Source organism: Gelidibacter sp., assembly GCF_053579655.1.
Map to the genome: position 1 here is coordinate 1 of NZ_JBMDWE010000030.1, position 53,503 is coordinate 53,503.

At 38.6% G+C, this 53,503-nt stretch carries 38 protein-coding genes and 1 tRNA gene; 34 read left to right on the plus strand and 5 right to left on the minus strand.

Annotation, left to right across the window (positions count from 1 at the left end; translation table 11 throughout):
* Both ACOH2D_RS14030 and ACOH2D_RS14035 read right to left on the minus strand, forming a co-directional pair.
* Window positions 1–321, minus strand: a 321-nt coding sequence (locus tag ACOH2D_RS14030; protein ID WP_449535595.1) for a polysaccharide deacetylase family protein, incomplete at its 3' end; no start/stop codon positions are given.
* A 6-nt stretch (window positions 322–327) separates the two neighbouring features.
* Window positions 328–3,642 (minus strand): glycosyltransferase family 117 protein, encoded by a 3,315-nt coding sequence (locus ACOH2D_RS14035; RefSeq protein WP_449535596.1) that lies wholly within the window; start codon window positions 3,640–3,642, stop codon window positions 328–330.
* A 224-nt stretch (window positions 3,643–3,866) separates the two neighbouring features.
* Here ACOH2D_RS14035 and ACOH2D_RS14040 point away from each other — a divergent pair.
* A tRNA-Gln gene (locus tag ACOH2D_RS14040) sits at window positions 3,867–3,939 on the plus strand.
* A gap of 215 nt (window positions 3,940–4,154) precedes the next feature.
* Here ACOH2D_RS14040 and ACOH2D_RS14045 read toward each other — a convergent pair.
* Window positions 4,155–4,979, minus strand: coding sequence for a universal stress protein (locus tag ACOH2D_RS14045; protein WP_348036197.1), 825 nt, complete (start codon window positions 4,977–4,979; stop codon window positions 4,155–4,157).
* Window positions 4,980–5,133: 154 nt separating this feature from the next.
* Between ACOH2D_RS14045 and rimP the strand changes: the two genes are divergently transcribed.
* Genes rimP through infB form a run of 3 tightly spaced genes read left to right on the plus strand, consistent with a single transcriptional unit; the run spans window position 5,134 to window position 9,756 of the window.
* Window positions 5,134–5,601, plus strand: coding sequence for a ribosome assembly cofactor RimP (gene rimP / locus ACOH2D_RS14050; protein WP_348036196.1), 468 nt, complete (start codon window positions 5,134–5,136; stop codon window positions 5,599–5,601).
* A 12-nt stretch (window positions 5,602–5,613) separates the two neighbouring features.
* A complete protein-coding gene (nusA, locus tag ACOH2D_RS14055) occupies window positions 5,614–6,846 on the plus strand; it encodes a transcription termination factor NusA (protein ID WP_348036195.1) in 1,233 nt (410 codons plus the stop codon).
* A gap of 30 nt (window positions 6,847–6,876) precedes the next feature.
* Entirely contained in the window at window positions 6,877–9,756 is a 2,880-nt protein-coding gene (infB, locus tag ACOH2D_RS14060; RefSeq protein WP_449535597.1) for a translation initiation factor IF-2, read from the plus strand.
* 828 nt (window positions 9,757–10,584) lie between these two features.
* On the opposite strand, the gene ACOH2D_RS14065 is transcribed toward infB, so the two are convergent.
* Window positions 10,585–10,977 carry an SPOR domain-containing protein gene (locus ACOH2D_RS14065; RefSeq protein WP_449535598.1) on the minus strand — a complete coding sequence of 131 codons (393 nt, stop codon included), beginning with the start codon at window positions 10,975–10,977 and terminating at the stop codon, window positions 10,585–10,587.
* Window positions 10,978–11,273: 296 nt separating this feature from the next.
* Between ACOH2D_RS14065 and ACOH2D_RS14070 the strand changes: the two genes are divergently transcribed.
* The 11 genes from ACOH2D_RS14070 to queG all read left to right on the plus strand — a co-directional run bounded on the left by ACOH2D_RS14070 (window position 11,274) and on the right by queG (window position 26,896).
* Window positions 11,274–12,566 (plus strand): c-type cytochrome, encoded by a 1,293-nt coding sequence (locus ACOH2D_RS14070; RefSeq protein ID WP_348036203.1) that lies wholly within the window; start codon window positions 11,274–11,276, stop codon window positions 12,564–12,566.
* A 152-nt stretch (window positions 12,567–12,718) separates the two neighbouring features.
* A complete protein-coding gene (locus ACOH2D_RS14075) occupies window positions 12,719–15,979 on the plus strand; it encodes a TAT-variant-translocated molybdopterin oxidoreductase (protein ID WP_348036190.1) in 3,261 nt (1,086 codons plus the stop codon).
* A gap of 31 nt (window positions 15,980–16,010) precedes the next feature.
* Window positions 16,011–17,759, plus strand: coding sequence for a helix-hairpin-helix domain-containing protein (locus tag ACOH2D_RS14080; RefSeq protein ID WP_449535599.1), 1,749 nt, complete (start codon window positions 16,011–16,013; stop codon window positions 17,757–17,759).
* A 4-nt stretch (window positions 17,760–17,763) separates the two neighbouring features.
* Window positions 17,764–18,297: a DUF3341 domain-containing protein gene (locus ACOH2D_RS14085; protein WP_449535600.1), complete on the plus strand. Its 534-nt coding sequence runs from the start codon at window positions 17,764–17,766 to the stop codon at window positions 18,295–18,297.
* Window positions 18,298–18,302: 5 nt separating this feature from the next.
* The gene (locus tag ACOH2D_RS14090) at window positions 18,303–18,878 is read left to right on the plus strand and encodes a c-type cytochrome (RefSeq protein ID WP_449535601.1); all 576 of its coding nucleotides are present in this window, start codon (window positions 18,303–18,305) and stop codon (window positions 18,876–18,878) included.
* An 8-nt stretch (window positions 18,879–18,886) separates the two neighbouring features.
* Window positions 18,887–20,272, plus strand: a complete 1,386-nt coding sequence (locus ACOH2D_RS14095; RefSeq protein WP_449535602.1) for a quinol:cytochrome C oxidoreductase — start codon at window positions 18,887–18,889, stop codon at window positions 20,270–20,272.
* A 28-nt stretch (window positions 20,273–20,300) separates the two neighbouring features.
* Window positions 20,301–21,371 carry a cytochrome c oxidase subunit II gene (locus ACOH2D_RS14100; RefSeq protein WP_449535603.1) on the plus strand — a complete coding sequence of 357 codons (1,071 nt, stop codon included), beginning with the start codon at window positions 20,301–20,303 and terminating at the stop codon, window positions 21,369–21,371.
* A gap of 35 nt (window positions 21,372–21,406) precedes the next feature.
* Complete coding sequence (locus tag ACOH2D_RS14105; protein ID WP_449535604.1) at window positions 21,407–23,203, plus strand: cytochrome c oxidase subunit I; 1,797 nt, start codon at window positions 21,407–21,409, stop codon at window positions 23,201–23,203.
* A 169-nt stretch (window positions 23,204–23,372) separates the two neighbouring features.
* A complete protein-coding gene (gene ruvB / locus ACOH2D_RS14110) occupies window positions 23,373–24,398 on the plus strand; it encodes a Holliday junction branch migration DNA helicase RuvB (protein WP_449535605.1) in 1,026 nt (341 codons plus the stop codon).
* A 231-nt stretch (window positions 24,399–24,629) separates the two neighbouring features.
* On the plus strand, window positions 24,630–25,964 hold the full coding sequence (locus ACOH2D_RS14115) for a cytochrome P450 (protein ID WP_449535606.1): 1,335 nt from the start codon (window positions 24,630–24,632) through the stop codon (window positions 25,962–25,964).
* Window positions 25,961–26,896, plus strand: a complete 936-nt coding sequence (gene queG, locus ACOH2D_RS14120) for a tRNA epoxyqueuosine(34) reductase QueG (protein WP_449535607.1) — start codon at window positions 25,961–25,963, stop codon at window positions 26,894–26,896. The genes ACOH2D_RS14115 and queG overlap by 4 nt, the downstream gene beginning before the upstream one ends.
* Window positions 26,897–27,030: 134 nt before the next feature.
* Here queG and ACOH2D_RS14125 read toward each other — a convergent pair whose 3' ends face one another.
* The gene (locus ACOH2D_RS14125) at window positions 27,031–28,911 is read right to left on the minus strand and encodes a hypothetical protein (RefSeq protein ID WP_449535608.1); all 1,881 of its coding nucleotides are present in this window, start codon (window positions 28,909–28,911) and stop codon (window positions 27,031–27,033) included.
* Window positions 28,912–29,250: 339 nt separating this feature from the next.
* Here ACOH2D_RS14125 and ACOH2D_RS14130 point away from each other — a divergent pair, with 339 nt between their 5' ends.
* The 19 genes from ACOH2D_RS14130 to ACOH2D_RS14220 all read left to right on the plus strand — a co-directional run bounded on the left by ACOH2D_RS14130 (window position 29,251) and on the right by ACOH2D_RS14220 (window position 53,301).
* On the plus strand, window positions 29,251–31,566 hold the full coding sequence (locus ACOH2D_RS14130) for an NADP-dependent malic enzyme (protein ID WP_449535609.1): 2,316 nt from the start codon (window positions 29,251–29,253) through the stop codon (window positions 31,564–31,566).
* 45 nt (window positions 31,567–31,611) lie between these two features.
* Window positions 31,612–32,193 (plus strand): Holliday junction branch migration protein RuvA, encoded by a 582-nt coding sequence (gene ruvA, locus ACOH2D_RS14135; RefSeq protein ID WP_449535610.1) that lies wholly within the window; start codon window positions 31,612–31,614, stop codon window positions 32,191–32,193.
* A gap of 7 nt (window positions 32,194–32,200) precedes the next feature.
* Window positions 32,201–39,409, plus strand: a complete 7,209-nt coding sequence (gene sov, locus ACOH2D_RS14140; protein WP_449535611.1) for a T9SS outer membrane translocon Sov/SprA — start codon at window positions 32,201–32,203, stop codon at window positions 39,407–39,409.
* A 58-nt stretch (window positions 39,410–39,467) separates the two neighbouring features.
* Window positions 39,468–39,848 (plus strand): glycine cleavage system protein GcvH, encoded by a 381-nt coding sequence (gcvH, locus tag ACOH2D_RS14145; RefSeq protein ID WP_348034729.1) that lies wholly within the window; start codon window positions 39,468–39,470, stop codon window positions 39,846–39,848.
* Window positions 39,841–40,203 carry a VanZ family protein gene (locus tag ACOH2D_RS14150; RefSeq protein ID WP_348034730.1) on the plus strand — a complete coding sequence of 121 codons (363 nt, stop codon included), beginning with the start codon at window positions 39,841–39,843 and terminating at the stop codon, window positions 40,201–40,203. Before gcvH ends, ACOH2D_RS14150 begins: the two co-directional genes overlap by 8 nt.
* 63 nt (window positions 40,204–40,266) lie before the next feature.
* The gene (locus ACOH2D_RS14155) at window positions 40,267–40,995 is read left to right on the plus strand and encodes an energy transducer TonB (protein ID WP_348034731.1); all 729 of its coding nucleotides are present in this window, start codon (window positions 40,267–40,269) and stop codon (window positions 40,993–40,995) included.
* 205 nt (window positions 40,996–41,200) lie between these two features.
* Complete coding sequence (locus tag ACOH2D_RS14160; RefSeq protein ID WP_449535612.1) at window positions 41,201–42,004, plus strand: energy transducer TonB; 804 nt, start codon at window positions 41,201–41,203, stop codon at window positions 42,002–42,004.
* Window positions 42,005–42,116: 112 nt separating this feature from the next.
* A complete protein-coding gene (gene remB / locus ACOH2D_RS14165) occupies window positions 42,117–44,228 on the plus strand; it encodes a gliding motility outer membrane protein RemB (protein WP_449535618.1) in 2,112 nt (703 codons plus the stop codon).
* A gap of 356 nt (window positions 44,229–44,584) precedes the next feature.
* Complete coding sequence (cyoE, locus tag ACOH2D_RS14170) at window positions 44,585–45,478, plus strand: heme o synthase (RefSeq protein WP_348034734.1); 894 nt, start codon at window positions 44,585–44,587, stop codon at window positions 45,476–45,478.
* A 1-nt stretch (window position 45,479) separates the two neighbouring features.
* Window positions 45,480–46,061, plus strand: coding sequence for a cytochrome c oxidase subunit 3 (locus ACOH2D_RS14175; RefSeq protein WP_449535613.1), 582 nt, complete (start codon window positions 45,480–45,482; stop codon window positions 46,059–46,061).
* A 142-nt stretch (window positions 46,062–46,203) separates the two neighbouring features.
* The gene (locus ACOH2D_RS14180; RefSeq protein WP_449535614.1) at window positions 46,204–47,184 is read left to right on the plus strand and encodes a cytochrome c oxidase subunit 3; all 981 of its coding nucleotides are present in this window, start codon (window positions 46,204–46,206) and stop codon (window positions 47,182–47,184) included.
* Window positions 47,185–47,207: 23 nt separating this feature from the next.
* The gene (locus tag ACOH2D_RS14185) at window positions 47,208–47,591 is read left to right on the plus strand and encodes a cytochrome C oxidase subunit IV family protein (protein WP_348034737.1); all 384 of its coding nucleotides are present in this window, start codon (window positions 47,208–47,210) and stop codon (window positions 47,589–47,591) included.
* 158 nt (window positions 47,592–47,749) lie between these two features.
* Entirely contained in the window at window positions 47,750–48,463 is a 714-nt protein-coding gene (locus ACOH2D_RS14190; protein ID WP_449535615.1) for a hypothetical protein, read from the plus strand.
* Window positions 48,447–49,205 (plus strand): SCO family protein, encoded by a 759-nt coding sequence (locus ACOH2D_RS14195; protein ID WP_348034739.1) that lies wholly within the window; start codon window positions 48,447–48,449, stop codon window positions 49,203–49,205. The genes ACOH2D_RS14190 and ACOH2D_RS14195 overlap by 17 nt, the downstream gene beginning before the upstream one ends.
* Window positions 49,205–49,750: a DUF420 domain-containing protein gene (locus ACOH2D_RS14200; RefSeq protein ID WP_449535616.1), complete on the plus strand. Its 546-nt coding sequence runs from the start codon at window positions 49,205–49,207 to the stop codon at window positions 49,748–49,750. Before ACOH2D_RS14195 ends, ACOH2D_RS14200 begins: the two co-directional genes overlap by 1 nt.
* A gap of 1 nt (window position 49,751) precedes the next feature.
* Entirely contained in the window at window positions 49,752–49,973 is a 222-nt protein-coding gene (locus ACOH2D_RS14205; protein WP_348034741.1) for a CAMCR motif-containing small membrane protein, read from the plus strand.
* Window positions 49,974–50,101: 128 nt separating this feature from the next.
* Window positions 50,102–50,803, plus strand: coding sequence for an ABC transporter ATP-binding protein (locus tag ACOH2D_RS14210; protein ID WP_348034742.1), 702 nt, complete (start codon window positions 50,102–50,104; stop codon window positions 50,801–50,803).
* Window positions 50,796–52,040, plus strand: coding sequence for an ABC transporter permease (locus ACOH2D_RS14215; RefSeq protein WP_449535617.1), 1,245 nt, complete (start codon window positions 50,796–50,798; stop codon window positions 52,038–52,040). The genes ACOH2D_RS14210 and ACOH2D_RS14215 overlap by 8 nt, the downstream gene beginning before the upstream one ends.
* Window position 52,041: 1 nt before the next feature.
* A complete protein-coding gene (locus ACOH2D_RS14220; protein ID WP_348034744.1) occupies window positions 52,042–53,301 on the plus strand; it encodes an ABC transporter permease in 1,260 nt (419 codons plus the stop codon).
* The last annotated feature ends 202 nt before the right edge of the window (window positions 53,302–53,503 follow it).

Below are 53,503 nucleotides of genomic sequence, written 5' to 3' on the forward strand. Positions count from 1 at the left end.
TTTTAAAACGTCTTCTATATAAACATCAGTATCAGTTTTCCAGCCTTTCAGGTGATGAAAGGTGTGGTTGCCGACTGCATGACCGTCTTTAAGAATATCCTTAAAAATTTGAGGATGTTTTTGAATGTTGTTGCCAATACAGAAAAACGTCGCTTTAGCGTGGTAGGATTTTAATAGGTCTAAGGTCCAGTGGGTGATCTCTGGCGTTGGACCGTCATCAAAAGTTAAGTAAATCACTTTTTGATCATCAGGCATATTCCAAACGTATTTTGGGAATATGCCTTTGATCAGTTGAGGTGTTTTTACAGGAATAAAGTTCACAAAAAGTTAGTCAAATTGAATGAGTTTATCAATGGAATCCTTTACCATATCACGTTCGTCACGCTGCGGTGCTTCACGTCGTGGTCCATCGCCCATAAAATGCTTGAACAATTGTAAGTAGTTGTTGAACTTTTCGGTTTCTTCCATCGCAAAATCCTTATCGTTATAAACCACAACAATATCTACTAAGCTTCTGTAGCGTTCAATGTCTGTTACAATTTCATCCAAATAACGCGTTTGTGTTTCTACAGGGAGTCCGCTATAATACGTTAGGTTCTCTTGGTATTTCTTGGTGACCTCTTTGTAGAGCTTTCTGGCTTTCTCTATACTGCCCAATTCGTAGTAGCCGCTAATATAAGGTTCCAACAACGTGTAGTAGCCAAAATAATCAACCGGCATTTTCTCCATGGCCAAATCGGCAATTTTCTCAGCCTTTTCGGGTTGGTCCTCATTGATCAACTGTTCCATTAAACGCGCCAAGTTTCCGCGGTAGGTAATCCCGTTTTTACGAGTTTCGACATCGTGATAAATGTGAGGATTACCACTATTGCCCCAGTCCCATGACATTACTTTGTTGTACATTAATTCACTATCCACACGGCCCATGTCAAAAGGATTTGCTTTGTCTACTGCAGTTCTGAGCGGCACCAATTTATAAACTAGGCCATCCAATTGCAGGTAATCTTTCATCCAGATATAATCATCATCTCCAAAGCTTCCTCCTGTAAAATAGATAGGACGCTCCCAATTGTTGTTGGCAATAATATCTAGCATCAGCAAGCGGTTTTTATATAAGGCGCTACCTTTGATTTGAATGACAATGTCGTCCACGATTTTATCGGCATCTTTTTCTTTGACGATCCCATGTTTTAAAACTGAAGCTTTATCGACCGGAATCCGTACGAATTTTGTAGGATAATAGTTTGAGTTCAACATATTGGAAGGATAACTGCTAATGTCTCTGCCTTCTTGTTGTAAAGCATATTTGAGTTTTGTTCGTGGATTATCACTACTGACAAAATCCATAAAATCCTTAATACTCAAAGTGTCTTTGGTAATTTCTTTTTCAACAATATAATCACGGGTACCGTAGCGGTATTGTGCATGCGTCAATTGCGACGGAATAGGGTCACTGTCATAGGCTTTACGTTTCATTTGGTCAATATACCAGTCTGTTTGGAAAAGACTTGTGTTGACGACTCTTACATCGCGTCGGATGCCTTCAATTTCTTGGGCATACCACAAAGGAAACGTGTCGTTGTCGCCAATAGTAAAAAGAATGGCATTGGGCGCACAGGATTCCAGGTATTTAATAGCCATGGCATGTGCTGTTTTTCTGCCCGAACGGTCATGATCGTCCCAGTTTTCCGCCGCCAATATTCCAGGGACTAAAACCAAACAGGCCAAAGTAACGGCATGCGGAAGGAATTTTGAAGCCGTGTATTTTCGAAGGGCATCAAAGATGGCATATACACCAAAACCGATCCAAATGGCAAACACGTAAAATGAACCGACTACGGAATAATCACGCTCTCGTGGTTCAAATGGACGCACGTTCGTGTAGAACTGAATTGCTAATCCGGTCATCAGGAAAAACACCAATAAGGTCCAGAACATTTTTTTATCCCTTGCAATCAAAAACAGGAAGCCAATCAATCCTAAAATAAGAGGCAGGAAGTAATAGGTGTTTCGTGCTTTGTTGTTTAAAACATCACTTGGCAAATTGTCTTGAGACATATTAAGATGCCAAGAGTCAATAGGGTTGATACCGCTGATCCAATTCCCATTTAAGTCGTCATATTTTCCTTGAATGTCATTTTGACGTCCGACAAAATTCCACATAAAATAACGCCAGTACATATAGCCAAATTGGTATTCAACCATATAACCAATGTTTTGGAGGAGCGACGGTTTTTCAATATCTAGGTATTGACCAAATTGTTTTAGAAATTTGTTATAATCACTATAATCCACTTGGCCTTCTCTTACGCTGGCTCTAAAACTAGCGACCATGTCCGTGACTTGCGGTTCCGATTGATATTCTCGCTTGACTTTGAAATCTAACAAACCAGTAAACATCATATAATTCTCCGCATTGTCACTGCTCCACATTCTCGGTAGAATGGCCGCTTGCTCTGAATTAAAGTTTTGTTTTGCGTTCTTATAGTCGTTGACAATCACGTATTTTCCTGCTTCAACATCCTTTTCATAGTTAGGTTTGTCATCCACATAAGGTTGGTTTTCGTCAAGACCTGTATATTGTTCTGTGAACAATGGACCATAAAACAAGTGCGTCTCAGGATATTGTTCCAGATTGTAATAAGCTAAAAGTTCGCGTGCGTCAGAAGGATCGTTTTCGTTGATCACAACATTGGCATTCGCTCTGATAGGAAGCATGAGCCAACAAGAAAATCCAATAAAAATGAACATTAAGCAAAGCACCAAAGTGTTTGCCATGTGTTTTTGATGATCGCGCGTGTATTTTAATCCGAAATAGAAAGCAGCGACCACGATGATAAAGGCGATGATCGTTCCAGAGTTAAATGGCATGCCAAGACTATTCACGAAGAATATCTCTGAAGCACTAAATATTTTTAGCGCATTTGGAAGTAACAATTTAAAAATAAACAATAAGATGGCGGCAGAGATGACGTTCGCCACGATAAAATTAGTAACGGTTACCGTTTTATAATTCTTAAAGAAGTAAATCAAGCCCATTGCAGGAATGGTCAATAGTCCCATAAAGTGGACGCCAAATGATAGTCCAATCACAAAGGCAATTAAAATTAACCAACGGTTACCGCGTGCGGTATCCATATCCTGTTCCCAGCGTAAAGCCAACCAAAACATGACCGCCATGATTAAGGTAGCCATTGCGTAAACCTCAGTTTCAACAGCGTTAAACCAAAAGGAATCTGTAAAGGTAAATGCTAAACTTCCTACAAGTCCGCTGCCAAGGATGGCTATTTTTTTAGAATCGGTAAATTCTTCTTCGGATTTAACGAGCTTTTTAAGGAGCAACGTAATGGTCCAAAACATGAATAAAATAGTGAAGGCACTTGCGGCGCCGCTCATCATGTTCAACATCGCGCCAATTTGCGTAGGTTCTAAGGCAAACATGGAGAAGAAGGCACCAAGCATTTGAAATAATGGTGCTCCTGGTGGATGTCCTACTTGAAGTTTGGCCGAGGTCAGTATGTATTCTCCTGCATCCCAGAAACTAACAGTGGGTTCAATCGTGAGTGCGTAAACGGTGAATGCAATTGCAAAGGCAAACCAACCTAAAATGGTATTCCATTTCTTGAAGTTGAAATGATTCATAGACTTATTGTTGAATTAGTGTGGCGAATTTAGCAATAATTATATAAGGCAGGGAAATTTTTAAGTAAACGTTAAGGATTTCAAAAAAGATTCGAATCTATTTAGCCCTCATTATCAGGTAAAAAGAGAAATAAAAAAGAAATAAATTTTTATTTCATGTTTTTCTTCGCAAAATGTTTGCAAAAATAGAAGTTTGTAGTAAATTTGCATCCTCAATTAGAGATTGGCCTATGGTGTAACTGGCAACACGTCTGGTTTTGGTCCAGAAGAGTCTAGGTTCGAGCCCTAGTAGGCCAACAAGAATTGAAATCCCGATTATGAAAATAGTCGGGATTTTTGTTTTAATAGTCTATGCCTGCTAGGGCGAGAATTTTATGCTGAGCGTAGCCGAAGTAAGCCCTAGTAGGCCAACAAGAATTGAAATCCCGATTATGAAAATAGTCGGGATTTTTGTTTTTGGATACTTCGTCTTAATTCTTGAATCTAAAAGCGAAGTGGTCTAGTAGTCTAATTCAAATCTTAAACGTAATCACAGGACGTTTGGCATGATTAACCACATCCTCTCCAATGCTGCCATTGAAAAAATGGGCAATCCCTTGTCGACCATGGGTGCTGATCCCAATTAAATCGGCGTCAATTTCTTTGGCGAAATTTAAAACGCCAATTTCGACGGTTTCATCATTATAGATATGGATGGAGTACTCCTTAAAGTCGTAATCTTTAATAAACTCATGGATGCGTTTGTTGGCTTCTGAGGTTGAAATAAAGTTATTGGCGGTGTTGACCATCAATAAAAACATCTTAGCGCCAAATGCTTTGGCAAATTCTATAGCTTGTCTGTAGGTATCCTTATTGTCTTTTTTGAAATCTGAAGCAAAGACAAAGCGGTCGATAGAAAATTCGGCATGGTTGCTTTTGATAACCAAAACAGGAATATCTGAAGTGCGCACCACTTTTTCTGCATTGGAGCCTACGAACATTTCCTTAAATCCGGTAGCGCCATAGGATCCCATGACAATGAGGTCAACGCCATGTTCATGACAAGTGTCAATAATGCCACTAAAGGATGGATAGTTTTTTACAATATCATGGACTTTAACGTCTTTAAGGTAGTCTTGGGCGAGCATGGTTTCGAATCGTTGTTGAGCCAATTTCATAAAAAACATGGCTTCGGGTAAAACGCTCGGGGTGTTCATGACCTCGAAATCTTGCATCGGGAGCTCTAACATGTGCAGTAAATAAATTTCAGAATCGAATTTTTTTGCTAATTGGACGGCTACTTTTAAGGCGTTTTCAGCTTGTTCTGAGAAGTCTGTGGGGACAAGTATTTTTTTCATAGAAGTGTAAATTGTTTGTTAAAGTTAAATCTAATAATAAAAATCGACTTTAGATGCTTTGGATAAATCAATAATTAAATTGTATATTTGCACCGCGGAATGATAAAAGAAAACATGAGGGGACAAGGGAGTCCCCTCTTTTTATACTAATAAAATGCTAAGCGAGACCACTGTTAAGACTTTGATAGCAAACGGACTGGAAGAAAGACCAGATCTTTTTTTAATCGATTTAACCTTACATCCTGACAATAAAATTAGTGTTGTTATTGACGGCGATAATGGCGTCACTGTTGAAGATTGCATGTTTATGAGTCGCGCCATTGAGAATAATTTGGATAGAGAAGTCGATGATTTTTCTATAGATGTGGCTTCTGCGGGAGCAACTTCACCATTAGTGAACAAGAGACAATACAAGAAAAATATTGGACGCACCTTACAGGTCAAAGCAAAACCTGATGTAAAAGTTGAAGGAGTTTTGATAGAAGTTGATGATGCTGAAGTGGCTTTGGAATGGGAAACAAAAGAGCCTAAGCCAGTTGGTAAAGGTAAAGTTGTGGTGAAAAAGCAGGCTAAAATCAAGTATGAAGATATTTTAGAAGCTAAAGTGATAATAAAATTTTAATTCGAGGTAGTTATGGAAAATATAGCGTTAATTGATTCTTTTTCAGAATTTAAAGACGATAAATTAATAGATCGTGTAACGTTAATGGCGATTTTAGAGGATGTCTTAAGAAATGCACTAAAGAAAAAGTACGGTGATGATGACAACTTTGATATCATTATAAATCCTGACAAAGGCGATTTAGAGATTTGGAGAAATAGAGTTGTGGTTGCTGATGGTGAAGTAGAAGAGCCAAATCAAGAAATTGAATTATCTGCGGCTCGTAAAATTGAACCTGATTTTGAAGTTGGTGAAGATGTTGCGGAAGCTGTAAAGCTTATCGATTTGGGAAGACGTTCAATTTTGGCATTGCGTCAAAATTTGATCTCAAAAATTCACGAGCACGACAATACCAATATTTACAAGCAATTTAAAGACTTGGTAGGCGAGATTTATACTGCCGAAGTACATCATATTCGTCACAGAGCCATCATTTTATTAGATGACGAGGGTAACGAAATCATTCTTCCTAAAGAAAAACAAATCCCTTCCGATTTCTTCCGTAAAGGTGAAAACGTAAAAGGAATTATCGAAAGTGTTGAACTTAAGGGTAATAAGCCAACCATCATCATGTCGAGAACAGCTGATGTGTTTTTAGAAAAATTATTCGAACAGGAAATTCCTGAGGTGTTTGACGGCTTGATTACCATTAAGAAAGTAGTACGAATGCCTGGTGAAAAAGCGAAAGTAGCGGTGGATTCATACGATGATAGAATTGATCCTGTGGGTGCTTGTGTTGGAATGAAAGGTTCTAGAATACATGGTATTGTAAGAGAATTGGGTAATGAAAACATTGACGTGATCAATTACACCAGTAACATCCAATTGTTCATCACGCGTGCATTGAGTCCAGCAAGAGTAACCTCTGTGAAACTTAATGAAGAAACCAAACGTGCTGAGGTGCTTCTTAAACCAGAAGAAGTAAGTAAGGCTATTGGTAGAGGTGGTCATAACATCCGATTAGCCGGGCAATTGACAGGCTATGAGATTGATGTGTTTAGAGAAGGTGCCGAAGAGGATGTGGAATTATCAGAATTCTCAGATGAAATCGAAGGCTGGGTTATTGCAGAGTTTAGCAAAGCGGGATTAGATACTGCGAAAAGTATCTTAGAACAAGATGTTCAAGATTTGGTTAAAAGAACCGATTTAGAAGAAGAAACCATTTTAGATGTTATCAGGATTCTTAAGGAAGAATTTGAAGAATAACACATATTTAAGTTATATTAGAAGCAATTTATGGCTGATACAATTAGATTAAATAAAGTATTAAGAGAACTCAATATTTCTATTGACCGTGCTGTCGATTTTCTGGAATCGAAGGGCGTGACTGTGGAAAAGAGTCCTAATACGAAAATATCAGATGATGTTCATGCGATTCTATCCAATGAATTTCAGACGGATGCCAGTAAAAAACAAGCCTCTCAAGAGGTTGGTGAGGCGAAGTTGAAAGAAAAGGAAGAATTACGCGAACAACGTGAGCGTGAGATTGAAGAAAAACTGAGGAAGGAAGAGGCTAGCAAACAAGTCATTAGAGCTAGAGGAGCATTAACCGGACCAAAACAAGTCGGCAAAATTGATTTGGATCCTAAAAAATCGGAAACTCCTAAAGTAGAGAAGCCAGTTGAAGAGCCAAAACAACCTGCGCCTGCTGAAGTAGTTGCCCCTGAAGTAAAAGAGACCCCTAAGCCAGAAGTTCCTGAAGTTAAAGTAGAAGTCAAAACTGAGGCTAAGGCTGAAGTTAAAACAGAGGCTAAGGAAGAAGTTAAGGAAGAGCCGAAAAAAGTCGAAAAAGCTACGAAGGAAACCAAGCCAGCTGAAATAATTGAAAAGGTTGAGAAGGTTGAGCAGATCGAAAAAGTTAAGAAAGCTGAAAAAGTTGAAAAAACAGATACGCTTGAAACTACTGGTGTTGATGACGAGCAAATCGTAACCCAATATCAAAAATTAACGGGTCCTAAAATTGCTGGAGAAAAGATAGATCTTTCGCAATTCAACAAGCCTAAGAAGAAAAAAGAGGAGAGAAAGCCAGCTACGGCTGCCGGTGCTGCTGCTGACGCCAACAAGAAAAAACGTCGTCGTATCAGCAAAGGACCTGCTGCTCCTGGTGCTCCTGGTGCTGCAAAACCACCTTTTGGTGCTAATAGAGGTACAAGTCCTAACTACAAAGGGAAACCTGGAGGCGTTAGAGCGAGTACTGTAAAAGAAGAGCCAAGCGAAGCAGACGTGCAAAAACAAGTTCGTGAAACTTTAGAAAAACTTCAAGGGAAGTCTAATAGAGGGAAAGGAGCCAAATATAGAAGAGACAAGAGAGATCAACACCGCCAACAGACTGAAAAGGATATTGAGCAGCAAGAAGCGGAAAGCAAAGTATTGAAAGTTACTGAGTTTGTTACGGCAAGCGAAGTAGCCACGATGATGGACGTTCCTGTAACGCAAATCATTTCAGCCTGTATGTCCTTAGGAATGATGGTAACGATGAACCAACGTTTGGATGCTGAGACTTTATCGGTCGTAGCGGATGAGTTTGGTTATGAAGTTGAATTCGTAAGTGCGGATCTTGAAGATAGTATTGAAGTTGTTGCAGATGAGCCAGAAGATTTAAAACCACGTGCGCCAATCGTTACGGTGATGGGTCACGTTGACCACGGTAAAACATCGCTTTTGGATTATATCCGTCAAGAGAATGTAATTGCTGGAGAGTCTGGAGGTATCACACAACATATTGGTGCCTATGCTGTACAGTTAGAAACTGGACAGAGAATGGCATTCTTGGATACACCAGGTCACGAGGCCTTTACGGCAATGCGTGCCCGTGGTGCGCAAATCACGGATTTAGTAATTATTGTTATTGCTGCAGATGACTCCATCATGCCGCAAACCAAAGAGGCTATTTCCCACGCTCAAGCGGCAGGAGTACCTATTATTTTTGCGATCAATAAAATAGATAAACCAAGTGCTAATCCTGAAAAAGTAAAAGAAGCTTTAGCACAAATGAACTTGTTGGTTGAAGATTGGGGTGGAAAAGTTCAATCCCAAGATATCTCAGCCAAAACCGGTCAAGGTGTTAAGGAATTATTAGAAAAAGTAAGTCTTGAAGCAGAATTGCTGGAACTTAAAGCAAACCCTAACAAGCGTGCTGAAGGAACTGTAGTGGAAGCTTTCTTGGATAAAGGTAGAGGTTATGTATCAACTATTTTGGTGCAAGCCGGAACCTTGAAAGTAGGCGATTATGTACTAGCTGGAAAAAACAGTGGTAAGGTAAGAGCCATGCATGATGAACGTGGAAAAGAGGTTAAGTCGGCAGGTCCATCAACGCCAGTATCTATATTAGGACTGGATGGCGCGCCACAGGCTGGAGACAAGTTTACTGTTTTTGCTGATGAGCGTGAGGCCAGACAAATTGCTGCTAAACGTACTCAATTACAGCGTGAGCAATCAGTTAGAACACAACGTCATATTACACTTGATGAAATTGGTCGTCGTATCGCCCTTGGAGATTTCCAAGAGTTGAACATCATCCTTAAAGGTGACGTGGATGGATCAGTGGAAGCCTTGACGGATTCGTTCCAAAAACTTTCTACTGAAGAAATTCAAGTGAACATCATCCATAAAGGTGTTGGTGCCATTACTGAAAGTGATGTCTTGTTGGCTACAGCGTCGGATGCGATTATTATCGGATTTAACGTTAGACCAATGGGTAACGCACGTCAAATTGCTGATAAGGAAGAAATCGATATCAGAATGTACTCGATCATCTATGACGCCATCAACGATCTTAAGGACGCGATGGAAGGCATGTTGTCTCCTGAACTTAAAGAGGAAATTACGGGTACTGCTGAAATTAGAGAGATCTTTAAAGTTTCTAAAATTGGAACGATTGCAGGTTGTATGGTAACTTCTGGTAAAATATTCAGAAACTCAAGCATCCGATTGATTAGAGAAGGTGTGGTAATTTATACAGGTGAATTAGCGTCGTTGAAACGATTTAAAGATGATGCCAGAGAAGTTTCTAAAGGTTATGACTGTGGTATGCAAATTAAGAATTATAACGATATTCAGGAAAATGACGTTATTGAAGCTTTCCACGAAGTTGAAGTGAAAAAGAAATTGAAATAATATTCATTTTATCTATAAAGAAAATGCGACCTAACCCGTCGCATTTTTTGTTTTTAAATGGTCAACTGTTTTCTGATTTGTTGTAAAATATTCAGAAACATAAGCATTTGATTGATTAGGGAAAGTGTGGTAGTTTATTCACGTAAATTAGCATCGTTGAAACGATTTAAAGGTGATGCCAGTGAAGTTCTTAAATTCTATAGCTTTGGGATGCAGATTGAGAATTATCGCGCTATTTAAGAAAATGACGGTATTGAAGCTTTCCACGAAGTTGAAGTAAAAAAGAAATAATATTCAATTTGTCTATAAAGAAAATGCGACCTAACCCGTCGCATTTTTTTGTTTTTAAATGGTCAACTGTTTTGTTGTTTTTGGTAAAATATTAATAAATTCAAGCATCGATTGATTAAAGAAGGTGTCGTTGGTTATACAGGAGAACGAACGTCGTTGAAACGATTTGAAGAGGATGGCAGAGAGGTTTCTAAAGGATATGACTTTGTGAAGCAGATTATGAATTATCGCGCTATTTAAGAAAATGACGTTATTGAAGCTTTCCACGAAATTGAAGTGAAAAATAAATTGAAATAATATTCAATTTATTTATAAATAAAATGCGACCTAACCCGTCGCATTTTTTTGTTATAAAGTGTTTATTTCTGAAATGTTTTGGTGTTTTAGGCTCGGAGAGTTTTTATTCTAATGAGCGGTAATTTTGTCTAAGATAGACCATAAAGCGGTGGTAAGATTTAGATTAAACCTCTGAATTCTTTTATTCCAAACTGCCATTGATGGAAGTCTTTGTTTTACATCTAGTCTTAATAATTGTTTTTATTTGTTGTTTCTTGGACTCAGGATAAAGGCGTGCGCGTAAGTTTTCTTTACTTCCATTAATGCTCGATCAGCCTCTAATCGCGTTCTAAAGTTACCTACCCAAATCTTATAATTTGGTTGCTCATATTCAAGGGAGCTGCTCCAGTTCGGGAATAAGGCTGTCGCTTTACTTCTGGTCGATTGGGCTTCACTACGTGCAGTAGTGCCTGAATTGGAAAAAATTTGAATGATAAAGGCATTTACTGTGCGTAAATCCTTTTTGTACTCCAATAACTGATCAATTTCCTTGTCTTGGTCAATTGAAACGACGCCTTGTTGTGCATGTAAGGTAAGTGAAGTCGAAAAAAACAGAACAGCTAAAAAAGATAATTTTATAAGGGGTTTTATCATGGAATATTAAATTAAAAGTGAATGATCTGATTTTATAATCCTAAATGATTTGTTTCCAATTCATTTAAGGTTGTGCAAAAATATTAAAAATATATTGTAATGTGCGCATAGGAAATTATTAAACTCTATAAGCCCTATTGTATTATTTAGAACGTTTATAAATTACCAATTAACAGTTCTGTAACATTTCTAAAATCGACTTTAAGTATTACTTTTGGCAGAGATTTTATAACTGTATTTTTTTCTTTTCAATGAAAAAAGCATACCAAAGTTTGGAAGCTAACTCAACTAATAATATGAAACAGGTGATTTACCGTAATTTGACTTCTAATATACTGAAATTAGGATTTTTTATTTTACTTACGTTTACAACATCGCTTCACGCTCAAGAAGGTGATCCTGCCAAAGGAAAAGCATTATATAATGCTAATTGTGCCGCATGTCATAAACTAGACGGACCAATGACGGGCCCTGCGCTTCGTAACATTGAAAAAGTTTTAGCAGAACAAGGTCTTGATAGAAAGTGGATAACAGCTTGGATCCATAATAGTGCGGGTTTGATCAAGTCTGGTGATGCTTACGCTAACAAGATCTACAACGAGTACAATCAAATGCCAATGACGCCGTTCCCGCAATTGTCGGATGACGATATCAGTGATATTTTGGCGTACACGGCTGAAGAAAAAGCTGCCCCGCCTGCTGCCGCCGTTGGTGTGACAGGTAATGGCGCTGCCCCAGCTGCTGGCGGAACTTCAAATGAATTAATTCTTGGTGCTTTAGCCGTTTTATTTGGCTTGTTGGCCATGGCATTGATTTTAGTGCGACGTACTCTAAATCGTTTTGCTGAAGCTAAAGGGGTTCAGGTCGATGAAGGAAAAGGTGTTTCTATCTGGAGAGCCTTTATTCAAAATCAATTCTTGGTTTTGGTTACAGCCGTTTTATTATTATTGGCCAGTGGGTATTTTGTTTATGGCTATTTCATGCAAATAGGTGTTGATCAAGGTTACGAACCTGTTCAACCTATCCACTATTCTCATAGAATACATGCTGGAGATAACGGTATTGATTGTAAATATTGTCACTCTTCTGCTCGTGTAAGTAAGACTTCTGGAATTCCATCATTAAACGTTTGTATGAACTGTCATAAATCAATTGGCGAAGTGTCAGAAGAAACTTTAGCTGAAGGAAGGCAGTACGGCGTTGATTACAATGCTGAAATCGAAAAATTATACGCTGCAACGGGCTGGAATCCTGCTGAGCAAAAATATACAGGAGAGCCGCAACCGGTCAAATGGATCCGTATCCATAATCTTCCTGACTTCGCATATTTTAACCACTCACAACACGTTACCGTTGGAGGTATTGAATGCCAAACATGCCATGGTCCTGTTGAGACTATGGAAATTGTATCGCAACACGCACCGTTGACGATGGGATGGTGTATCAATTGCCATAGAGAAACGGATGTGAAAGTGGAAAACAACGAATATTACACTAAAATTCACGAACAGTTATCCAAAAAGTATGGCGTTGAGAAACTTACCGTTGCACAAATGGGAGGTTTAGAGTGTGGTAAATGTCATTACTAAAAAAAATCTTTTTAGTGATTTCCGTGCCTGCCTTTTGGTAGATAAGGAAAGGGAAGTCCTATTTCAATAGGGGTTTAAAACAATAAATTTTAAGATACAGTTATAGTTTTTAATAAAAACGAATAACGATCAACTAATAACTATTAAAGAATATGTCATCAAACAAGAAATACTGGAAAAGTGTTGAGGAGCTGAATACAGACAGCTCTATTGTTAAGGCGCTTACACAAAATGAATTTGTTGAAGAAATTCCGACGGATGAATTTTTGGGTAACAAATCCAGTTTGGAATCGTCTTCAACAACACGTCGTGATTTCTTAAAATATGTTGGCTTCAGTACAGCAGCGGCATCTTTAGCAGCTTGTGAAGGACCGGTTATTAAATCGATTCCTTACGTTGTACAGCCAGAGGAAATCATACCTGGCGTGGCTAATTATTATGCTACAACAATTGCTGATGGTTTTGATTTCGCAAGTGTTTTAGTAAAAACTCGCGAAGGACGTCCAATTAAAATCGACAACAATAATTTGGCCGCTTCTCAAGGTGGTGTCAATGCCCGAGTGCATGCTTCCATTTTAGGGTTATACGATAATTTGAGAGTCAAAGGCCCTCAAAGAGGAGGTCAAGATATTTCATGGGAAACCTTTGATTCTGAAACCAATCAGAAATTAACTGAAGTGATGAATGGTGGAAAAGACATTGTGTTATTGACACAAACTTTTGCCAGTCCATCAACGAGCAAGTTAATTGCTGTGTTTAAAGAAAAATATGGCAACGTACGCCACGTGGTTTACGATGCTGTTTCTGAGTCTTCGGCATTAGATGCTTATCAAGCTAAATACGGAGAACGCGCCATGGCAAATTATGATTTTGCTAAAGCAGCAGTGATCGTATCTGTGGGTGCTGATTTTCTTGGAGATTGGCAAGGTGGTGGTTATGAGTCAGGTTATGCTGTAGGTCGAATTCCTACCAATGGCAAAATGTCAAGACATATCCAGATTGAATCGGTTATGTCATTATCAGGTGCCAATGCCGATAAGCGTATTCCTGCAACCCCTTCACAACAAAAACAGGCTTTAGCTAAATTATATAGTTATGTGACTGGTCAAGCTGTTACAACAGATTTACCTGCACATATCGATGAAGCCATTCAAAAAGTAGCTTCAGAGTTAAAGAAAGCTGGAAGTAATGGGGTTTTGATAACAGGTATCAATGATGTTAATGCCCAAACAGTGGCATTGGAAATTAATGCTGCATTAGGAAGTAAAGCGTTTGATGCTGCAACTCCAATTAAAATAAGACAAGGTAGTGATAAAGAAGTGATGGCTTTAATATCAGATATGAATGCTGGTAAAGTTGGCGCAGTCATCATGAACGGTGTAAATCCGTTGTACACCTTACCAAATGCAAACGACTTTGCAGAAGGATTAAAAAAGACCGAAGTATCTATCGCTTTTTCATTAAAAGTGGATGAGACTGCTTCGCAAGTTGAATATATTGCCGCTGTACCTCACTATTTGGAGTCTTGGGGAGATGTGGAACTTAAAAAAGGACATTTTGGTTTAATTCAACCAACAATCCGTCCATTATTTGACACGCGTCAATTTCAAGATGCCTTGTTGAAATGGACAGGCAGTGATGTTTCTTATTACGATTTTATCAAGGAGAACTGGTCGACAGGTGTTCTAGGAACCGCTTCATTTAATCAAGCATTACATGATGGTGTTTTTGTAACTACTGGTTTTACAAGTGTTTTGGGTTCAGGTCCTTCTTCAAAATCGACGAGTCCTACAGAATTAAAAGATAAAAAAGATAGAACTTTTGTTGGTGGCATTATCCATGATGTTGCTGTTGGAGTTGGGGTTAAGAATGAAGATCAAGATGAATTTGTCACGACTTCTACTACGACCTCTTCAAGCTCAGCTTCAAATGTTGCTGCGGTAGCTTCCGTTTCAGGCGGTGCGGCTGCAAGAGCCTTAGCTTCTGCTGGGTTAGCTAAAGGCATGGAGTTACAACTCTATACTAAAATTGGAATGGGAGATGGTCAACAGGCCAATAACCCATGGTTGCAAGAGTTTCCAGATCCAATTACCAGAGCGACATGGGACAACTATGTGACGGTTTCTAGTGCTGATGCCAAAAATTTAAACATAAAGAATTGGCACGTGGCCAACGGTGGATTAAATGGTAGTTTGGTGGAATTGACTGTAAATGGTCAAACCTTAACTCTTCCTGCAATTATCCAACCAGGTCAAGCTATCGGTTCAATAGGCCTGGCGCTGGGCTTCGGTCGTTCGAAAGGACTTAAAGAAGAAATGCAAACAGGTAAGAATGCTTACCAATTCTATAAAGATTTCAATCGTAGCCAAACAGACGTTTCAATTAAAGTAGTAGCAGGTGAACATGAATTTGCTTGTGTTCAGTTGCATAACACATTAATGGGACGTGGGGATATCATTAAGGAAACTACGCTTGAAATTTTCAATACAAAAGATAAAAAGCATTGGAATAACCTTCCACAAGTCTCTTTAAACCATGTCGAAACACCTTCTACGGAAGTGAATTTATGGGATGATTTTGACAGATCAATCGGGCATCATTTTAATCTATCAATTGATTTGAATGCGTGTACAGGATGTGGTGCTTGTGTGATTGCATGTCATGCTGAAAACAACGTACCAGTAGTTGGTAAATCTGAAATGAGACGTAGTAGAGATATGCACTGGTTGCGTATTGATAGATACTACTCCTCTGAAGATACCTTTATTGGTGATATCGAAAGAAAAGAAGCAGCCAATGGGTTGTTAGGTGATTCAGGTATCAAAAATACTTTGCACGAAATGGAGGTTGCTGCTGAGAATCCTCAGGTAGCCTTCATGCCGATGATGTGTCAGCATTGTAATCATGCGCCTTGTGAAACTGTTTGTCCTGTTGCGGCAACTTCACATGGTCGTCAAGGGCAAAATCATATGGCTTATAACCGTTGTGTAGGTACACGTTACTGTGCCAACAACTGTCCTTATAAAGTGCGTCGTTTCAACTGGTTCCGTTACAACAAAAATGATGAATTTGATTACATCATGAATGATGATTTAGGCCGTATGGTTCTGAATCCAGATGTTGTAGTACGTTCAAGAGGTGTTATGGAGAAATGTTCGTTGTGTATTCAAATGACACAAAAAACGATTCTTGATGCTAAGCGAGACGGTCGTGAAATCAAAGACGGTGAATTCCAAACGGCATGTTCTGCAGCTTGTGGTACAGGAGCAATGGTGTTTGGAGACATCAACGATAAAGAAAGTAAAGTTGCGAAACTTAAAGAAGATAAACGTATGTATCACGCATTAGAGTATATTGGAACACAACCAAATGTCCAGTATCACACGATCGTGAGAAATACAACCGAAGCATAATTATTAATTAAGATATAATTCTAAAAGCATTATGGCGTCTCATTACGAAGCACCTATTAGAAGACCTTTAGTACTAGGTGAAAAATCATACCACGACGTTTCCGTGGATATCGCTAAACCTGTCGAAGGAAAAGCCAATAAATCTTGGTGGATAGTATTTTCCATCTCATTAGCAGCCTTTCTTTGGGGGGTTGGATGTATCATATATACCATTTCAACAGGGATCGGTGTTTGGGGCCTTAATAAAACCATTGGTTGGGCCTGGGACATTACTAACTTCGTTTGGTGGGTAGGTATTGGTCACGCAGGTACACTGATTTCGGCAGTATTATTATTGTTCCGTCAAAAGTGGCGTATGGCCATTAACCGTTCTGCGGAAGCGATGACTATTTTTGCGGTCGTTCAAGCAGGATTGTTCCCTTTGATTCACATGGGTCGTCCATGGTTAGGCTATTGGGTATTACCAATTCCAAACCAATTTGGATCCTTATGGGTCAACTTTAACTCACCATTACTTTGGGACGTATTTGCGATTTCAACCTATTTATCAGTATCCTTGGTGTTCTGGTGGACAGGTTTACTTCCTGACTTTGCGATGATTCGTGATAGAGCAGTAAAACCTTTCCAAAAGAAAATTTACTCACTATTGAGTTTTGGATGGTCTGGTAGAGCGAAAGACTGGCAACGTTTTGAAGAAGTATCTTTGGTTCTTGCAGGTTTGGCAACACCACTTGTACTTTCAGTACATACCATTGTATCTTTTGACTTCGCGACGTCGATAGTTCCAGGATGGCATACCACGATTTTCCCACCATACTTTGTTGCTGGTGCTGTTTTTTCCGGTTTTGCGATGGTAAACACGCTGTTGATCATTATGAGAAAAGTGGTAAGTCTTGAAGACTATATTACGGTTCAGCATATTGAATTGATGAACATCGTTATTATGATTACGGGTTCTATCGTGGGTGTAGCTTATATCACTGAGTTATTTATTGCATGGTATTCGGGAGTGGAGTATGAACAATACGCCTTCTTGAACAGAGCAACGGGACCTTACTGGTGGGCTTATCTCTTAATGATGACTTGTAACGTGTTCTCGCCACAATTTATGTGGTTCAAAAAATTACGTACAAGTATTATGTTCTCGTTCTTTATTTCCATTGTGGTAAACGTTGGGATGTGGTTTGAACGTTTCGTTATTATCGCGACGTCGTTACATAGAGATTACTTACCATCATCATGGACGATGTTTCAACCAACATTTGTGGACATCGGAATTTTCATCGGTACCATTGGATTCTTCTTCGTATTGTTCTTATTATATGCACGTACATTCCCAGTGATTGCACAAGCAGAGATCAAAACGATTATGAAATCTTCTGGAGAACGTTACAAACGCATTAGAGAATCTGGTGGTAGCTTAGTAGGTACAGGTACAGATCCACGCACACACAAAGTGATTGCTCATGAAGGATTTCCAGTAGTTGAAGAGCAGTCAACGGCAAAGGCACATGACCCAGAATCAATTTCCAAATTGATGGATAGTGTTGGAATTTTTGATCCTTTGACACAAACTAAAGATGACTTACAGCAAATTAACGGCATCGGTCCGAAAATGGAAGAAGTACTGAATGGTATTGGTATCTTTTCTTTCTTGCAAGTAAGCCATATGACGAATAGAGAGTATGACTTGTTAGACGAAATTACAGCATCATTCCCTGGAAGGGCTGAGCGTGACGATTGGGCTGGACAAGCTAAAACATTAATTAACAATAAATAATAGCATGGAAGATTCTTCAAAAGTTATTCACGCTTTTTATACTGATGATGATGTCTTGATGGCTGCCGTTAAAAAGGTACGCGCAGAACGATATCACATTGAGGAGATATACACGCCTTTTCCAGTTCACGGATTGGATAAAGCGATGGGACTGGCACCAACAAGACTTGCAATCACGTCTTTTTTGTATGGCCTTACAGGATTAGTAGTTTCTATTGTCATGATGAACTATATCATGATTGAAGATTGGCCTCAAAACATTGGTGGTAAACCAAGTTTTAGTTATATCGAAAACATGCCGGCATTTGTGCCAATTATGTTTGAGTTGACCGTGTTTTTTGCGGCGCATTTAATGGTAATTACGTTTTACTTGCGTAGTAAAATGTGGCCATTCAAAAAAGCAGAGAATCCAGATGTAAGAACAACTGACGATCATTTCTTAATGGAGATTAGCGCCGGCGCTAATGTTGATGAACAGTTTGATATATTGAGAAATACGGGAGCGGTAGAAATTACCTTAATTGATAAAGCACACTAGTACACATGAAAAGCTTATTTAAATTAGTAGTATTGATGGTTGTTTTGATCTCTTTTGCATCTTGCCAAAAGAAAACCAGACCTAATTATCAATTTTTTCCAGACATGTATGAGCCAATAGGGTATGAAGCTTATGGAGAAGCTGATTTTTTACCTAATGGCATGGAAGCTAAATTACCTGCTAAGGGTTCAGTAGCACGAGGACACAAGCCTTTTGATATTGATGGTTCTCTTGAAGGCTATGACTTAGCAAAAGCAACTTTAGTGAGTCCGTTGGATTCAACTCAAATTGATTCACCAAGAGGAGGTCAACTGTATGATATTTATTGTGGGATTTGCCATGGTAAAAAAGGAGATGGCCAAGGAACTTTAGTAAAACGTGAAAAGATATTAGGAGTACCTGCCTTTGATGATCAAGGAAGGGCTCTAACTCAAGGTAGTGTTTATCATACCATTCATTATGGTAAAAACGTCATGGGATCTTATGCTAACCAATTAAACGAAGAAGAGCGTTGGCAAGTTGTGGATTACGTGATGCACTTGAAATCAGAATTAGGAGGAAGTCAGACTGTTAAAGATTAAATAAAGATATGTACACAATTTCAAATAGATTAAAGACATTTTCCATCATCCTTATTGTTCTGGGTGTTTTAGGAGTGGCTTATGGTTTTATGACATCTCATAAATCTTTAGACGAAATAAAAACGATGTTGGCCGAAGAGCACGCTCATGATGCAGCGGCAGATGCTCATGCAATAGCGGGTGATGCGCATGCAGCGGCTCATGATCAATTAATAGCAGGCGGGAACTATAATCCTGATGCTGTCGTGGCTATTGAATTAGAACAGGTATCTCCAGATGCGCATGCAGAACATGTGCAAGCACAATTGGCAAAAAGGCCTTGGTCTGCATTATATGTAGCTGCCTTTTTCTTTATGATGATCGCTCTTGGAGCGTTAGTTTTTTATGCGATCCATATTGCCGCACAGGCCGGTTGGTCCCCATTATTAATGCGTGTGATGGAAGGAATCTCGGCTTATTTATTGCCGGGTGCCATTATTGTTGTCGCCATTGCTGTAGGCTCACATTATATCGGAACTAATAATGAAATATTCATTTGGATGAACGACGATGTAGTTGCTGGCGATAAAATTATCCAAAACAAATCAGGGTATTTGAATATTACTGCCTTTTTGATCAGAGCAGCCATCTTTATTGCAGGTTGGTGTACCTATAGACATTTTGCACGTAAATTCTCTCTTGCTCAAGATACGGCTGAACCTGGCGATAACAAATACTTTGTAAAGTCTTTTAGAATTGCCGCTGGATTCTTGGTGTTTTATATCTATTCAGAATCTGTAATGTCATGGGACTGGATCATGAGTGTTGATCCACATTGGTTCAGTACGTTGTTTGGATGGTATATTTTGGCAGGTATGATTGTTAGTGCGGTTACTGTAATCGCCATGGTAGCCATCTATCTGAAATCAAAAGGACTTTTACCGATGGTCAATGATAGTCATATTCATGATTTGGCGAAGTATATGTTCGGATTCAGTATTTTCTGGGCTTACCTATGGTTCTCTCAATTCATGCTTATTTGGTATGCTAATATTCCAGAGGAAGTAACTTACTTTGTAACGCGAATAGAAGATTATAAATTACCATTCTTTGGAATGTTGGTACTTAACTTTGTGTTTCCATTCTTGATTTTGATGAATAGCGATTACAAGCGTGTGCCTTGGTTTGTAATGATGGCTGGAGTCCTTGTGTTAGTTGGGCATTATGTTGACGTTTTTGTTATGATTATGCCAGGAACTGTAGGGGATAGATGGTTTATTGGAATTCCTGAAATTGCATCTGTTTTGTTCTTTTTAGGCTTATTCTTGTTAGTTGTGTTTACGTCTTTGACCAAAGCACCATTAACTCCAAAGCACAATCCATTTATCAAAGAGAGCGAAAATTTCCATTATTAATAATAACATATAAAGAAGATAAACGACAATGACTGCTTTATTTACAATTATCATAGTACTTTTTGTAGCTGTAGCTATTTGGCAACTGGTCAAAATATTTGATCTGGCACAATTGAGTACTGACACTTCAAATGGTGGAATAGCAACAGATTACGATAACAAGATTAATGGTCAATTAATGCTATGGTTTTTGGCGTTCATTTATATCATTACAATTATCTGTTTTGTGTATTGGGGAGACTTACCATTAATGTCAAATGCTGCGTCAGAACATGGTGCTGAAGTTGATAATTTGATGGCAATCTCCATGATTCTTATTTTTACAGTGCAAATCATTACGCAATTCTTATTGCATTGGTTCGCATTTAAGTATCGCGGCGAAAAAGGGAAAAAAGCCTTATACTATGCTGATAACAATACGTTAGAAGCCATTTGGACGATCATCCCTGTGATTACCTTGTCTGGATTAATTATCTACGGATTATTCACATGGACATCAATTATGAATATTGATGAAGATGCTGACCCTATGGTGGTGGAATTATACGCGCAACAGTTCAATTGGACCGCACGTTACGCAGGACCTGATAATGTTTTAGGTTTAGCGAATGTGAGGTTGATTGATATCGATAGAGCCAACGTTTTAGGAATCGATGAAGCCGATCCAAACGCCAATGACGATATTATCGTAAAGGAATTGCACTTGCCAGTAGGTCAACCTGTAGTTTTCGAAATTCGTTCGCAAGATGTATTACACTCGGCCTATATGCCGCATTTTAGAGCACAAATGAACTGTGTCCCTGGAATGATTACCAAATTCGCTTTTACCCCAACGGTAACGACCAAGGAAATGCGCGAAAACCCAGACATGATTGACAAGGTTCGTAATATTAATAGTATTCGTGCTGAGAAAAGTAAAGATTTAATGGCTAAGGGTGAAGAAGCTCTGGAGCCGTATGATTTTAATTATCTTCTCCTATGTAATAAAATTTGCGGTAAATCTCATTACAACATGCAAATGAATATTATTGTAGAAACTCAGGAAGAGTTTGATGCTTGGATTAAAGAGCAAAAAACCTTCAAACAATCATTGAAATAGTAATAAAAATCGTTTTAAAAAAGTATTTATAGATTATGTCAACACACGCAGTAGATATTCACTCACATGACGACGGTCACGGACATCATCACAAAGAAACCTTTATAACCAAGTATATTTTTAGTCAAGATCATAAAATGATCGCTAAGCAATATTTGATTACAGGAACGCTGATGGGAATTGTTGGTGTCATGATGTCACTAATGTTCCGTATTCAAATCGCATGGCCAGAAGAGCCAAATATTCTTTTTGAAGCGTTATTGGGTAAATGGGCACCAGGTGGTGTCATGGATGCTGATATTTATTTAGCTTTGGTTACCATTCATGGAACCATCATGGTTTTCTTCGTGTTAACTGCTGGTTTGAGTGGAACCTTTAGTAACCTTTTGATTCCTTATCAAATTGGGGCGCGAGATATGGCCTCAGGATTCATCAATATGTTATCTTATTGGATATTCTTTGTGTCGTGTATCATCATGATGGCATCACTGTTTCTTGAAGCTGGTCCGGCCGCAGCAGGATGGACGATCTATCCTCCATTGAGTGCCTTGCCAATGGCACAACCAGGATCAGGATGGGGAATGACCCTTTGGTTGATATCCATGGCCTTGTTTATTGCACAGTCATTATTAGGATCCTTAAACTATATTGTTACGGTTATAAACATGCGTACCAAAGGGATGTCAATGACCAGATTACCATTAACTATTTGGGCATTCTTCGTAACGGCAATCATTGGCGTCGTAGCTTTCCCAGTATTATTGGCAGCCGCTTTATTATTGATCATGGATAGAAGTTTTGGTACGTCCTTCTTCTTATCTGATATTTTTATACAAGGTGAAGTATTACATTACCAAGGAGGTTCTCCTGTACTTTTTGAACACTTATTTTGGTTCTTAGGACACCCTGAAGTTTATATCGTGATCCTTCCTGCCATGGGATTGGTATCCGAAGTAATGGCAACAAATGCACGTAAACCTATTTTTGGGTATCGAGCGATGGTCGCATCTATTTTGGCGATTGCGTTTTTATCGACAATTGTTTGGGGGCATCACATGTTCGTTTCAGGTATGAATCCATTCCTAGGATCGGTATTTACCTTTACCACATTATTAATTGCTATACCTTCTGCAGTAAAAGCCTTTAACTGGATTACAACCATTTGGAAAGGAAATATACAAATGAATCCCGCGATGTTGTTCTCCATTGGTTTTGTATCTACATTCATTACTGGTGGCTTAACAGGGATTATTGTTGGAGATAGTGCTTTAGATATTAACGTTCACGATACCTATTTCGTTATTGCTCACTTCCACTTGGTAATGGGAATCTCAGCGATTTACGGGATGTTTGCCGGAATTTACCATTGGTATCCAAAAATGTTTGGTAGAATGATGAATAAGAACTTAGGGTATATTCACTTCTGGATTACTGCGATCGCTGCTTATGGTGTCTTCTTCCCAATGCACTTTATTGGAATGGCTGGCTTACCACGTCGTTATTATACCAACTCAGCATTCCCATTATTCGACGATTTAACAGATGTCAATATTGTGATTACGATATTTGCCTTGATTGGCGGAGCGATACAATTAGTGTATTTATATAATTTCTTCGTTAGTATGTTCTACGGTAAAAAAGCGACTCAAAATCCATGGAGAGCAAATACTTTGGAGTGGACAACCCCAGTAGAACATATTCATGGCAACTGGCCAGGTGAAATTCCTCACGTGTACCGTTGGTCTTATGACTACAGTAAACCAGGGCATGACGATGACTTCGTTCCACAAAACGTTCCATTAAAGGAAGGTGAGGAAGAGCATCAGCATTAAAATAATCCCTTTGAAGAAAGGGATCTCATAAAAACACAAAAAGACCTTTAGACTGATACAATCATTCTAAGGGTCTTTTTCATTATATTTGCTTTTGATTAATTGATAATAATTTATTGATTACTCTTAACTTTTTAAAACGAGCTTCCCACCTCCGTGGGAACTAAAGATGAACGATAACCTAAACCCATCCAACGAAAATTTTTCTCCGGAAGAATTTGATGTCGAGAAAAAACTGAGACCCCTATCTTTTGATGATTTTACAGGTCAGGAACAGGTTTTGGAGAATCTTAAGATTTTCGTAGAAGCTGCTAACCAAAGAAACGAAGCCTTGGATCACACCTTGTTTCACGGACCTCCAGGACTTGGTAAAACGACTTTAGCCCACATTTTAGCGAGCGAATTGGGCGTCGGCATCAAAGTGACCTCAGGGCCTGTTTTGGATAAACCAGGAGACCTCGCGGGTCTTTTGACCAATCTGGATGAACGTGATGTGTTGTTTATTGATGAAATTCACCGACTGAGCCCAATCGTGGAAGAATATCTGTATTCTGCCATGGAGGATTATAAAATCGATATCATGATCGAATCTGGCCCAAACGCCAGAACCGTGCAAATCAACTTAAATCCATTCACGTTAATTGGTGCAACCACCCGTTCGGGATTATTGACCGCGCCAATGCGTGCTCGTTTCGGAATTCAAAGTCGTTTACAGTATTACAATACCGAATTGTTGTCAACCATTACCCAACGTAGTGCCTCCATTTTAAATGTTCCTATTACTATGGAAGCTGCTATTGAAATCGCAGGACGAAGTAGAGGAACACCTCGTATTTCGAATGCGCTCTTGCGTCGCGTTCGTGATTTTGCTCAGATAAAAGGAAATGGAAGTATTGACATTGCTATTGCTAAATTCGCATTAAAAGCATTGAATGTCGATGCGCATGGTCTTGATGAAATGGACAACAAAATTTTGACCACCATCATCGATAAGTTTAAAGGTGGCCCAGTTGGTATTTCCACACTGGCCACTGCTGTTAGTGAAAGTGCAGAGACCATTGAAGAAGTGTATGAACCGTTTTTAATACAACAAGGTTTTATTATGCGAACGCCGCGTGGAAGGGAAGTAACCGAGTTAGCCTATAAACACCTCGGCAAAATAAAAGGTGCAACTCAAGGCGGATTGTTTTCATAAATTTCTGAGGAGTATTGGGCTTTGTGAATTTGTATTATGAGAAAATTCGGAGCTCAATATTTTTTGTGATCTTAACGTTTAAATATCACAAATTTTGATAAGTTAAGCACAAAACTCTAATTTTATAGTATATGTAGTTTTTGTGGTTTTTGACTACTCAAATCAGTGCAAATCTGCCAAATCAGCGTCATCAGCGTTCTATAACCAGCAATGAAATTTGTTTCTAAGTAAATGATCACCAAAAAAGAAATCCCTTCAGTTCCTTTAGTTCGTTTTCTAAAGCATTCTTTGGAGATTCTGAAAAATCCGCTGCCGTTCCATCACGAAAATTTTATAGCTAAGGGCGACACGTTTAAATTAAGGATCGGTTTTTCTAGCGAGATCGTTTTCTCTCGAGATGCCGCTTTCATCGAATATGTGCTTCAAAAGAACCCTAAGAATTATACCAAATCTAAAATTCAAACTGAAGATTTGGTCAAATATGTTGGGAAGGGCTTATTGACAGCTGAAGGGGATTTGTGGAAAAAACAACGCCAATTGATACAGCCTGCATTTCACAAAAAGCAATTGGCGAATCTTTTGGATAAAATACGTGAGGCGATTCTGTTGGAATATAAAGGTATTGAAGTCGGTAAAGCGATGGATGTGTTTCCTGTGTTTAATGACTTGGCTTTTCAGACCGTTGTAAAGTCTCTGTTCAGTAGTGCGGCAAGCGCTGAAGATATTAGCAGATTGCAATTTATCACGGAGGCAGCCCAGAAAATGTTGGTCAAAGAACTACGTCAACCTTATCTAGGCTGGTGGTTCAAAGCCAGTGGCATTATTGAAAAACATTTGGTGCTAACCCGGGAAGCTCGACAAATTCTTAAAAATATTGTCAATACAAGACGCGAATCCAAAGAAAGACATGACGATTTGTTGGACATGCTTTTGGAAGCACGCTATGACGATGGCATTGCAATGGATGAAGAACAGCTTATTGACGAAATCTTTATTCTCTTTACGGCGGGTCATGAAACCACCTCCAATGCATTGACTTTTATTTTTCAGCTGTTAGCGCAACATCCGGAATGGCAAGACGAAATTTATAAGGAAATTAAACGAAACGATAATCCTGAGGATTTGATGCTCGTGGTCACGACTTCAAAAGTTTGCCAGCAGGTCATTGAGGAAGGAATGCGTTTGTATCCACCAGTATATTTTATGGATCGCGTGAATGTAGAAGAGGATGAATTTAACAATTTTATTTTTAAGAAAGATTCAAAATTGTTGTTTTCCATCTATGAAATCCACCGTCATCCTGAACTTTGGCAACGACCGAATGAGTTTTTACCAGAACGTTTTGAAGATGGTGGCCGTAAATTTTCATCACAATATTTTCCTTTTGGTGCAGGCCCAAGGAAATGTATCGGTAATAATTTTGCTATGTTTGAAATGATTATTGCCGTGACCGAATTGGTTAAAACCTATAAGATATTTCAAGAATTTGAAACTATAGAGATGACTCCTTTGATTACTTTGAAGCCTAAGAATGCTTTTTTAAGATTTGAAGAACGAATTAAGTGATAGAAAACAGATCCAAATACAGCCAACTCATAAAAGCTGAAGCCAAACGCCTCGGCTTTATCTCCTGTGGAATTAGCAAAGCACAATTTTTAGAAGAAGAAGCACCCCGACTTGAAAAATGGTTAAAGAACAACATGAATGGCGATATGCAATACATGGAAAACCATTTTGACAAACGTTTAGATCCAACCAAACTTGTTGAAGATTCTAAAAGTGTCATTTCATTATTACTGAATTATTATCCAAAGGAAACTCAAATTCAAGATACCTATAAGATTTCTAAGTATGCTTACGGCACCGATTATCATTTTGTGATCAAAGACAAGCTTAAAGAGCTATTAAACTTTATCCAAGAGGAAATCGGCGAGGTCAGTGGGCGTGCTTTTGTAGATTCAGCACCGGTTTTGGACAAGGCTTGGGCCGCCAAATCCGGATTGGGATGGGTAGGAAAACATACCTTGTTGTTAAGCCAACAAAGAGGTTCGTTTCATTTTGTTGCGGAGTTGATAATTGATTTGGACTTGGAATATGATCATGCAACCACCGATCATTGCGGCACCTGTACCAAATGCATCGATGCCTGTCCAACGCAAGCCATTACTGAACCATATGTGGTAGATGGCAGCAAGTGTATTTCCTATTTTACCATCGAACTAAAAGATAAAATCCCCACCGACTTCAAAGGGAAATTTGAGGATTGGATGTTTGGCTGTGATATCTGTCAGGATGTATGTCCTTGGAACCGCTTTTCAAAAGCACATAGTGAACCCTTATTCAATCCACATCCTGAATTATTATCTATGACCAAAAAGGATTGGGAAGAGATTACTGAAGATGTGTTTCAAAAACTCTTTAAGAAATCAGCGGTTAAACGCACAAAGTTCGAGGGCTTAAAACGAAATATCGAATTCCTGAGGAGCCAGGAGTCTTAAAGAGAATTTTTCTTTTATAAGAGCAATCTATTTAATACCTACATGACGATTCCAGAGCTATTCAAAAAATAAAGTACGATAGCCAATACTTAAAACCGATTGCCACCTAATCCCTAATTCCTCATGCCCAATGCCTAATTATACCAAACCGGTTTAGGTTTACCCAGTTCAAAATTTGGAAAGCCAAAATCCTTAGTTTCAAAAGCATTGGTTTTAAAAACATTATCGCCATGACCTGGGATTTTGGGATAGAATGAAAACGACAGTTGAAAGGAACTAAAGGTCAAATAATCATTCCTAATAATAACGCCGATGCCGATAGATGAATATAGTTTGTTGTTTAGTAACGAAGAACCTTCCTCGCCCAGCATGGCTGCGCTTAAATTCACATACGGATTTATTCGAAAGCCCATTACATCCCATGGAGAATAAAACTGTGTCTGTAACGCCAATACATATTTTTTTGTACCCATCAATTCACTATCAAACCCTGGAATACCTGCGCCATTTTTAAGATCATAGTAATTGTCGTAAACCCCTTTAAATCGGTTGTTTTGATCAATGGTAATGCGATCGCCAGGAGATGCCAATCGTTTGGTGCCAATCAGTATTTGTGGTTTTACAAATTGACGCATTTTCCAATGGCCGCTTAATGAAATGAGTCTTGTAAAGTAATTCGCTTGTAAGGATATGGTGGTTTGTTCTAAATGACTCTGGTCCACGAAAGTTCCAATTTCAAAATTGGTACTCAAATAACCCCAATTAAAATAATTACCGTGAGATGCCTTCACGCCAACATACATGCGGTTGTGTTGATTTTTTCTTTGATAACCACCGGTCACGGCGTAAATAGTCCCAACGGGAACATCTTCAATAGTCCCATCCCTAAAAACATAGTCGTCCTTGACGAACTGTCGTGATGCAATGCCAATACTTCCTAAATAAAACGATTCGTTTGCAAAATAACCAATACTGTCATAAGCGCGAGTAGGGCGTTCACTATAGCCTACGTGCAAATATCGTGCACTGGTAATAAGGCTGGTGGAGCGTTCTTTTTCTGAATTACCATCAAAAATTTTAAAGGCATGGCCACCCCAAAAGTCTTGGGTTAAATATTTGAAGTTTTGTAAACTGGATTCAGATAGTGCATTCTGCAAAGAATCTTTTCTAAATTGTTCATCCAGATAAATGCCGCCAGCCCATCGGGTTAATGGCGAATAGAAATGCCGTTCAATATTAAGGACTTTATTGTAATAGCCATCCAAGTCATTTTTATAGGCGACGGTGGTTTTGATAAAGGTGTTTCTAATATTTGGAACTGTGTATTTCATGTCATAGCCGTAGCCATAATTCTTGTCCTTTAAACTTTTGATCACGCTGTTATTGAATTCATGTCCAAAACCGAGAAAATTCGAATTCTTCAAGGTTAATTTTGTTTTTGAAGTGGAAATACTTCCGTTTGGGATTATGGTCCAAGTGTCCAAAACCTCAATATGTAAGTCCACTGAGTCTTTAGAGGTATCGGCGTCTTTAGCGGTAACCTGAACGCGTCGTATAAAATTCTGTGAGCGTATTAAACGTTCCGTCTCATTTAATAAAAACGTATCTAAAGGTGTGTTTTCTTTAATGAGTAAAATATTTTTTATGGCAAAATTTTTCGTTTTGATATGTATAAAGTTGCCTGTTTTTTCAACCCAACTGTTAGCTGTTTGCGTGCTATCGGTGAATGAAAATCCAAAAGGATCATGACTTTGTATCGTGATGTGTCTGATGATTTTACCTTCAAATGGCGTAAGATTTTGCTTCCGAATGTTTTTTGAGTCGTTTGTGGGTTTTTTAGCAGTCGATCTGAAAACGAGCTTATAGATTGTTTTAGTGAATTTTCTTTTTTTGGAATACTCTTCAATTTTCTTATAAATTTCAGTCGAATCCTTGTCCGTTTTGGTTACCTGCGCAACAAGCAAACCTTGACAAAATAAAAAGAGAAGGATTAAAAAGAAGGTTTTTAAAGACATTAGTATAGCGAGGTTCTAAAAAGAATGACAGACAAATATAATTCAATTGGTTAGCTTAAATCCATAAATTAATAGTGTAATGCAGTTTGAATCTTGACATTTATTTTCCAAAGCAATAGTTGGACTTTTCATGAGATGTATTCCTAATTGAGGATTCCATTTTTTAGTGTTGGATTTATCGATTTGATATTAAGAATTGAGGGGAAATAGGACGACACAGAATTGACTTATTGTCCTAAAATATTGCCGCCACGTTAATTTGTTTTAAAACCAACTTATCTCAGTTTTCTTTACTTATAAAACGCTTATATTTGTTCCTTAGCAAAATTTTAAATTATTATGAGCAAGCAGAGCAAACGTAGAGAGGCATTAGTATATCACGCAAAACCTACCCCTGGAAAAATTCAGGTGGTTCCTACTAAAAAATACGCGACACAACGCGATTTGTCATTGGCCTATTCCCCAGGCGTGGCAGAACCGTGTTTAGAAATTGCCAAAGATGTCAATAATGTTTATAAATATACAGCCAAAGGTAATTTGGTAGCCGTAATTACAAATGGTACTGCAGTTTTAGGATTAGGTAATATTGGTCCTGAAGCGTCAAAACCTGTAATGGAAGGAAAAGGTTTACTTTTTAAGATTTTTGCAGATATAGATGTTTTTGATATTGAAATCGGGACTGAAAATGTAGAGGAATTCATTCAAACCGTCAAAATGATTTCGCCAACTTTTGGGGGAATTAATCTTGAGGATATCAAAGCACCAGAAGCTTTCGAAATTGAACGACGCTTAAAGGAAGAATTGGACATACCGGTCATGCACGATGACCAACATGGAACCGCGATCATATCTGCGGCAGCGTTATTGAATGCCTTGGAGATTGCGGGTAAAAAAATTGAGGACACTCAAATTGTGATCAGTGGCGCAGGCGCTGCGGCCATTTCATGTACACGTTTGTACCAAGCTTTTGGTGCCAAACGTGAGAACATCGTGATGTGCGATAGTAAAGGTGTGATCAGACAGAGCAGAGAAAATTTGTCGGCCGAAAAAGCTGAATTTGCTACCCATCGTGAAATCGATTCGTTAGAAGATGCCATGGCAAACGCCGATGTTTTTATTGGTTTATCCACTTCAAATATTGTTTCTCCTGAAATGTTATTGTCTATGGCCGACAATCCTATTGTTTTTGCCTTAGCCAATCCAGATCCTGAAATTGACTACCAATTAGCCATCGATACCCGTAAAGACGTGATTATGGCTACCGGACGATCGGACCATCCTAACCAGGTAAATAACGTGCTAGGATTCCCTTATATTTTTAGGGGCGCTTTAGATGTTAGGGCAACTAAAATCAACGAAGCCATGAAGATGGCCGCTGTTAAAGCCCTTGCCGATTTGGCGAAACAACATGTTCCAGAACAAGTAAATATTGCTTATGGCGAAACCAGATTAACTTTTGGAAAAGAGTATATCATTCCAAAACCTTTTGATCCACGATTAATTTCAGAAGTGCCACCGGCAGTTGCAAAGGCAGCTATGGATAGTGGGGTTGCCAAAGAATCAATTACCGATTGGGACAAATACCGCGATAGTTTATTGGAACGTTTAGGTTCAGACAATAAAATCATCCGCCTCCTAACCAACCGCGCTAAAATGGATCCGAAACGGGTCATATATGCTGAAGCAGATCATCTTGACGTGGTAAAAGCTGCACAGATTGCTTATGATGAAGGCATCGCCATTCCTATTTTATTAGGAAGAAGAGAAACCATTTTGAGCTTGATGGCTGAAATTGAATTTGATGCAAATATTGAAATCATTGATCCTAAAAATGATTCAGAAGATGCGCGTCGCAATAGATATGCGGAAGTGTATTGGTCGCAACGCAAACGTAAGGGCGTCACACTTTACTCCGCTCAAAAGTTGATGAGAGAGCGCAATTACTTTGCAGCCATGATGGTTAATGAAGGCGATGCTGATGCTTTAATTTCAGGTTTTTCGCGCAGTTATCCATCGGTGGTTAAACCGATGTTGGAGCTTATTGGATTGGCTAAAGGCGCCACTCGTATCGCCACCACCAACCTGATGATGACGCGACGTGGACCTATGTTTTTGAGTGACACCTCTATCAACATTGATCCGCCTGCAGAACATTTGGCGACCATTGCGCAAATGACTGCAAGAATGGTAAGGATGTTTGGTATGGAGCCCGTCATGGCCATGATTTCTTTTGCAAACTTTGGCTCTTCAACGAGTCCGAAAGCAACAAAAGTAAGAGACGCCGTTAAAATTTTGCACGAGACCAGCCCAAATTTATTAGTGGACGGGGAATTGCAAACAGACTTTGCACTCAATCAAGAAATGCTTGAAGAGAACTTTCCATTTTCAAAATTGGTAGGCAAAAGAGTCAATACGCTTATTTTTCCAAATTTAGATTCGGCAAACATCACGTATAAACTTTTAAAGGAACTCAATAAGGCAGAATCTATCGGGCCAATCATGATGGGTATGCGCAAGCCAGTGCACATTTTGCAGTTGGATGCTAGTGTGGATGAAATTGTCAATATGACCGCTATTGCTGTTATTGATGCCCAACATAAGGAGAAAAAAGAACAGGAAATCAAAGCGGCCTTGGAAAAGGAATCAGCTTTATAATGAGAATAATTTTGTTACATTTGAGTATTTAACTAAAGCCATTACATGATTACACATATCCAAGGGAAACTTGTTGAAAAAAATTTAACTGATGTTGTAATAGATTGCAATGGTGTCGGCTATCTCCTCAATATCTCATTGCACACCTATTCTCAAATTCCAGAGGGCGACTATCTTAAGCTATATACCTATTTGCAGGTTAAGGAAGATTCCCATTCTTTGTTTGGTTTTTCATCCATCGCGGAGCGTGAGATTTTCAAGTTGTTGATCTCCGTAAGTGGTGTCGGTCCGAGTATTGCACGGACCATGCTGTCCTCTTTAACGCCAAAACAGGTTAGAGAAGGCATCGCGCTTGGTGATGCGGCATTGATTCAATCCATCAAAGGCATTGGCGCTAAAACGGCAGCCCGTGTGATTTTGGATTTGAAGGATAAGGTGTTAAAGGTGTATGATTTGGATGAACTTTCTACCGTTAAAAACAATACTAATAAAGATGAAGCGTTATCTGCTTTAGAAGTTCTCGGATTTGCACGAAAACAAGCTGAGCGGGTAGTGGATAAAGTGGTGGCAAGTCAGCCAGATGCAAGCGTGGAAGTCATCATAAAACAAGCGTTAAAAAACTTATAAACGGATTTTGAGTACAACGAAACCTAGCTTATCATTATCAGTAAAACGTTTATGGCTCATAGGTGTGGTCTTGTTTGTAGGTTATTTTGGGTTTTCTCAAGTGGTTCCAGTCGATCAAGATTCGACTAAAACTGGGTATGCATTTGGCACGATCAAAATGCCGAATCCAAATAGTATCGTTTCAAAATACACTTATGATCCCAAAACCGATCGGTATATTTATACAGAAACGGTTGGGCGGTTCAATATTAATTATCCACTGATTCTAACTCCAAAAGAGTATCAAAAGATGGTGTTGGATGAAAATCTAAAAACCTATTATAAACAAAAGGTTGACGCTGCCGAAGGTAAAAAAGCAGGGACTGAAGATCAGCAAAAAAACTTACTTCCTGAGTTTTATGTCAACTCCGGGTTTTTTGAAACCATCTTTGGTGGCAACACCATTGAGGTCATTCCGCAAGGTTCGGTAGAAATGGATTTAGGGATCTTGTTTACCAAACAGGACAATCCGTCATTTTCGCCACGCAACCGAAGTAATTTTACATTTGATTTTGATCAACGGATCAGTTTGAGTTTATTGGGAAAAGTGGGGACACGACTTCAAGTAACAGCCAATTACGACACGCAATCTACCTTCGATTTTCAAAATTTAATTAAGTTGGAATACACGCCAACCGAAGATGATATCGTCAGAAAAATTGAAGTGGGTAACGTGAGTATGCCACTCAATAGCTCTTTAATTACCGGTGCGCAAAGTTTGTTTGGTGTTAAAACCGAGTTGCAGTTTGGAAAAACTAAAGTAACCGCTGTTTTCTCTGAACAAAAATCCCAATCACGCTCAGTGATAGCGCAAGGTGGCGGTACGCTTGAGGAGTTTTCGTTTTTTGCAAGAGATTATGACGAAAATCGGCATTTTTTCCTCGCTCAATACTTTAGGGATCGTTATGATGTAGCTCTTCAACGTTATCCATATATCAACAGTAACGTACAAATTACACGTATTGAAGTTTGGGTCACCAATAGAAGTAACCAAACGGATAACGTTCGTAATATTGTCGCTTTCCAAGACCTTGGGGAATCACAACGTGTAGGCTCTGCGGTTAATATTTTATTGCCTGGACCACTTCCCAATAATAAAAATAATGGTTTTGACCCGACCAATATCGGTGGCGCAGGTTCCAATTTAAACAGCGCGGTCAGGGATATTACGCGAATAAACCAAGGTATTAATATTCCTGCAAATGAAGGTTTTGACTTTGGGAAATTGGAAAATGCCCGAAAATTGACGGAAGGCTATGATTATACCCTTCAAACGCAATTGGGGTATATTTCATTGAATCAGCGTTTGCAAAATGATGAAGTGTTGGCCGTTGCCTTTCAATATACCATTGGAAGCAATGTCTATCAAGTAGGGGAGTTTGCCAATGATGGTGTTGAGGCTACAGGATCTTCAACCGATCCGGTTTCGGGCAATACCGTCATCAACAATAATAACCTTATCTTAAAGATGCTGAAAAGTACGATCACTAACGTGAATCAGCCTGTTTGGGATTTGATGATGAAAAATATTTATGATTCTGGCGCCTATCAATTAAGTCAGGAAGATTTCAGATTGAATATTTTTTACACGGAAGCGTCGCCGTTAAACTACATTAAGCCAGTGGCAGGAACCACTTTTCCACTGTTTGATAATAATACACCAGATCCATCTGATGATACACCGATCACTGAAACGCCATTAATTCGACTGTTCCATTTGGATCAATTGAACTATAACAATGATCCGCAGCAAAATGGTGATGGATTTTTTGACTTCGTTCCAGGGATCACGGTTTTGACCCAAAATGGTAAGATCATTTTTACCAAAGTGGAGCCTTTTGGAAAGTATCTATTTGATGTTTTAGCAGACCCTGCGTATCCTTCAGATTATAATGATGATATCTATGCCAACCCGAATCAGGAAAAATATGTATATGATATCCTGTACAAGGGTACTAAAACTGCAGCCTTGCAGCAATCTGATAAAAATAAATTCCAATTAAAAGGACGTTATAAATCTTCAGGTGGCGAAGGTATTGCCATTGGTGCCTTTAACGTGCCAAGAGGTTCTGTAAAAGTGACCGCTGGTGGACGAGTGCTGGTGGAAGGTGTCGATTATACCGTGAACTATCAATTGGGCCGTGTTGAAATTGTGGATCAGGCTTTAAAAGCTTCCAACACACCGATTAATGTGTCGGTTGAAAATAATGCAGTTTTTGGGCAACAGACCAAACGGTTTACGGGTTTGAATGTGGAGCACCAATTCAGTGAAAACTTTGTGTTGGGCGGTACTTTGTTAAATTTGAATGAGCGTCCCATCACCCAGAAAGCCAATTATAATACCGAATCGATCAATAATACCATCTTCGGATTTAATGGTAACTATTCTACGGAAGTGCCATTCTTAACGCGATTGGCAAATAAGTTACCCAACATTGATACCGATGTAGCCTCAAACCTTTCGGTAAGAGGAGAATTTGCATACCTACTTCCTGGTGCTCCAAAAGGCACCGATTTTCAGGGAGAGGCGACGGCTTATGTGGACGATTTTGAAGGTTCGCAAGGCAGTATCGATTTATTATCTCCACAGTCTTGGTTTTTATCCAGTCGTCCTAAAGGATTGGGCATTGGTGCGAATGAAGATCAAATTGGTGTGCAGAACGGTTTCAATAGAGCGCATCTGAATTGGTACACGATTGACCCTATTTTTTACAGTAACCAACGGCCAAAGGGAATAACAGAAAATGATTTGTCCAACCTTTATACCAGACGTGTTTTTATAGATGAAATATTCCCACAAAGAGATTTGGTTCAAGGTCAGACTACCATCATTCCAACTTTGGATTTGGCTTATTACCCAACTGAAAGAGGGCCTTATAATTTTCAAACCCAGAATATTGATTATCCAAATGCACTGACCCGACCGCAAGATAGTTGGGCGGGAATTACCCGAGCCATTACCAGTACCGATTTTGAACAGGCCAACGTTGAATACATTGAGTTTTGGGTTCAAGATCCGTTTTTGGATAATCCGTCAAATCCGGGAGGAAAACTGCTTTTAAACCTAGGTAATATTTCAGAAGATATTATTAAGGATGGTAAAAAACAATATGAAAACGGTCTTCCCGACAATGGAGATGTGAGCGGATTGCAAGTGACTGAATATGGAACCGTCGTGCCACGAAATCAATCTTTAATTTATGCCTTTTCAAGTACCGGAAACGATCGTGCCAATCAAGATGTGGGCTATGATGGCTATAATGATGCTCAGGAGATAGCGAAATTCGGTTCGCAATTTGGCCCTGATCCATCCAATGATAACTATAAATATTTTCTTCAGGCAGAAGGCGATATTTTTGAGCGCTATAAAATGTATAATGGTTCAGAAGGAAATTCGCCAGATGTCTTTTCTGAAACCAATAGAGGTTCAACAACGCAACCTGATGTAGAGGATATCAACAGAGATAACACAATGAATACCATTGATAGTTATTTTGAATATGAAATTGAAATCACCCGTGCGAGTCTGGATAATCCAAACAACATCCTTATTAATGATGTAAAGAGCCGGAATATCACGTTGCCAAACGGCGATAATAGAGATGTGAAATGGTACCAATTTAGAATTCCAATTGACAATGCCACACGGGCCATTGGTGGAATCTCCGATATCCGGTCCATACGTTTTGCAAGAATGTATCTTAAAGATTTTACACAAACCACCGTCATGCGTTTTGCCACATTAGATTTGGTAAGAAGTGACTGGAGACGTTACACCATGGATTTGGACAGCAATCCAAACAACAACAGTGCGGATGCTTCCTTTAGTGTTGGGGTCATAGGTCTACAAGAAAATGAAGGGAATTATGTATTGCCTCCTGGGGTTGAGTTGGAGCAATTAAATAATAACAATAATATCATCAGACAAAACGAACAATCTTTAGTAATTGAGGTTTGTGAATTGGTAGGAGACGACTCTCGTGGAGTTTATAAAAATATTAGTGTGGACATGCGTCAGTATAAAAAACTGAAAATGTTCATGCACGCTGAAGGTTTGGAAGGACGTACTTTATATCCTGGTGAAATGGTTGGTTTTATCCGAATGGGGAATGATTTTACCCAAAATTTCTATGAGATTCAAGTGCCATTAAACGTGGTTGCAGGAGCAGGAAGAGATCAAGTATGGCCTTCTGAAAACGAAATTAACCTGAATTTGGATGTATTACAAAAAATCAAAGCCTTAGGGATTAGTGATGGTTCTTTGTCCAATCAAAATCCGACCTACTATAACGTCACCTCTTCGGGGCCAGAACTTGTACAAGCAGGAGATAATTTTGAGGTGGGGCAAACACGCGTGTCCATAAAAGGAAATCCTAATTTTGGAGATATCAGGGTGCTAATGGTTGGTGTTAAAAACAATACCACAGCGACCAATTTATGTGGGAAGGTGTGGTTTAATGAGCTTCGTCTTTCTGATTTGGATAATGAAGGCGGTTGGGCTGCCATATTGAGCATGGATACTAATATCGCCGATTTTGCCGATATCAGTGCGACAGGACGTCAAAGTACCGTTGGTTTTGGTGGTATCGAGCAACGTCCTAATGAGCGCAGTCGTGAAGATGTCAAACAATACGATGTGGTGACCAATATTAATGTTGGCCAGTTACTGCCTAAAAAATGGGGCATCCAGGTACCGTTCAACTATGCGCAAAGCGAGGAGATGGTCACGCCTAAATATGATCAGTTTTATAATGACTTGACACTCGACTCCAGATTGGGTGCCGCAAGTTCTTCAGCAGAAAAGGATCAGATTTTGGAGCAGTCTGAAGATTATACAAAGCGCAAAAGTATCAATTTTATCGGCGTTAGAAAACAGCGGACGGGCGATGAAAAACCACGTTTTTATGATGTGGAGAATCTGACCTTTAATTATTCCTATAATAAAGTAGAACATCGGGATTTCGAAATTGAAAATGCGTTGGATCAAAATATTAGAACCGGGGTTAATTATGCCCATAATTTCAATCCGATCACGATTGAGCCGTTCGCTAAAAATGATTCTATTTTTAAAAGTAGATATGCTAAGATTCTAAAGGATTTTAATTTCAATTTATTGCCGAACAGTTTTACCGTCAATTCAGATATTTTACGTCAATTCAATAAGCAGAAATTTAGAGAGGTTGAACTGGCTGGTAATAATATTGGGCTGGAAGAATTATTTAGAAGAAACTATCGTTTCGATTTTCAGTATGCCATTAATTACAAAATCTCAAAGTCACTGAATCTTAATTTCACGGCTAATAACACCAATATTGTCCGCAATTATTTTATTGACGATATCATTAACGGGAAACAAGATCCTACACTTGATGTTTGGAATGGTTTTTTTGATTTGGGCGATCCTAATATCCAAAATCAGCAATTGCAACTCAATTACGAAATTCCGTTATATAAGATTCCAACCTTTAGTTTCTTAAAAGCAACCTATTCTTATACGGGCGATTTCCAATGGCAAAAAGGCTCTGATTTGAACACTAATTTCCCGTTCGAGAATGAAGTCACTGGGACATTTCGCAATTATAATCTTGGAAATTCAATTCAAAACGCGAACACCCATAATATCAATTCCACGTTTAACCTGGAAACGCTTTACAAATATGTAGGCTTAGTCCGAAAAGATAATAAGCAAAATAGAACTCAAGGACGAAGTGCCGTACCTGCAGGACTTCAAAGAAAAGATGGCAAGGCAGACGCAGCGGATAGCAGGACAGCGGGTCAAGCTGTAACCGACGAATCAACCGTAGGCACAAAGTTGTTCAACACCTTTGTTGATATTGCTACGATGGTTAAGCGTGTGCAAATCAATTACAGTGAAAACAACGGCACATTTCTGCCAGGGTATTTACAAACTCCAGGATTTATAGGAACGCTAAAGCCAACATTTGGATACACTTTTGGTAGCCAAAATGATATCAGGGATATGGTGGCCAGAAATGGATGGTTGACCGTTTACCCCGATTTCAATCAGCAGTACACCGAAGTTACCAACCGAATTTTGGATGTGTCTGCAAATATTGAAGTGATCAAAGATTTAAAAATTGATTTGATTGGCAGTAGGATGTATTCCGAAAACACCAGTGAAAACTTTAATGCCTTAGACACCAATGGCGACGGCATGAGCGATACCTACAACGCGTTGATTACAAATTCATTTGGTAATTTTAATATTTCTACGTCACTTATTAAAACCGCGTTTAGTGCAAGTGATGAGACGCAATCGGCTGCCTTTGATGACTTTAGAGCAAATCGATTGGTGGTGGCAAGACGTTTGGCACGTGATTTTTATGGAAGTGATACCTATCCAGTAGATGCTGGAGGCTTTCCTGTTGGGTTTGGGAAAAACAATCAAGCCGTATTGTTGCCAGCATTTTTATCCGCCTATCAAGGCTCAAATCCCGATCATGTAAGTTTAAGTGCTTTTAGAGATATTCCAATTCCTAATTGGACGTTGAAATACACTGGTTTGATGCGTTTAACCTGGTTTAAGGACAAGTTTAAGCGTTTCTCTGTGACGCATGGCTATCGCTCTGGTTATACCATCAATCAGTTCCGAACCAATTTGGATTACGATAAATCCAATCCGGAAGTGCTCGATCAAGGAGGAAATTTTAAAAATGAGACCCTTTTCAGCAATATCAACTTGGAAGAGCAATTCAGTCCGTTGGTCAAATTGGACTTTGAGATGAAGAGTTCTGTAAAAATTCTTGCTGAAGTTAAAAAAGATAGAATCCTTTCCTTAAGCTTTGACAATAATTTATTGACCGAAATAAAAGGGAATGAATATATTGTGGGACTTGGTTACCGCATCAAGAACGTGAGGATCCGTTCAAAAATGGCCGGCCCTCAACAAGTTATTACGGCCGATTTAAACATGAAGGCCGATATTTCGTTACGCGATAACAAAACCATCATCAGGTATCTTGATTTGGAAGACAATCAAGTGACCTCTGGGCAGACTATTTGGGGTGTTAAATATTCGGCAGATTATGCCTTCAGTAAAAACTTAACGGGTATCTTCTATTTTGATTATACATTTTCTGAATATGCCATCTCAACGGCATTCCCGCAAACAACCATCCGATCAGGAATTACCTTGCGTTATAATTTCGGGAATTAATTTTGATTAAAGGATTTTAAAAAAGTACATTTGTTTCACTATTAAATTTATTACAAAAATGAATATACCAGCACAATTAAAGTACACCAAGGATCATGAATGGATTAGCATTGATGGTGAAGTAGCAACTGTAGGAATTACAGATTTTGCACAAGGAGAATTAGGCGATATCGTCTATGTAGAAGTTGAAACTTTAGATGAAACTTTGGAAATGGATGAAATTTTCGGAACCGTGGAAGCTGTAAAAACAGTTTCTGATTTGTTCTTGCCACTCTCTGGAGAAATTATCGAGTTCAATGAAGTTCTTGAAGATGAACCAGAAAAAGTAAATACGGATCCTTACGGCAAGGGTTGGATGATCAAAATAAAAATATCAGATCCTTCTCAAGTAGATAAGTTGCTTTCTGCGGATGCCTATAAGGAACTGATAGGTGCGTAAACGATGGGCTTTTGCTCTATTTGTGCTATACGCCATCATTCTTTTAGTACTTAGTTTGGCATCCCTTCGTGGCATCCCTTCTCTTGGCACTTCGTTTGATGACAAAATTGGACATTTTGGAGCATACTTTATTTTCACCTTATTGATTTTCAATTATTGCAATGCATTGAAAATTAGAAGCGCACTATTTTGTGCCTTTGTTATTGCCTCCTCTTATGGGTTTTTAATGGAGTTGCTTCAAAAATTGTTAACCACCGGTAGACAGTATGATCTGTATGATGCTCTTGCTAACGGCTTTGGAGCGATTCTTGCAGTACTCTTTGTAATAGTCTATAGAAAGTTAAAGTTAAAATAAATTATTCATTTGCTTTTTTAACAAATTATTGGTTATTTTAGCATCCTTAAACACTCTAAGCATATGGAACCGAAAAAAAATGTAAAGGCAGACGTTGGTAGAAATAGTTCAATCTATTTTTCTGTTGGTCTCGCTTTAATGTTATTGTTGACCAATTTGGCCATCAATTACAAAACTTATGATAAAGCAGCGATTGATATTGGCATGATTAATATGGATGATGAATTGGAAGAAGAAATTCCAATCACTGAACAATTACAAACGCCTCCACCGCCACCACCGCCGCCACCAGCAGCTCCAGAGCTTATCGAAGTTGTTAAAGATGACAAAGAAGTTGTAGAGACTGTAATTGAATCATCTGAATCAAATCAGGAAGTAGAAATTGCGAAAGTTGAAGATGTTGTTGTTGTAGAAGCTCCAGAAGAGGAAATCGAGGTGCCATTTGCAGTTATTGAAAACGTACCTGTATTTCCTGGATGTGAAAAGGAGAATGGTAACAATGCGAAAAAGGACTGTATGTCCAAAAAAATCGCTGAGTTCGTAAATAAAAGATTCAACACGGAGTTGGCTTCTGAGTTAGGTCTTTCAGGAAGACAACGTATTAATGTGATTTTTAAGATCGATAAAACTGGTAGCATTACCAGTGTTCAGGCAAGAGCACCACACCCTGGATTAGAAAAAGAAGCACAACGTGTGATCGGCTTGCTACCAAAAATGCAGCCTGGTAAACAACGTGGTAAAGCGGTAACTGTACCGTATTCTTTGCCGATCTTATTCCAAGTTCAAGATTAATAATATTTTAGTGTTTAAATATTTAAAGATCCCAACGTGAAAGCGTTGGGTTTTTTATTTTCTTATCTTTAAAGAGCCTAACTCCCTTGACGAAAATATTTTTTAAGGATGTTAAAATCCCATCGCAGGTAAATCGATGGGATTTTTGCTTTGGTATGCTTGTTGTGATTTTAGTATAATATTAACATTTTAAACACGTGATATTATGGAAAATCTAAAAAAATCTAATGAAGTTACTGCTAACCGTAGCGTTCAGCTTGCAAAACCACACAAACAGGACGCAAATTTAAGAAAGAATTCTGCGCTCTACTTTCAGGTCGGATTAATACTTTGTTTACTGCTGAGTTACGGACTTTTTGAAATGAGGTTTGAAGAAAAGAACCTTACTTTGACAAAAGTTAATTATGTTGATCCTAATGTGGAGGTTTTTCCGACCAATTTTATTTTGGAAAAAGAAGTCTTCAAGCAAAAAAATGAAGTGATCAAGAATCAAGTTGTTCTTACCATTAATCCTATTGTTAAGGACAACGACTTCGTTGAAAATCTTCCAACAGAACTTTTAACTGAAAGTCCGATCGTAAGTATAAATCCTGCAAAAATTGAAGACATTGTGGTCTTTAAAAAGGATGATGACGATGATATCGATTTAAAAGTCTTTAGCACTATTGGCGTTGAGATGGCACCAGTTTATCCAGGTTGTGAATCGCAGAAAAACAATGAAGGCCTTTTAAAGTGTATGTCAGATAAATTATCCCAATTGGTTCAAAAGAAGTTTGATAAAGATTTGGTCTCCGAACTTGGTTTATCTGGAACTCAAAAGATAAACGTGGTTTTTAAAATTGACAAATTAGGGGTTGTAACTGAGGTTCAAACCCGTGCGCCGCGCCCGGAACTGGAAAGGGAAGCCAAAAGAGTGGTGGAGCAAATCCCAAAAATGACGCCAGGAAAACAAAGAGAGCGACCAGTTACGGTTCAGTATGTATTGCCTATTACTTTTAACGTGCAATGATTTTATCTAATATGATCTGTAGTGAGCCGCTATAAAATTCCATAGCGGTTTTTTAGTGTACTCATTTTGAAAAAAATAGTATCTTTCAACCGTAATAATGGTTACAATATCTATGAAGAATGTCTTCTTAATTTTTTTTGTCAGCTTTCAGCTCCAAGTTTTTTCCCAGAATATTGAAATTTATGAAAAGCCACCTGTTTTTATGGGTTGCGAAGGGGAATCTATTGACAATTTAAAAACTTGCTTCAATAATAAACTCAATGGCTTTATTTTTGAAAACTTTATAGTTCCTAACCAGGTTACACAGGATAGTTATAAGGGCGATGTAAAAGTATTGTTTGAAGTGGATAAGGACGGAAGCATAAGCGTACTTTATGTGGATGCTATTTATGATACCTTAAAAGATGAAACCAAACGCGTGTTTGGATCTTTGCCAAAAATTCAACCGGGCTCCTATAATGGCAAGCCTACATTTTTTCAATATTCATTGACGATTAAGATTCCTTTGGTCAATCCTGAAATTGTAAAAAACAACACGATTGAAGAGCAAAAGAGCATTAAGAAAGCGATTGATCTCAATGCTATTGTTTCCAATGAGTTTGATAGTGTTACCAATAACATAAGGAAATATCAAGGCTTGGAATATAGCAGTCAATTGAATATCCCATTCACGCATGGCTATTATGCGCGTTTTGATGCCCATATGAATGGCCTCGGAACCAATAGTCATACCGCGGCAAAACCATTTGTTTTTGAGGAAGTGGCATCCTACTATGATTTTCAAGCTGAAAAAGACGCGCTTATTAAAGGTTCGGAGGGCTGGTGGAGCAGAAAACTGTGGGATGAGCATTTAGTGCAACTTCAAGGAGAAGATTATTGGTTTACCATCGATCCTTTTTTAGACTTGCAAGTGGGCAAGGATACGGATGCTGATTTTAGTAGTACTTTCAATAATACCCGAGGGGTATATATACAAGGAGGCTTGGGTGAAAAGTTTAGTTTTTCGGCTTCTGTTTTTGAAAGTCAAGGCCGATTTGCCCAATATTTTAACCAATATGCCGAGACTTTAAAAGCTTTTGGGCCTGATCCAGCAATTATTCCTGGACGTGGCATCGCCAAACGTTTCAAGGAAGATGCTTATGATTACCCAGTGGCGGATGCTTATTTGTCCTATGCGCCAGCAAAATTTGTCAATATTCAGTTTGGCCATGGCAAGAATTTTATCGGTGACGGCTATCGTTCTTTGTTTCAAAGTGATGTAGCAAGTCCGCATACCTTTTTGAAATTGAATACCAATTTCTGGAAAATCAAATATACCAATACTTGGATGTGGCTCAGAGATGTTCGCGATGCGGTAATTGAAGATAAAGCATTTTTGACCAAATATATGGCCAACCATTATTTGAGCTGGAATGTATCCAAGCGCCTTAATATCGGTCTTTTTGAATCCGTGATGTGGACGGACACTAATGGCCGCGGGTTTGATATCAATTACCTAAATCCAATCATTTTTTTCAGGGCGATCGAATTTGAATCTGGGCAAGGATCTGGAAATGCCGTTGTAGGTGCTTCAGCAAAATACAAGTGGAATAATAAGGTAAACTTATACGGACAGTTCATTTTGGACGAATTCTCCTTGGAGCATGTCAAAGCTGGTGATAAAAGCTGGAAGAACAAATTTGGCTATCAATTAGGAGCCAAATATTACAACGCCTTTAAAGTGGATAATTTGATGTTGCAATTGGAGTATAACCAAGTGCGGCCTTATACCTATTCACATAATACCATCGTGAATAATTATGCACACAGCAATCAACCGATGGCGCATTTGTGGGGCGCAAATTTCAGGGAGTTCATCATCATTGGACATTATAATTATGAGCGTTGGTTTGCCGATGCCAAGTTTATTTTCGGAACGCGCGGGTTAGATTTTAACGACGGCACGGATAATTTTAGTTACGGCGGCGATGTGTATAGAAATTATAACGAGCGACCTTATAACACAGGAGTGAAAATCGGGCAAGGCAATAAGACCAAAACTTTTAATGCCGAACTGCAAGGTGGTTATGTAATTAACCCCGTGAGTCATTTAAAAATATTTACCAATATCAGTTTCAGAAACTTCAATCCAGAAGCAGAAACCGTAACGACTTTCAGAAATAGCACGGTTTGGTTCAATCTGGGCGTAAAGACGGATTTGTTCAACTGGTATTTTGATTTCTAGCAGAATTCCTGCGAAAGCAGAAAGCCTTTAGGTTCAACGCAGTTAATCTCATGTGTTTCTGACGATTATAGTCTTATGCCATGAAGTCTCGTTAATGTGTTGGTGGAAAACACCGATACAGGCATAAATGTGATGGTGTTTTACATCAACAAGGCATCATACTGATCTAAAATCCTCAAGGTTTCCATAAATCCAATTTCAAGACATTTGGATGTTTTAATACTTCAAAAGTCTTTTTCACGCTCCAAAAAACTTCAAATGAATTTCGCCGTTTAATTAATCATTAATTGAATTGCTCAAAACCAATATTCAAAGTATCTTTGCACTCGCATTTAAAAGCGAAAATTTAAGACCAATTGGCGACAACAAATTCTTCTTTATCAAGTGTCTCTATTATTTCTGATTTTAAGGAAATAACAAAAATGAGATTATCAGTGAGTGTCGTGTTTTCGGCCATAGCTGGATACTTGTTAGGCGCAGACACCATCGAGTGGGACATCGTAGTTTTACTGGCTTTTGGTGGTTATTTTATGGTTGGTGCTTCCAATATGTACAATCAAATAATTGAACGTGATTTGGACGCCCTTATGGATCGCACCAAAAACAGACCCGTTCCGGCAGGACGGATTTCTGTCAATTCTGCTTTTACGATGGCCGTCATTTTTACAATTCTCGGTATTGCCACGCTTTATGTGATCAATCCACGGACCGCGATGTACGGCGCGATCTCCATATTTTTATATACCAGTATTTACACGCCTTTAAAAACCAAAACACCATTATCTGTTTTTGCTGGTGCTATTCCTGGTGCCATCCCATTTATGTTGGGTTGGGTAGCAGCACGAAATGCATTTGGCATTGAACCTGGAACTTTATTTGCTGTACAGTTCTTTTGGCAATTTCCTCATTTTTGGGCCATCGGATGGTTTTTGTACGACGATTACGAGAAGGGCGGATTTTTTATGCTCCCAACAGGGAAACGTGATAAAGGTACAGCCACGCAAATCATTATCTACTCCGTTTGGACGGTTTTAGTATCCATTGTTCCTGTTTTTGGTATCACTGGAGATTTGAAATTGTCGGTTGTAGCGGCCGTCATTGTATTTGCGCTCGGGATGGTCATGGTATATTACGCATTGCAATTATTCAAAAATAGAACAGCACAAGCAGCCAAACAATTAATGTATGCCAGTGTGATTTATATTACCCTATTACAGATTGTTTACGTTGCCGATAAATTTATAAGATAACATGGATTTTACACAAGGAACCTTTCAGGAAAAACATAGTAGAGCAAAAAAAATGATGCTCTGGTTTGGAATCATTTCGCTTATCATGTCTTTTGCGGGCTGGACCAGCGCATTTGTGGTAAGTAGCACAAGGGAAGATTGGCTCGCTGACTTTCAATTGCCAAGTGCCTTTATAGTCAGTACAATTGTTGTATTGATTAGTAGCGTGACGTTTATGTTAGCTGGTAAAGCACTCAAAAATAATGATCGACAGATGACAAGCGTATGGTTGTTTGCGACTTTGGCTTTGGGGATTGCTTTTATAACCAATCAATTTATAGGCTTTAATCAAATTATTGATATGGGTTATAATTTCACTGGTCCGACCAGTAATGTGACCATGTCCTACATCTATTTGATAGCGATGGTACATATAGTTCACGTTATCGCAGGGCTAGTTTGCATTTTGGTTGTAATTTATAATCATTTTAAACAAAAGTATATTTCTGAGGATATGCTAGGCTTTGAACTGGCGGCAACATTTTGGCATTTTATTGATGTACTGTGGGTATATCTCTTTTTATTTCTATATTTTGTGGGTTAATTGGGGAGTTTTTTTCTCGAGCTCACATTACAATTAATTGAACATTACCTAAAGAACCTCAAAAATTAATGAGGATGTTTCTTTAGATGAATAAAATGATTATTTTTGTCCAACTTTAAAACTAAATAACTGATCACAACATATGGATACGACTGTCGCAAACACTAGTGAAGAAAATAAGCGTTGGGGTGGAGGTATTGAACCATTAAAAGCGAGTTACGGTAAAATGATGATGTGGTTTTTCCTCACATCTGACTCGTTAACATTTACTGGATTCTTAGCAGCCTACGGATTTTCAAGATTTAAATTTGCCGATTCTTGGCCAATTGCAGACGACGTATTTACGCACGTGCCTTTTATTCACGGAAATTATCCAATGATCTTCGTGGCGTTCATGACCTTTATATTGATCATGTCGTCAGTTACTATGGTGTTGGCAGTTGATGCAGGACATCATATGAACAAGGCTAAAGTAAGCTTGTATATGTTCCTGACGGTTTTAGGAGGTTTAGTCTTCTTAAGCTCACAAGCATGGGAGTGGTCAACTTTTATTAAAGGTGATTATGGTGCAGTTGGAACACATGCTGGTAATATTTTACATTTTGTTGATAAAGATGGGAATCGAGTCGCTTTAAAAGACTTTTCTACGGCGGTACCATCCGATCGTACCTATCATGCCACTAAAGACGGAATTTGGTTTACAAATGAAAAAGCACTTCCAAGTTTTACTTTTGACGAGGTTGTTGCTGGATTTAAAGCAAACGAAGATCTTTTGATAAGAACGACTTATACTGCTGAAGGAACGCATCAAAAAACCGTTTTATCTCGAAGTGAATCTCTCAAGGAGTTAGAGACTAAAGGCAAGAATGTCGTTGAAGGAGCAAACTTGATCCAAAACGAATACGGTGCCCCTTTATTCGCCAACTATTTCTTCTTCATTACTGGTTTCCATGGATTCCACGTTTCGATTGGGGTTATATTGAACATTATTGTTTTCTTTAACGTTCTTATTGGTACTTACGAGCGAAGAGGAAGCTATGAGATGGTTGAAAAGGTCGGTTTATATTGGCATTTCGTGGATTTAGTTTGGGTGTTTGTATTTACATTCTTCTACTTAGTATAATTATTAGATAACTTATTTTAGACATGGCAGCAGAAGCACATAAATTAGCAATATTCAGAGGGACTCTTAAGTTTAAATCCAATACCCAAAAAATATGGGGTGTATTAATCTTTTTGGCTCTAGTAACAGCAGTTGAAGTTGTTTTAGGTATTTATAAACCAGAAATGTTTATGGGGCAAATCCTAGGCATGAAGGCTCTTAACTGGATCTTTATTATCTTAACTGTAGTAAAAGCCTATTATATTACTTGGGACTTTATGCACATGAGAGATGAATTGCCAAGTCTACGACGTATGGTGGTTTGGACCGCGGTCTTTTTGATTGCTTATTTGGTCTTTATTCTTTTGCAAGAAGGCGATTATATTGAAGGTGTATTTTCTAATGGATTTGTGAAAACTAATTTTTAGGGAATCGCTGCTATACAACGGACAATATTAGTGTTAAACACATGTAAAAAGGCGGTTATTTGAACCGTCTTTTTTATTTTTGCACCTGAGTGTTTTAGTCCGGATTTATTGGATGAAATGGGCCTTATTCGGCTCGTAAATCATGAAAATTATCTTAAATGAATATAAAACTTGTTAAACGCTATACCATTCTAGGGATATTGTTTTTTCTTCCCGTAGCGTTCCTATTGATGCTCTATCCTGCAAAACATAATTATTTGGCACTCGATGTGGTAAATGAAAATGTGCAGGACATTAAAGGATTGAGTGAGTACGAGCTCAAAGATCATATCACCGTATTAGCCTTTTTCGGTAAAAAGCCGTTAGAGAGAGCCACCGCGGCGTCTAACCTCAAGGAATTAATCTACAATAAATTCAAGGGTTTTAAACATTTTCAAATTATTGTCTTTCTTTCGCCTGAAGCAAAAGCAGATCTTCCAGCTTTAAAAAGGGAAATTGAATCTCATGAGGATTTGAAATACTGGCATTTTGTGTTTTTGGACGACGAGCAGACGCAGCAAGTTTTTGATGGTTTAAGGACCGATCTGCCATTGGATGCCAATCTCTCAACTGCACGCGTGTTTATCGTTGATGGCGATCTTAATCAACGTGGGCGTTTGGATGATAGAACCGAAAGAGAATTAGAGTTAAAGAAACCTGCGTATGATTTGACTTCTTATGATTGCGTGGAAGTGGCTATTCTTAAAAATAAAATGAGTGAAGATATACGCGTGTTGTTTACCGAATATAGAGACAAACGCAAAGGGAAGTTTGATTCTTCAACACGACGTGCTAACGATTTAAAAGGGATTACTGATGAGCAAGAAAACTAATTATTCTTATATAGGCGTTTCATTTATTGTGCTTCTATTTGGAATTTACTTCGTTCCAAAAATTATTGACAGGGTCAGTAATGAAGATGTCGTAAGAGATGAAAGCAGAAGTGAAGACATTAATCTGAATCCGAAGAAAAGACCTGGAAATCTCTCCGATCTGCACTTTATTGAACTCAACGGCGTGCGAAAAAAAGTACCAGAATTCAGTTTTACCGATCAAAATGGAAAGACCGTAAGCAACAAGGATTATGAAGGAAAAGTTTATGTCCTGGAGTTTTTCTTTACGACCTGTCCTTCCATTTGTCCGAAGATGAACGCGAATATGGTAGAAATTCAGAATACTTTTCCAAATGAAAAGAATTTCGGAATTGCTTCGTTCTCCATTACACCAGATACTGATACGCCTGAAGTATTAAAGGCTTATGCTGATCGCAATGGGATCACCAATCCTAATTGGCATTTGATGACCGGAGATCACGACAAGATCTATAAATTGGCTAATGACGGCTTTTATCTATACACCGCAAAAGACGAAAGTGCCGATGGCGGCTTTGAACATTCGGGTAATTTTGCCCTCATCGATAAAAATGGTTTTATCCGTTCGAGATCTGATACTCAGGGCAGTCCTATTATTTATTATAACGGGATCATTTCTGAAAAGGAAAAAGTTGACGAAGAAGGCATGGAGCAGCAAATCACGATGTTAAAAGAAGACATCGCAAAATTGTTAAAAGAATAATGGAAGCAATAAATAGAGCAGCGGAAAAAAAATACAATAAATGGATTGTTGTCCTTTCCATTATTATTCCTGTGATTGTTGGTGCCCTGTTTGGCGTCAATTTGCGTAAGTTAGGTTTTGATGTGGAACCCTTAACGTTTTTACCACCTATTTATGCGACCATAAATGGACTGACAGCACTAATTTTAGTGGCTGCATTTTTAGCCGTAAAAAACAAGAATATAGAACTACACAAAACCTTAATGACGACTGCAATTGGTTGCTCGGTTTTGTTTTTGATGATGTATGTGGCTTATCACATGACCAGTGATTCTACATCTTACGGCGGCGAAGGAACTATGAAATATCTGTATTTCTTCATTCTGATAACACATATCCTCTTATCCATCATCATCATTCCTTTCGTGCTGATTACCTATGTGCGCGCGATCACTAAAAATTATGAACGTCATAAAAAAATCGCAAGAATCACATTTCCATTATGGCTATATGTGGCCATATCTGGAGTGATTATTTATATTATGATTTCCCCTTATTATGTCTAAAATGAAACACAGAGTTCTTTTTATCGTTTTTACTTTATTCACTTTTGTCACCACCAATGCGCAATGTGCCATGTGTCGCGCGGTTTTGGAAAGTGAAGAAGGCCAATCGACGGCAAAAGGTGTTAACGATGGCATCGTCTACCTCATGATCATTCCTTATGTTCTTATTGCAGGAATTGGAATTGCAATTTACACGCGGTTCAGTAAAAAGAAAGAAATATAAATACAGTTTTCTGTAACATATTTTGCTTTTATCAGTCTAAATAGAGATTGTTTAAGATAAGTCTTAACAATTCGTTAATATAAATCGAGCATCGATTTGTGTAACATTGCAACACTAAGCGACTGAACATGATCCAAATTAAAGATTTACACAAATCCTATCACATGGGAAATAATTCTCTTCATGTGTTAAAAGGGATTAATTTTGAAGTAAAGGAAGGGGAACTGGTATCCATCATGGGCTCTTCTGGTTCAGGTAAATCGACGCTTCTGAATGTTTTGGGTATGTTGGATGAAGCTGATGAAGGCTCTTACACGCTCGATAATGTTCCCATTAAAAACCTCAATGAGAAAATCGCGGCCAACTACAGAAATAAATTTTTAGGATTCATCTTTCAATCCTTTAATCTCATCAATTATAAATCAGCTTTAGATAATGTCGCGCTGCCCCTGTATTATCAAGGTGTTCCACGTAAGGAACGGGTGGAAAAAGCCATGCATTATCTGGACAAAGTTGGATTGGCGCCCTGGTCTCACCATTTGCCCAATGAATTATCTGGCGGACAAAAACAACGGGTTGCAATCGCGAGAGCTTTGGCCAGTGATCCAAAAGTTTTATTGGCCGATGAGCCTACGGGAGCTTTGGATACCAAAACCTCTCATGAAGTTATGGAACTCATTCAAGGCATTAATGACGAAGGAAAAACCATTTTGATCGTCACGCACGAACCTGATATCGCCAATATGACCAAACGTATTGTCAATTTGAAAGATGGGCTGATCATTGATGATAAATTAGTCCAACAAATTAGAGCGCCTCAGTATGTTTGAAATTGAACGTTGGCAGGAAATTTTTGAGACCTTAAGTAAAAATAAACTCCGCACATTTCTAACCGGTCTTTCCGTCGCATCAGGAATTTTTATTTTAGTCATTCTTCTTGGTTTCAGTTCAGGAATCCAAAACGGGGTGACTTCCCAATTTGAAAAAGACGCTGCTAATAGCATCTCCATCTGGACAGGTTTGACTACCAAGGAATTTAAAGGCTTAAATCCGGGAAGGCGTATTCAGCTTAAAAACAATGATTTCAATACCATTGCTGATAAGTACAACGACGATATCGAATATAAGTCCGCGTTCTATACCATCTGGGGTGGATTGGTCAATTATAAAAATGAATCCGGGAACTATAGAATCCAAGGCGTCATGCCAGACAACCAATTTATTGAAAACGCCGATATCAGTCAAGGACGGTTTTTAAATCATTCTGATGTGATGGGTTCTAAAAAAGTGGCGGTTATTGGAAATAAAGTAAGCCAAGATTTATTTAAAGGACAAGATCCTATTGGTAAGGATATTTCCTTATATGGGATTAATTTTAAAGTGATCGGTGTCTTTTTCGATCCAGGAGGAGAGCGTGACGAAAGTAAAGTCATGATGCCTATTACGACTGCTCAAAAGGCTTTTAATGGCGGGAATGATATCCGGAATATGACCTATACGGTTAAGATGTCAGATAACTTTGATGAGGCTGTGAAACTTTCAGAACAAATTTCGATGGGTATTGAAAATGATCTCAAGGAAAGACACATCATCGCTCCTGATGATGTTAGTGCCATTAATGTCAATAATACGCTGGAAGAAGCGCGGAAAATTTATTCTTTGGTGGATACCATCAAAGCTGTGTTCTGGTTTGTAGGTATCGGAACCATCATTGCAGGTGTAGTTGGTGTTGGTAATATTATGCTCATCATTGTGAAGGAACGCACCAAAGAGATTGGTATTCGTAAAGCTTTGGGTGCCGAACCGATGTCCATTGTTGCCATGATTTTACAGGAATCTGTTTTTGTAACCATGTTTTCGGGACTGTTCGGGCTAGTTGCTGGCCTAGGACTTTTGGAACTTGTAGGGCCGCACATCGAAAGTGATTTTATTAAACATCCGCAAGTGGATTTTAATACCGCATTGACCACGGTATTTGTTTTAGTGTTTGCAGGTGCGATTGCAGGATTTGTACCCGCCTATCGCGCAGCCAAAATTAAACCTATTGTAGCACTAAGAGACGAATAAGATGTTTAGCAGAGACCGTTGGGACGAAATATTGGAAGCCTTAAATGCAAATAAGTTTAGAACTTTTTTGACGGTGTTTGGCGTGTTTTGGGGGATTACCATCTTGGTGCTTTTGCTGGCCTTGACCAACGGACTGAAAAATGGCGTAACTTCTGGTTTTGGCAATTTCGCGACCAATTCCATGTTCATTTGGACACAACAAACTTCAAAACCCTATAAAGGACTTCCCAAGGGGCGACGGTTCAATTTTAAATTGGACGATGTGGCTGCCTTAAAAAATGAATTTCCACAACTTAAATATGTATCCCCTCGTAACCAATTGGGTGGTTATAGTGGTGCGAATAATGTGGTTAGAGGTACAAAAACTGGTGCTTATCAAGTCAATGGCGATTATCCTGAATTTATAAAGCAACAGCCCATGGATATGCTGGAAGGTCGTTTTGTGAGCTATTCCGATATCAATTCCAATCGGAAGGTTTGTGTGATTGGAACGGGCGTGGTAAAAGGACTTTATGATAAGGGAGAAGACGCCTTAGGGACTTACATCAAAATCAACGGGGTTAATTTCATGGTTATAGGCACTTTTAAAGTGAGTAATAGCCAAGGTGATAAAGAGGAAGATGCCAATACTATTTTCGTGCCCTTTACCACTTTTGGACAAGCCTTCAATTTTGCTGATAATGTCGGATGGTTGGCGGTAACGGCAGTCGATGGAACAAATATTACCACACTCAAACCCCAAATTTTAGAAACCTTAAAAAGCCGACGCAAGGTGGCTCCGGATGATGAACGCGCCATAGGTAACTTTGATTTGGCCGAAGCTTTTGGTCGTGTGAATGGCCTATTCTCAATTTTGGGATTGGTAGGCTATTTCGTGGGTGCTTTAGTATTAATGTCTGGAATCATAGGGATTAGTAATATTATGCTCATTGTCGTCAAGGAACGTACCAAAGAAATTGGCGTAAGGAGAGCGTTAGGAGCTTCGCCTTGGATGATTAAATCACAGATTTTACAAGAAAGTTTAATCTTGACTATTTTATCAGGAATGGTAGGTATTACATTTGCCGCCGCTGTGATTTGGGGACTTAATTATGCTTTGGATATGAGTGGTCCTGTAGAAAATTTTGCCAACCCAAGTGTCAGTATGTCCGTCGTTTTTATAGCTCTTTTTATATTGGTGGTATCTGGCCTGTTGGCAGGTTTGATTCCCGCTAATAGTGCCACAAAAATGAAGCCTGTGGACGCTTTAAGAATAGAATAATTATCATAACATCATCAAATGAACCATCTCTTACGATTTAGAGTTTTAATTTCAACTTTTCGTTAAGGTGTAAACATTTGACCATTAAAAAACAATAAGAATTATCAATGAACCACCGGTTACGATCTAGAGTTATTATTTCAAATCATTGTTAAGGTGTAAACATTTGACCATTAAAAAACAATAACAACCACCAAATGAA

Coding starts and splice junctions, on each gene's coding strand:
- ACOH2D_RS14210 (WP_348034742.1), top strand. CDS start 50,102: ATGATCCAAATTAAAGATTTACACAAATCCTATCACATGGGAAATAAT.
- nusA (WP_348036195.1), top strand. CDS start 5,614: ATGGAAAATATAGCGTTAATTGATTCTTTTTCAGAATTTAAAGACGAT.
- ACOH2D_RS14095 (WP_449535602.1), top strand. CDS start 18,887: ATGTACACAATTTCAAATAGATTAAAGACATTTTCCATCATCCTTATT.
- ACOH2D_RS14200 (WP_449535616.1), top strand. CDS start 49,205: ATGGAAGCAATAAATAGAGCAGCGGAAAAAAAATACAATAAATGGATT.
- rimP (WP_348036196.1), top strand. CDS start 5,134: ATGCTAAGCGAGACCACTGTTAAGACTTTGATAGCAAACGGACTGGAA.
- ACOH2D_RS14190 (WP_449535615.1), top strand. CDS start 47,750: ATGAATATAAAACTTGTTAAACGCTATACCATTCTAGGGATATTGTTT.
- ACOH2D_RS14105 (WP_449535604.1), top strand. CDS start 21,407: ATGTCAACACACGCAGTAGATATTCACTCACATGACGACGGTCACGGA.
- ACOH2D_RS14180 (WP_449535614.1), top strand. CDS start 46,204: ATGGATACGACTGTCGCAAACACTAGTGAAGAAAATAAGCGTTGGGGT.
- ruvA (WP_449535610.1), top strand. CDS start 31,612: ATGATTACACATATCCAAGGGAAACTTGTTGAAAAAAATTTAACTGAT.
- ACOH2D_RS14125 (WP_449535608.1), bottom strand. CDS start 28,911: ATGTCTTTAAAAACCTTCTTTTTAATCCTTCTCTTTTTATTTTGTCAA.
- ACOH2D_RS14160 (WP_449535612.1), top strand. CDS start 41,201: ATGGAAAATCTAAAAAAATCTAATGAAGTTACTGCTAACCGTAGCGTT.
- ACOH2D_RS14090 (WP_449535601.1), top strand. CDS start 18,303: ATGAAAAGCTTATTTAAATTAGTAGTATTGATGGTTGTTTTGATCTCT.
- ACOH2D_RS14175 (WP_449535613.1), top strand. CDS start 45,480: ATGGATTTTACACAAGGAACCTTTCAGGAAAAACATAGTAGAGCAAAA.
- gcvH (WP_348034729.1), top strand. CDS start 39,468: ATGAATATACCAGCACAATTAAAGTACACCAAGGATCATGAATGGATT.
- ACOH2D_RS14185 (WP_348034737.1), top strand. CDS start 47,208: ATGGCAGCAGAAGCACATAAATTAGCAATATTCAGAGGGACTCTTAAG.
- ACOH2D_RS14070 (WP_348036203.1), top strand. CDS start 11,274: ATGAAACAGGTGATTTACCGTAATTTGACTTCTAATATACTGAAATTA.
- ACOH2D_RS14205 (WP_348034741.1), top strand. CDS start 49,752: ATGAAACACAGAGTTCTTTTTATCGTTTTTACTTTATTCACTTTTGTC.
- ACOH2D_RS14155 (WP_348034731.1), top strand. CDS start 40,267: ATGGAACCGAAAAAAAATGTAAAGGCAGACGTTGGTAGAAATAGTTCA.
- ACOH2D_RS14085 (WP_449535600.1), top strand. CDS start 17,764: ATGGAAGATTCTTCAAAAGTTATTCACGCTTTTTATACTGATGATGAT.
- ACOH2D_RS14035 (WP_449535596.1), bottom strand. CDS start 3,642: ATGAATCATTTCAACTTCAAGAAATGGAATACCATTTTAGGTTGGTTT.
- ACOH2D_RS14220 (WP_348034744.1), top strand. CDS start 52,042: ATGTTTAGCAGAGACCGTTGGGACGAAATATTGGAAGCCTTAAATGCA.
- infB (WP_449535597.1), top strand. CDS start 6,877: ATGGCTGATACAATTAGATTAAATAAAGTATTAAGAGAACTCAATATT.
- ACOH2D_RS14100 (WP_449535603.1), top strand. CDS start 20,301: ATGACTGCTTTATTTACAATTATCATAGTACTTTTTGTAGCTGTAGCT.
- ACOH2D_RS14195 (WP_348034739.1), top strand. CDS start 48,447: ATGAGCAAGAAAACTAATTATTCTTATATAGGCGTTTCATTTATTGTG.
- ACOH2D_RS14130 (WP_449535609.1), top strand. CDS start 29,251: ATGAGCAAGCAGAGCAAACGTAGAGAGGCATTAGTATATCACGCAAAA.
- ACOH2D_RS14115 (WP_449535606.1), top strand. CDS start 24,630: ATGATCACCAAAAAAGAAATCCCTTCAGTTCCTTTAGTTCGTTTTCTA.
- remB (WP_449535618.1), top strand. CDS start 42,117: ATGAAGAATGTCTTCTTAATTTTTTTTGTCAGCTTTCAGCTCCAAGTT.
- ACOH2D_RS14065 (WP_449535598.1), bottom strand. CDS start 10,977: ATGATAAAACCCCTTATAAAATTATCTTTTTTAGCTGTTCTGTTTTTT.
- ACOH2D_RS14215 (WP_449535617.1), top strand. CDS start 50,796: ATGTTTGAAATTGAACGTTGGCAGGAAATTTTTGAGACCTTAAGTAAA.
- ruvB (WP_449535605.1), top strand. CDS start 23,373: ATGAACGATAACCTAAACCCATCCAACGAAAATTTTTCTCCGGAAGAA.
- ACOH2D_RS14045 (WP_348036197.1), bottom strand. CDS start 4,979: ATGAAAAAAATACTTGTCCCCACAGACTTCTCAGAACAAGCTGAAAAC.
- ACOH2D_RS14075 (WP_348036190.1), top strand. CDS start 12,719: ATGTCATCAAACAAGAAATACTGGAAAAGTGTTGAGGAGCTGAATACA.
- ACOH2D_RS14080 (WP_449535599.1), top strand. CDS start 16,011: ATGGCGTCTCATTACGAAGCACCTATTAGAAGACCTTTAGTACTAGGT.